The sequence below is a fragment of the Actinoplanes sp. NPDC021490 genome (assembly GCF_055562135.1).
On the sequence record NZ_JBVHFW010000016.1, the window covers coordinates 113,606 to 171,276 of the forward strand.

At 70.7% G+C, this 57,671-nt stretch carries 47 protein-coding genes (1 of these 47 cut by a window edge); 30 read left to right on the forward strand and 17 right to left on the reverse strand.

The window, feature by feature from the left end; genetic code table 11:
• Positions 1-174: 174 nt before the first annotated feature.
• The 4 genes from ACZ3I4_RS34345 to ACZ3I4_RS34360 all read right to left on the reverse strand — a co-directional run bounded on the left by ACZ3I4_RS34345 (position 175) and on the right by ACZ3I4_RS34360 (position 4,381).
• A complete protein-coding gene (locus tag ACZ3I4_RS34345) occupies positions 175-2,142 on the reverse strand; it encodes a peptidase M6 immune inhibitor A (RefSeq protein ID WP_465386241.1) in 1,968 nt (655 codons plus the stop codon).
• A 255-nt stretch (positions 2,143-2,397) separates the two neighbouring features.
• Positions 2,398-2,664 carry a hypothetical protein gene (locus tag ACZ3I4_RS34350; RefSeq protein WP_465386242.1) on the reverse strand — a complete coding sequence of 89 codons (267 nt, stop codon included), beginning with the start codon at positions 2,662-2,664 and terminating at the stop codon, positions 2,398-2,400.
• 38 nt (positions 2,665-2,702) lie between these two features.
• A complete protein-coding gene (locus ACZ3I4_RS34355) occupies positions 2,703-3,485 on the reverse strand; it encodes an ABC transporter permease (protein ID WP_465386243.1) in 783 nt (260 codons plus the stop codon).
• Positions 3,482-4,381 (reverse strand): ABC transporter ATP-binding protein, encoded by a 900-nt coding sequence (locus tag ACZ3I4_RS34360; RefSeq protein ID WP_465386244.1) that lies wholly within the window; start codon positions 4,379-4,381, stop codon positions 3,482-3,484. The genes ACZ3I4_RS34355 and ACZ3I4_RS34360 overlap by 4 nt, the downstream gene beginning before the upstream one ends.
• Positions 4,382-4,512: 131 nt before the next feature.
• On the opposite strand from ACZ3I4_RS34360, the gene ACZ3I4_RS34365 reads away from it, so the two are divergent.
• Both ACZ3I4_RS34365 and ACZ3I4_RS34370 read left to right on the forward strand, forming a co-directional pair.
• Complete coding sequence (locus ACZ3I4_RS34365) at positions 4,513-5,745, forward strand: sensor histidine kinase (RefSeq protein ID WP_465386245.1); 1,233 nt, start codon at positions 4,513-4,515, stop codon at positions 5,743-5,745.
• Positions 5,724-6,413, forward strand: coding sequence for a response regulator (locus ACZ3I4_RS34370; RefSeq protein WP_465386246.1), 690 nt, complete (start codon positions 5,724-5,726; stop codon positions 6,411-6,413). Before ACZ3I4_RS34365 ends, ACZ3I4_RS34370 begins: the two co-directional genes overlap by 22 nt.
• Before the next feature lie 15 nt (positions 6,414-6,428).
• On the opposite strand, the gene ACZ3I4_RS34375 is transcribed toward ACZ3I4_RS34370, so the two are convergent.
• Positions 6,429-7,607 (reverse strand): dipeptidase, encoded by a 1,179-nt coding sequence (locus ACZ3I4_RS34375; RefSeq protein ID WP_465386247.1) that lies wholly within the window; start codon positions 7,605-7,607, stop codon positions 6,429-6,431.
• A gap of 161 nt (positions 7,608-7,768) precedes the next feature.
• On the opposite strand from ACZ3I4_RS34375, the gene ACZ3I4_RS34380 reads away from it, so the two are divergent.
• From ACZ3I4_RS34380 to ACZ3I4_RS34400, 5 genes are all read left to right on the forward strand, one after another.
• Positions 7,769-9,292, forward strand: coding sequence for a CBM96 family carbohydrate-binding protein (locus tag ACZ3I4_RS34380; RefSeq protein WP_465386248.1), 1,524 nt, complete (start codon positions 7,769-7,771; stop codon positions 9,290-9,292).
• Between the two features lie 122 nt (positions 9,293-9,414).
• Positions 9,415-12,015 (forward strand): putative bifunctional diguanylate cyclase/phosphodiesterase, encoded by a 2,601-nt coding sequence (locus ACZ3I4_RS34385; RefSeq protein ID WP_465386249.1) that lies wholly within the window; start codon positions 9,415-9,417, stop codon positions 12,013-12,015.
• Positions 12,016-12,586: 571 nt separating this feature from the next.
• Complete coding sequence (gene pgi / locus ACZ3I4_RS34390) at positions 12,587-14,224, forward strand: glucose-6-phosphate isomerase (RefSeq protein WP_465386250.1); 1,638 nt, start codon at positions 12,587-12,589, stop codon at positions 14,222-14,224.
• 34 nt (positions 14,225-14,258) lie between these two features.
• A complete protein-coding gene (locus ACZ3I4_RS34395) occupies positions 14,259-15,329 on the forward strand; it encodes a winged helix DNA-binding domain-containing protein (protein WP_465386251.1) in 1,071 nt (356 codons plus the stop codon).
• Positions 15,330-15,393: 64 nt separating this feature from the next.
• On the forward strand, positions 15,394-16,719 hold the full coding sequence (locus tag ACZ3I4_RS34400; protein ID WP_465386252.1) for a carbohydrate-binding protein: 1,326 nt from the start codon (positions 15,394-15,396) through the stop codon (positions 16,717-16,719).
• A gap of 70 nt (positions 16,720-16,789) precedes the next feature.
• Here ACZ3I4_RS34400 and ACZ3I4_RS34405 read toward each other — a convergent pair whose 3' ends face one another.
• Both ACZ3I4_RS34405 and ACZ3I4_RS34410 read right to left on the reverse strand, forming a co-directional pair.
• Positions 16,790-17,860, reverse strand: coding sequence for an NADAR family protein (locus ACZ3I4_RS34405; RefSeq protein WP_465386253.1), 1,071 nt, complete (start codon positions 17,858-17,860; stop codon positions 16,790-16,792).
• 104 nt (positions 17,861-17,964) lie between these two features.
• Positions 17,965-18,930, reverse strand: coding sequence for an FAD-dependent oxidoreductase (locus ACZ3I4_RS34410; protein ID WP_465386254.1), 966 nt, complete (start codon positions 18,928-18,930; stop codon positions 17,965-17,967).
• 288 nt (positions 18,931-19,218) lie between these two features.
• Here ACZ3I4_RS34410 and ACZ3I4_RS34415 point away from each other — a divergent pair, with 288 nt between their 5' ends.
• Together ACZ3I4_RS34415 and ACZ3I4_RS34420 are read left to right on the forward strand one after the other, a co-directional pair.
• Complete coding sequence (locus ACZ3I4_RS34415) at positions 19,219-20,157, forward strand: SCO2521 family protein (RefSeq protein WP_465386255.1); 939 nt, start codon at positions 19,219-19,221, stop codon at positions 20,155-20,157.
• On the forward strand, positions 20,154-21,140 hold the full coding sequence (locus tag ACZ3I4_RS34420; protein ID WP_465386256.1) for a DUF6879 family protein: 987 nt from the start codon (positions 20,154-20,156) through the stop codon (positions 21,138-21,140). The genes ACZ3I4_RS34415 and ACZ3I4_RS34420 overlap by 4 nt, the downstream gene beginning before the upstream one ends.
• 100 nt (positions 21,141-21,240) lie before the next feature.
• On the opposite strand, the gene ACZ3I4_RS34425 is transcribed toward ACZ3I4_RS34420, so the two are convergent.
• From ACZ3I4_RS34425 to ACZ3I4_RS34445, 5 genes are all read right to left on the reverse strand, one after another.
• Complete coding sequence (locus ACZ3I4_RS34425; RefSeq protein WP_465386257.1) at positions 21,241-22,200, reverse strand: SCO2522 family protein; 960 nt, start codon at positions 22,198-22,200, stop codon at positions 21,241-21,243.
• Positions 22,197-23,117: an SCO2523 family variant P-loop protein gene (locus tag ACZ3I4_RS34430; RefSeq protein ID WP_465386258.1), complete on the reverse strand. Its 921-nt coding sequence runs from the start codon at positions 23,115-23,117 to the stop codon at positions 22,197-22,199. The genes ACZ3I4_RS34425 and ACZ3I4_RS34430 overlap by 4 nt, the downstream gene beginning before the upstream one ends.
• Positions 23,117-24,961: an SCO2524 family protein gene (locus ACZ3I4_RS34435; protein WP_465386259.1), complete on the reverse strand. Its 1,845-nt coding sequence runs from the start codon at positions 24,959-24,961 to the stop codon at positions 23,117-23,119. Before ACZ3I4_RS34435 ends, ACZ3I4_RS34430 begins: the two co-directional genes overlap by 1 nt.
• Positions 24,962-24,995: 34 nt before the next feature.
• Positions 24,996-25,751 carry an SCO2525 family SAM-dependent methyltransferase gene (locus tag ACZ3I4_RS34440; RefSeq protein WP_465386260.1) on the reverse strand — a complete coding sequence of 252 codons (756 nt, stop codon included), beginning with the start codon at positions 25,749-25,751 and terminating at the stop codon, positions 24,996-24,998.
• Positions 25,752-25,957: 206 nt separating this feature from the next.
• Entirely contained in the window at positions 25,958-26,848 is an 891-nt protein-coding gene (locus ACZ3I4_RS34445) for a hypothetical protein (RefSeq protein ID WP_465386261.1), read from the reverse strand.
• 340 nt (positions 26,849-27,188) lie between these two features.
• Here ACZ3I4_RS34445 and ACZ3I4_RS34450 point away from each other — a divergent pair, with 340 nt between their 5' ends.
• Together ACZ3I4_RS34450 and ACZ3I4_RS34455 are read left to right on the forward strand one after the other, a co-directional pair.
• Entirely contained in the window at positions 27,189-28,280 is a 1,092-nt protein-coding gene (locus ACZ3I4_RS34450) for an LLM class flavin-dependent oxidoreductase (RefSeq protein ID WP_465386262.1), read from the forward strand.
• The gene (locus tag ACZ3I4_RS34455) at positions 28,277-28,876 is read left to right on the forward strand and encodes an FMN reductase (RefSeq protein WP_465386263.1); all 600 of its coding nucleotides are present in this window, start codon (positions 28,277-28,279) and stop codon (positions 28,874-28,876) included. The genes ACZ3I4_RS34450 and ACZ3I4_RS34455 overlap by 4 nt, the downstream gene beginning before the upstream one ends.
• Here ACZ3I4_RS34455 and ACZ3I4_RS34460 read toward each other — a convergent pair.
• Positions 28,873-29,055 (reverse strand): hypothetical protein, encoded by a 183-nt coding sequence (locus ACZ3I4_RS34460; RefSeq protein ID WP_465386264.1) that lies wholly within the window; start codon positions 29,053-29,055, stop codon positions 28,873-28,875. The genes ACZ3I4_RS34455 and ACZ3I4_RS34460 overlap by 4 nt on opposite strands.
• Before the next feature lie 158 nt (positions 29,056-29,213).
• Here ACZ3I4_RS34460 and ACZ3I4_RS34465 point away from each other — a divergent pair, with 158 nt between their 5' ends.
• From ACZ3I4_RS34465 to ACZ3I4_RS34480, 4 genes are all read left to right on the forward strand, one after another.
• Complete coding sequence (locus ACZ3I4_RS34465) at positions 29,214-29,435, forward strand: hypothetical protein (RefSeq protein ID WP_465386265.1); 222 nt, start codon at positions 29,214-29,216, stop codon at positions 29,433-29,435.
• A gap of 61 nt (positions 29,436-29,496) precedes the next feature.
• Positions 29,497-30,069, forward strand: coding sequence for a histidine phosphatase family protein (locus ACZ3I4_RS34470; protein WP_465386266.1), 573 nt, complete (start codon positions 29,497-29,499; stop codon positions 30,067-30,069).
• Between the two features lie 80 nt (positions 30,070-30,149).
• Positions 30,150-31,946: a laminin G domain-containing metallophosphoesterase family protein gene (locus tag ACZ3I4_RS34475; protein ID WP_465386267.1), complete on the forward strand. Its 1,797-nt coding sequence runs from the start codon at positions 30,150-30,152 to the stop codon at positions 31,944-31,946.
• 27 nt (positions 31,947-31,973) lie between these two features.
• Positions 31,974-33,344 carry an MFS transporter gene (locus ACZ3I4_RS34480; protein WP_465386268.1) on the forward strand — a complete coding sequence of 457 codons (1,371 nt, stop codon included), beginning with the start codon at positions 31,974-31,976 and terminating at the stop codon, positions 33,342-33,344.
• Between the two features lie 3,011 nt (positions 33,345-36,355).
• Here ACZ3I4_RS34480 and ACZ3I4_RS34485 read toward each other — a convergent pair.
• Entirely contained in the window at positions 36,356-37,015 is a 660-nt protein-coding gene (locus ACZ3I4_RS34485; RefSeq protein ID WP_465386269.1) for an FhaA domain-containing protein, read from the reverse strand.
• 65 nt (positions 37,016-37,080) lie between these two features.
• On the reverse strand, positions 37,081-39,609 hold the full coding sequence (locus ACZ3I4_RS34490; RefSeq protein ID WP_465386270.1) for a beta-glucosidase: 2,529 nt from the start codon (positions 39,607-39,609) through the stop codon (positions 37,081-37,083).
• Positions 39,610-39,665: 56 nt separating this feature from the next.
• On the opposite strand from ACZ3I4_RS34490, the gene ACZ3I4_RS34495 reads away from it, so the two are divergent.
• Together ACZ3I4_RS34495 and ACZ3I4_RS34500 are read left to right on the forward strand one after the other, a co-directional pair.
• Complete coding sequence (locus ACZ3I4_RS34495; protein WP_465386271.1) at positions 39,666-40,658, forward strand: LacI family DNA-binding transcriptional regulator; 993 nt, start codon at positions 39,666-39,668, stop codon at positions 40,656-40,658.
• Positions 40,659-40,771: 113 nt separating this feature from the next.
• A complete protein-coding gene (locus ACZ3I4_RS34500) occupies positions 40,772-41,239 on the forward strand; it encodes a hypothetical protein (RefSeq protein ID WP_465386272.1) in 468 nt (155 codons plus the stop codon).
• A 96-nt stretch (positions 41,240-41,335) separates the two neighbouring features.
• On the opposite strand, the gene ACZ3I4_RS34505 is transcribed toward ACZ3I4_RS34500, so the two are convergent.
• Complete coding sequence (locus ACZ3I4_RS34505) at positions 41,336-41,893, reverse strand: hypothetical protein (protein WP_465386273.1); 558 nt, start codon at positions 41,891-41,893, stop codon at positions 41,336-41,338.
• A 445-nt stretch (positions 41,894-42,338) separates the two neighbouring features.
• On the opposite strand from ACZ3I4_RS34505, the gene ACZ3I4_RS34510 reads away from it, so the two are divergent.
• The 10 genes from ACZ3I4_RS34510 (at position 42,339) to ACZ3I4_RS34555 (ending at position 53,450) form a co-directional block, all read left to right on the forward strand.
• Positions 42,339-43,649 (forward strand): efflux RND transporter periplasmic adaptor subunit, encoded by a 1,311-nt coding sequence (locus tag ACZ3I4_RS34510; RefSeq protein ID WP_465386274.1) that lies wholly within the window; start codon positions 42,339-42,341, stop codon positions 43,647-43,649.
• Positions 43,650-43,730: 81 nt separating this feature from the next.
• Positions 43,731-44,483, forward strand: coding sequence for a response regulator transcription factor (locus tag ACZ3I4_RS34515; protein ID WP_465386275.1), 753 nt, complete (start codon positions 43,731-43,733; stop codon positions 44,481-44,483).
• A 31-nt stretch (positions 44,484-44,514) separates the two neighbouring features.
• On the forward strand, positions 44,515-46,017 hold the full coding sequence (locus ACZ3I4_RS34520) for a sensor histidine kinase (protein ID WP_465386276.1): 1,503 nt from the start codon (positions 44,515-44,517) through the stop codon (positions 46,015-46,017).
• A 67-nt stretch (positions 46,018-46,084) separates the two neighbouring features.
• Positions 46,085-47,320 (forward strand): efflux RND transporter periplasmic adaptor subunit, encoded by a 1,236-nt coding sequence (locus tag ACZ3I4_RS34525; RefSeq protein WP_465386277.1) that lies wholly within the window; start codon positions 46,085-46,087, stop codon positions 47,318-47,320.
• A complete protein-coding gene (locus ACZ3I4_RS34530; RefSeq protein ID WP_465386278.1) occupies positions 47,317-48,036 on the forward strand; it encodes an ABC transporter ATP-binding protein in 720 nt (239 codons plus the stop codon). The genes ACZ3I4_RS34525 and ACZ3I4_RS34530 overlap by 4 nt, the downstream gene beginning before the upstream one ends.
• Positions 48,033-49,235, forward strand: a complete 1,203-nt coding sequence (locus tag ACZ3I4_RS34535) for an ABC transporter permease (RefSeq protein ID WP_465386279.1) — start codon at positions 48,033-48,035, stop codon at positions 49,233-49,235. The genes ACZ3I4_RS34530 and ACZ3I4_RS34535 overlap by 4 nt, the downstream gene beginning before the upstream one ends.
• Before the next feature lie 11 nt (positions 49,236-49,246).
• A complete protein-coding gene (locus tag ACZ3I4_RS34540) occupies positions 49,247-49,786 on the forward strand; it encodes a hypothetical protein (RefSeq protein WP_465386280.1) in 540 nt (179 codons plus the stop codon).
• 187 nt (positions 49,787-49,973) lie between these two features.
• The gene (locus ACZ3I4_RS34545; RefSeq protein WP_465386281.1) at positions 49,974-50,147 is read left to right on the forward strand and encodes a hypothetical protein; all 174 of its coding nucleotides are present in this window, start codon (positions 49,974-49,976) and stop codon (positions 50,145-50,147) included.
• A gap of 124 nt (positions 50,148-50,271) precedes the next feature.
• A complete protein-coding gene (locus ACZ3I4_RS34550; RefSeq protein WP_465386282.1) occupies positions 50,272-53,022 on the forward strand; it encodes a helix-turn-helix transcriptional regulator in 2,751 nt (916 codons plus the stop codon).
• A 170-nt stretch (positions 53,023-53,192) separates the two neighbouring features.
• Entirely contained in the window at positions 53,193-53,450 is a 258-nt protein-coding gene (locus ACZ3I4_RS34555) for a hypothetical protein (RefSeq protein ID WP_465386283.1), read from the forward strand.
• Positions 53,451-53,549: 99 nt separating this feature from the next.
• Here ACZ3I4_RS34555 and ACZ3I4_RS34560 read toward each other — a convergent pair whose 3' ends face one another.
• Entirely contained in the window at positions 53,550-54,545 is a 996-nt protein-coding gene (locus ACZ3I4_RS34560) for a TerC/Alx family metal homeostasis membrane protein (RefSeq protein ID WP_465386284.1), read from the reverse strand.
• Positions 54,546-55,137: 592 nt separating this feature from the next.
• Here ACZ3I4_RS34560 and ACZ3I4_RS34565 point away from each other — a divergent pair.
• The 3 genes in view from ACZ3I4_RS34565 to ACZ3I4_RS34575 are tightly spaced (at most 49 nt apart) and all read left to right on the forward strand, a layout consistent with a single transcriptional unit that may run on beyond the window.
• The gene (locus tag ACZ3I4_RS34565; RefSeq protein WP_465386285.1) at positions 55,138-55,788 is read left to right on the forward strand and encodes a GOLPH3/VPS74 family protein; all 651 of its coding nucleotides are present in this window, start codon (positions 55,138-55,140) and stop codon (positions 55,786-55,788) included.
• A gap of 49 nt (positions 55,789-55,837) precedes the next feature.
• Positions 55,838-57,352 (forward strand): APC family permease, encoded by a 1,515-nt coding sequence (locus ACZ3I4_RS34570; RefSeq protein ID WP_465386286.1) that lies wholly within the window; start codon positions 55,838-55,840, stop codon positions 57,350-57,352.
• Positions 57,349-57,671: the 5' portion of a GNAT family N-acetyltransferase gene (locus ACZ3I4_RS34575; protein WP_465386287.1), read on the forward strand. Its footprint extends 277 nt past the window's final position; 323 of the gene's 600 nt are visible here — the first part of the coding sequence; the start codon lies at positions 57,349-57,351; its stop codon lies beyond the right edge, outside the window. Before ACZ3I4_RS34570 ends, ACZ3I4_RS34575 begins: the two co-directional genes overlap by 4 nt.

The window sequence follows — 57,671 nt, forward strand, 5'->3', positions numbered from 1 at the left end:
GGGAGGAGCCGAAGGAAAGGAGCGCCGTGTGCGGCTGGACAGTCGGTGCCGAGCGGAGGCGGTAACGATTAGTGCGGCGCCGCTGCCTGACTGGGCGCTGACGAAGCGGGCCGCTGGGCAGTGGGTTGCCTGGCGCAGGTGGGGGCGATGGAGGGGTTGCTGGGCGGGGCTTATTTAGGGCTTGGCTCGTTCGGGTGAGCCGCCGGGTTGGAGGGTGCCGTTGGCGAGCAGGCGGTAGGGGGCGAAGCGCTTCTCGGATTCGGTGGGCTCGTCGTGGGAGATCACGGCCACGACGCGGGGGTAGGTGGCCAGGCGTTTGAACTGGGACACGGGGACCACCGCGGCGCGGTTGGGGGCCAGGCCGACCAGGCGGACGTGCCAGTTGTGGACGGGGGTGCGCTGGAGGGCGGTCGGGGAGGTCCAGCCGGTCAGCGTGGCGCCGTTGGTGAGCGTCCGGCCGGCCAGCGTGATGGTTCCGATGCGCCAGCCGCCCTTCGACGTTGCCGCATCTGTCACGTAGCGCAGGCCGAGCAGGACCTTCTTGCCCGCGTACGCCTTCAGCGGGTAACGCGCCGTGACGACCTCGCCGCTGATGCCGGTGAGGGCGGGGCCGAGCGGGCCGGGAACGGTCCGGTCACCGGTCACGGCGTGGAAGGTGCGGCCGCCGTTGATCGAGATCATCACGTACGCGTAGTCGTAGCGCTCCTCGGCCGCGTACGAGGTCTCGAGGGACAGCACCGGCTCGCCCGCCGGGATGGTCACCGGCTTGACGGCGTACGAGTCGAGGTCGTTGCGGTTGCCCGAGAACAGGGTGCCGTCGGCGATCGTCCACCCCGTGGGCAGCGGCTCCAAGGTGGAAGCGCCGGAGAACGAGACCGATCTGAGAGGGGTCGGCAGCGGTACGTAGTCGGCTCCGTTCGGCGCCGCGCCGGGCATGTCGTACGCGGAAGGGTTGTCGAGGTTGATCGAAGAACGCAGCGAGGTGGCCGTCACTCGCGCGGCGGCTATGCCCTCGATCGGGCCGTTCACGCCGTCGACCAGCGTCATCAGCTGGTAGTCGTGCAGCACGCCGTAGAGTGCCTGCCCGACCGGCAGGGCCGCCTGCACCGCCGCCAGTCCCTGCCGCAGCCCGTCGCGGTGCAGGGCCGACAGCACCTCGATCCCGAACCGGTCGCGCAGATAGAGCATGAACTGATAGACGTGGCCGTAGTCGGCGAGCACCTCGCTCGGGGCGCCCTCGTCCCACAGGTTCAGCGAGTTCTGCGGGCCGCCGCAGTCGCGCGGGTTGGCGTTGTATCTCGTGCGCACCGGCCCCCACCCCTGGTAGCACATGAGATGCGTGTCGTTGCCGGGGTCGTGCACGCCGGCGCGTCCGTCGACGTAGCCGGTCAGCGTCGAAGCGAAGTCGGCCAGGCCCTCGTTGACCCAGGTCGTCTCGTTGGGGTCGGCGTAGTACTCGAGCAGATGCTGCCATTCGTGCGCGAAGGTCGCCTCGTACATGCGGGGCCGCGCGGGCCGGCTCGTGCACAGGTCGTCGGTGGGATCGTCGGCCGGTTGCGCGCCCAGGCGGTGTTTCCAGTCGTACGCGTCGATGGTCATGACGTTGCGGTCGACGAGCTCGTTGATCTGCTGCGAGAAGAACCCGGCGACGTAGGTGACCGCCTTAGGGAACGTGAAGTAGTTGGCGTCGCGGATGTTGTCGACCAGCGTGACCGTCTTGTCCCCGTCGCCGGTGAAGTCGCCGTCCGTCGTCGCCGCCGTGCCGTTGCGTTCGGGCGGGGTGCTGAAGACGGCCGTCTCCTTCGGATAGATCGTGCCGTCGAACTCGCGCACCAGGTCGGCGATGTTCTTGTCGGTGACCTCGATCGAGTTCTTGCGGCAGTCGGTGGCGGGGAACGCGAGATCCTGCGCGACCCACACCTCGATGTGCCGGCCGACCGCCCTCAGCGTGTAGTTCTTGCGATAGAGCTTGCCGGTCGTGTCGTCCAGACCCAGCCATTCCCGTACGGTCCCGGCGGCCGGAGTCGGCTTGGCGGCCGCTCGCGATTGCGGCCGCAGCTTCGGGCGATATTTCGGACTTGTCGGAAGCGCGCGACCGTCGAGCGAGAACTGGGTCCGGCCAAGCTCCCGAACGTCGGACATGGAAGTCCCGGACTGGGCGCGGGCGTTCGGCGCAGGCGTTGACGGCCGAGCGTGGACGCCGGATGCCGGAGCCGACGGGTCGGCGGCGGGTGTGCCGGCTGCAGATCGGGCGTGAGCGGGGGCCGGGGCGCCGGCTGCAGGTCGGGCGTGAGCGGGGGCTGGGGCGCCGACGAGGAGGACGACACTGGCAAAAGCTGCAAACCGGGCGCGCCTCATGAAAGGGGACGCTACCCGCGGTGGGTGGCGTCCCGGTGTCTATTCGAAGAGCGAGTGGTCGCGCCCGCTTTCGGTGCGGCGGCGGGCGCGGCGGCGGAGCTGGACGACGATCATGTCGATCACGGCGGCCACGGCCCAGGCCAGCAGGAGCCAGCCGGGGACCGTCCAGCCGGCGCGCAGCAGCAGGATTCCGAGGATCGTGCAGACCACGAAGCCGAACGCGGCCAGGATCAGCCGCAGGTTGAGCGGGCTGTACGGTTCCTCGACCGTTCCGCGCCGGCCGGGCGGCTGGGCACCGATGGGCATGAGCCCGCGCGTACCCCGGCCCGGCCGGTCGCAAACCCCTACGACACCTCGCGCCGCAGCACTCGCATGATGCCCAGCAGCAGCGGCAGCAGCACCCACACCGCGGCCGAGACGCCGACCCGGGCCCACTCGTCGCCGGTCATGCCGGCCTCGCCCATCGCCGTGGTCGTCGTGTTGATGTCGAGCCAACGGGCCGCGTCGCCGAGGGCGCTGATCGTGCTGCCCAGGATGCTCCACACCATCGGCAGGGCCAGGTACAGCACGATGGCCAGCGGCGAGTTGAGCAGCAGGGCGCCGAACGCCAGGCCCATCAGGATGTAGATGATCTGCATGGCGACGCCCTGCCCGATCAGCGAGCCGGGGATGTCCCAGCCGCCGCCGGCGCCGAGCGCCCCGGCCAGCAGGGTGGCGGCCGCGGCGATCGCCATCATGGCCACGGTGGAGACGATGGCGATCAGCACGCCGGCCGCCAGCTTGGCCACGATCACCCGTTGCCGGGCCGGGACCAGGGTGAACGTGGTGAGCGCGGTGCGCTGCGACCATTCGGCGGTCATCGACAGGATGCCGAGCACGGGCAGCAGGACCGACGAGGGCAGCAGCGCCAGCCCGAAGAAGTCCTGGAAGTTCTGCTCCTCGTCGGGCGCCCAGCCGAGCAGGATCGCCGAGGTGCCCACGGTGGCCAGCGCGATGATGATCAGCAGCCAGAGCCCGGCCCGCGTGTCGGCCAGCTTGCGCAACTCGATCACGGTGAGCCGGCCCAGCCCGGGCGTGCGGGTCTCCCGGCGTACGGGGGGAGCCTGGTTTTCGAGAACGGCGGTCATCGGACGGCCTCCTTGACGGAATCGCCGGCGGTCAGGGTCAGGAACATCTGCTCGAGGCCACCGGAACCGGCCGGGCGCAGTTCGAGCAGGACGAGGCCGGCGTCGGCGGCGGCCCGGCCGATCACCTCGGACCCGGCCGGAACCACGACGCCCCCGTCGGTCGTCCTCGTTCCGGGCAGGCCGGCGCGGTCGAGCACCATGGCGAGCGCGGCGGGGTCGGCCGCACGCACGAGGGTGCCGGTCTGGGCCAGCAGTTCGGCCTTGTCGCCCTGCGCGACGATCTTGCCGCCGCCGATGACGACCAGCCGGTCGGCCACCGCCTCGACCTCGCGCAGCAGGTGTGAGGAGAGCAGCACGGCGCCGCCGCGGTCGGCGAAGTCACGCAGCAGGCCGCGCATCCAGTAGATGCCCTCGGGGTCGAGCCCGTTGGCCGGCTCGTCCAGGATCAGCACCGCGGGGTCGCCGAGCAGGGCCAGGGCCAGGCCGAGACGCTGCCGCATGCCGAGCGAGTAGGCCCGCACGCGCCGCTTGCCCGCCGTCGCGTTCAACCCCACCCGGTCGAGCGCGCGGGGCACCTCTTTGGTGTCGATGCCCATGGTCAGGGCGGCCAGGGTCAAGACCTCCCGGCCCGTACGCCCGGGGTGCTGCGCCGACGCGTCGAGCAGCACGCCGACCTCGCGGCCCGGGTTGCCGAGGCGGCGGTAGGGCACGCCGCGGACGGTGGCCGAACCGGACGTCGGCGCCGACAGACCGCAGATCATGCGCATCGTGGTCGACTTGCCGGCGCCGTTCGGTCCGAGGAATCCGGTCACCGTGCCGGGTTCGCAGGTGAAGGACACGTCGTTGACGGCGGAGTAGGCGCCGTACCTCTTCGTGAGATGTTCGACCGTGATCATGCAGTCAAGCCTGCGGGCGGCGGGTAGTCGCACGCGTCGGCCGGAGGTCGGCCGCCCGGAACCTTGGTCTAGGCCGAACACCGACTTTGGTCGGTATCCGGGGCCGTGCGCACGCCCGTAGAGTTCCGGACGTGGCCAAGCTCAGCCAGGAATACCGGTGGCTGCTGCCCTCCGCGCTCGAGGCGTCGGATCCGGGCCGCAGGTCGACCCGTGACTGGCTGGTCGACATCCTCGTGTTCGTTCTCGCCTACGGCTTTGCCGTCTATCTGACGGTCGACCTGCTCCGGCCGGCCCCCACGTTCCTGCCCGAGCAGGCGGGCACACCCGCGTGGCTGGTCTGGACCGACTTCGCCTGCGCGACGGTGGCCGCGGCCGGGCTGTGGTGGCGGCGCACCCGGCTGCTGATCCCACTGGCCATCTACTGCGTGGTCATCTCGTTCTTCACCGTCTCGGCCGGCCTCATCCTGCTCGTCGTGTTGTTCACCCTGGCCGTGCACCGGCGCTTCGCGGTCATGGCCCTGTTCTTCGTCGCCACCACCGCCACCAACGCGATCTTCCCGTTCCTGAGGCCCGAGAAGGGCCGCGACTATTGGGAGACGGCGGCCTGGGGCACGCTGTTCCTGATGATCGTGTGCCTGTGGGGCATGGTGATCCGGGCCCGCCGCCAGCTCGTCGCGTCGTATCGCGACCGGGCCGAGCGCGCCGAGTCGGAGCAGCAGCTGCGCGTGGCCCAGGCCCGGTCGACCGAGCGCACCCGCATCGCCCGCGAGATGCACGACGTGCTGGCCCACCGCATCTCGCTGCTGAGCCTGCACGCGGGCGCGCTCGAGATCAAACCCCACGCCACGCCCGACGAGGTCAGCACCGCCGCCGGGGTGATCCGGGCCAGCGCCCATCAGGCCCTGCAGGACCTGCGCGAGGTGATCGGCGTGCTGCGCGACGACCGGCCCGACGGCGCGCCCGAACCGCCGCAGCCGACGCTGGGGGAGTTGCCCGCGCTGGCCGAGGAGTCGCGTTCGGCCGGCGTCAAGGTCAGCCTCGACGTCGGCGTCGAACCCGGGGCGGTTCCGGCCGGCACCGGCCGCACCGCGTACCGGATCGTGCAGGAGGGCCTGACCAACGCCCGCAAACACGCGCCCGGCACCGTCGTGCGGGTCAACGTGGCCGGCTCGGCGGGCGACGGCCTGGTCATCGACATCCGCAACCCGTGGCCGATCGGCGAGGCGGGCTCGTCGATTCCCGGCACGGGCACGGGCCTGATCGGTCTGACCGAGCGGACGGCGCTGGCCGGCGGGCGGTTGAGCCACGGCCGCACGCCGCAGAACGAGTTCGCTCTGACAGCATGGCTGCCATGGCCAACATGATCGACGAGGGCGCCGCCGATCCGATTCGCGTACTGCTCGTGGACGACGACGCGCTGGTCCGGGCCGGGCTCGGCATGATCCTGTCGGCGGCGCCCGACATCGTGATGGTGGGCGAGGCGGCCGACGGCGCCGAGGTGCCCGGGGCGGTCTCGCGCCACCGGCCCGACGTCGTGCTGATGGACATCCGGATGCCGCGGGTCGACGGGCTGACGGCCACCGAGACACTGCGGGCCCGGCCCGGCGCGCCCCAGGTCATCGTGCTGACCACGTTCGACGCCGACGAGTTCGTGCTGCGGGCGCTGCGAGCCGGGGCCAGCGGGTTCCTGCTCAAGGACACGCCTCCGGCGGAGATCCTGCGAGCCGTACGCCGGGTGGCCGCGGGCGAGGCCATGCTGTCGCCCACGATCACCCGGCAGTTGATCGCGCACGTCGCCGCCCCGGCCCCGCCCTCGCGCACCCGGGCCGCCGAACGGCTCGGCGGGCTCAGCGATCGCGAACGCGACGTGGCGCTGGCCCTCGCGCACGGCCGGTCCAACGCCGAGATCGCCGGCGACCTGCACATGTCGATCGCCACCGTGAAGGCGCACGTCTCCCGGCTGCTGATCAAGCTGGAGCTGAACAACCGCGTGCAGGTCGCCATCCTCGTGCACGACTCCGGCCTGGTCTGACCGCGCGGCGCGAGCTCAGCGGGCCGGGGACAGCGGCCAGAGCGGCTCCTCGGCCAGGCGCTCGGATTCGCGGAGGACCCGCAGGATGTTGCGGCCGGCCAGCTTGTCCAGGTCGTCGCCGGACCAGCCGCGGCCGGACAGCTCGGTCATCAGCAGCGGGTAACTCGACACGTCACCCATGCCGTCGGGCAGCTCGGGCGTGCCGTCGTAGTCGCCGCCCAGGCCGATGTGGTCGACGCCGGCCACCTCGCGGGCGTGCTCGACCTGATCGGCCACCTGCGCGACGGTCACCGGCGGGCGCGGGTTGGCGGCCAGCCACGACGCGAACTCCGGTTCCACCAGCCGGTCCGGCCCGGGCCACTCCGGCATCGCGGCCGGGTCCTCACCGGGGCGCGGGGCCCGCGGCCAGTCGGCCGGGCGCGACGGCGGGCCGAGCCGCTGCCATTCCGCGTCGGCCGCGGCCATCCAGGCCCGCGACTCGGCCGACACGAACGGGGCCACGAACGTCAGCTGGAGGACGCCGCCGTTGTCGCGCAGCCGGGTCAGCACGTCGTCGGGCACGTTGCGCGGGTGGTCGTGCAGCGCGCGGACACCGGAGTGGCTGAAGATGACCGGGGCGAACGCCGTGTCCAGCGCGGCGTGCATCGTCACCGGGGCCACGTGCGACAGGTCGACCAGCACGCCGATGCGCTGCATCTCGCGTACGACGGCCCGGCCCTCGTCGTTGAGACCGCCGACCCGGGGCTCCTGCGCGGCCGAGTCGGCCCAGGACAGGTTCTCGTTGTGGGTCAGCGTCACGTAGCGCACGCCGAGACGCGCGAACGCCCGCAGCACGCCGAGCGAGGTGGCCAGGCTGTGCCCGCCCTCGATGCCGATCAGCGAGGCGATCCGGCCGCCCGCGATCGCCCGCTCGACATCGTCGGCGCTGTACGCGATCGCGAAGTCGTCGGGATACGCCGCGGCCATCCGGTAGACGGCGTCGACCTGCTCCATCGTCGCCACCACGGCCTCGGGCTCGCTCAGTTCGCCGGGCACGTACACCGACCAGAACTGCCCGCCGACCCCGCCCGCCCGCAGCCGCGGAATGTCCGTCTGCAGCTCGGGCCGGTGCTGGTCCAGCCCGTCGACCCGGTATCCGAAGCGTCCGCGCAGCTGCATGGGTAGGTCGTTGTGCCCGTCGATGATCAGTTCCATGATCTCTGGCTACCCTCCGCAGGCACCGAAAAGCAAGACTTGAGGAAAACGGGCCCCGCAACCCGACCGCACCGCGACGGGCACTGGGCGCGCACCGAGCGTCCCGGAATCTTCTTCTCATGCCCGGCTGACAACGGCCGGACAGAGCGGGGGAGAAGAGAGTGCGTCGTTCGAAGCTGAAGAAGTATTCGGTGCTGACCGCGGTGATCGCCGGTGCCGCCGGCGTTGCGGCCACGGGTCCGGCTCAGGCCGCCGGGACCACCCTGAAGCTCGCAGCGGGCCACGACGCGTACGTCTCGAGCGCCCGCACCGGTGTCGTCTTCGGCGGCGAGACCAAGCTGGTCGCCGGCGTGTCCGGCAAGGAGACCAAGACCTCGTTCCTCAAGTTCGCCGTCCCGGCCGGCACCAAGGTCGCCGGCGCCCGCCTCAAGCTCACCACCCAGGCCCAGACGACCAGCACGGTCGCGCTGCGCCCGGTGGCGAACACCGCGTGGACCGAGGGCAAGCTGACCGCGGCCAACGCCCCCGCGCTGGGTTCCGTGCTGGCCAGTGCCGTCCCCGGCACGACCGTCAGCTTCGACCTCGGCAAGGTCGTCAAGGGTCCCGGCACGTACGCCTTCGCCCTGTCCTCGACCGGTGCGGCGGTGCGCTTCAACTCGGGCGAGGCCACCACCGGCGCCCCGGTTCTCGAAGTCACCACGCAGGGCGACGTGTCGCCGCCCGTGGTCTCGACGCCGAAGCCCACCGCTGACTGTGTCACCAACGCGAAGCTGGTTCCCTCGTGTGGCGTGCTCTGGGGCGCCGCGGCCGGCGGTTTCACGACCGCGCCGCGCGACCAGGCCCTCAAGGACTGGGAGAAGCTCAGCGGCCGCACCTCCACGATCTTCCACACCTATCACAAGGGTGACGAGATCTTCCCGACCAAGGCCGAGACCGCGATGACCGGCGACGCCGCGAACCCCCGCGTGCTGCTGACCAACTGGAAGATCGCGTACGGCTCGTCGTGGGCGAAGGTGGCCCAGGGCCAGCAGGACAAGCGCATCGACGCCTTCGCCGCGCGCGCCAAGGCGTACGGCAAGAAGTTCTTCCTCGTTCTCAACCACGAGCCGGAGAACGACGTCGTGGCCCGGGCCGGCTCCGGCTTCGAGGCCAAGGACTTCGCGGCCATGTACCGCCACACGATCCTGCGCCTGCGGGCCCAGGGCGTCACCAACGTCGTCAACGTGCTGGCGTACATGGGCAACGAGAAGTGGATGGCCCAGTCGTGGTGGAAGGACCTGTACCCCGGTGACGACGTCGTCGACTGGATCGGCCTCGACTCGTACGTGAGCGTCGAGCCCGGCTACTACCACTACGGCAAGTTCAACGACCTGCTCGACCGCGCGCCGACCGGTGGTGGCCTCGGCTTCTACGAGTGGTCGACCACCAAGCACGCCGCCAAGCCCATCATGGTCGCCGAGTGGGGCGCCTACCACCGCGTCGGCAAGATCAACGACAAGTCGGCCGTCTTCAACAGCGTTCTCCCCGAGCTGGCCAAGCGCCCGGGCATCAAGGCGATCGTGTACTTCGACACCAAGCGGGACGACGAGGGCGACCGGGACATCAGCATCGACAGCACGCCGGCCGCGCTGGCCGCGTTCAAGAAGCTGGCAGCCGACCCCATCTTCAAGGTCAAGCTGGGCTGACATCTGCGGCGGCTTTCCCGTACGGGGGAGCCGCCGCACGCATTTCCGCCGGACCTCTCAGATGGCCGCCGCGGAACCCGATGTGCTGATCGACGGTATGCCACGAGACGGGGGAGGACGCCATGAAATCGGGCGCCGCCGTACCCGTCGTCGTGCTGCTCCTCGCGGTCGCGCTGGCCACCGTGGCCGACCCCAGAACGATCTCCGTGCTGACCGCGCTCCTCGCCCTCGGCGTGGCCGCGACGGCCGTGCACGTCATGCGCCGGCGCGAGTCCCGCATCCGGACCGCGTGGACCGGCCTGGGAGCGGGCGCGCTGGCCGAGGCCGTGGGCATCCTCGTCGGCGGTGCGACCGGACGGGCCGCGGGCCACGTCGCGATGGTCGCCATTGTCACCGTCGTGCTTCTCGTCCTGCCCACGCCCCGGCAGTCCCGCCTGACCCGCCTGCGCGCCCTCGTCGACGCGCTTCTGGTCGCCTGCTCGCTGCTCATGACCAGCTGGAACTTCGTTCTCCGGCCGGCCGAGGACGCGGGCGTGCCGATCCTGGTCGCCCTGCCCGTGGCCGACGTCGTGCTCGGCACCGTCGCCATCGCCGCCCTGGCCCGCTTGCGCCGCGGCTACCGGGGGTCGGCGACGCTCGTGCTGATCACCGGCGGGCTGTTGCTGATCGGGGTGTCCGACAGCATCGGCGTACGGCTGGTGGCCGAGAACGCCGTCGACTGGCTGCCGGCGCCCGCGGCCGGGATGTTCGCCGGCTACGCGTTCCTGCTGCTCGCCGCGTTCCGGGCCGCCGCCATGGGCCACATCGCCGAGCAGGAGGCGGACGACGAGGCGGTGCAGCGGCGCCTGTCGGCCAGCCTGCTCCTGCCGTACGTGGCCGTGCTCGCCGCCCTCGTGTCCGGCACGTTCTGGCTCGCCACCGGTCACGTCAGCTCGCCGGTCTTCACCTGGTGCCGCTTCGCCTCGATCGGGCTGATCATGCTGCGCGAGCTGATCCTCGTCCTCGACAACCGCCAGCTGGCCCGGCGGCTCGAGGAACGGGTCAGCGAGCGTACGGCCGAGGTGGCCAACCGCGAACAGCGCTTCCGCGCCCTGGTCGAGCAGAGCTCCGACTCGCTGGCGATCCTCGAGGCCGACTCGACCGTGCGCTACCAGAGCTCGTCCGTGGAACGCATCTTCGGCTATCCCGCGTCCGTGCTCGTCGGCCGGCGCCTGGTCGACGTCGTCGGGAAACGGGCCGCGCCCCGCATCCACGCCGCGATCGAGGACGTGCTCGGGCGGCCCGGCGGCATCAACACGTTCAAGGTGACCGTGCCGCACCGGGACGGCACCTGGCGCCTGGCCGAGATGACCATCACCAATCTGCTCGACGACCCGTACGTGGAAGGTCTGGTCTTCAACACCCGCGACGTCAGCGACGCCCAGCAGCTGCAGGACCAGCTCCGGCACGAGGCCTACCACGACGCGCTGACCGGGCTGGTCAACCGCGCGCTGTTCCGGGAACGGCTGGCCGCGCACTTCGCCGACGGGGTGTCGGTCCTGTTCCTCGACCTCGACGGGTTCAAGGAGGTCAACGACAGCCTCGGGCACGCCGCCGGCGACCAGCTGCTTGTGCAGGTGGCGGCCCGGCTGCTCGAAACGGTCCCGGCGACTGACACGGTGGCCCGGCTCGGCGGCGACGAGTTCGCGGTCATCGCCTTCTCCGAGGCCGACGCCCTCGCGACCGCCATTCTCGAACGCCTCGACGAGCCGTTCCTGGTCGGCGGCCGTGAACTGCACGTGGGTGCGGGCGTCGGCGTGGCCTCGGCCGCCGACGCCACCGACATCGAGCAGCTGCAACGCAACGCGGACCTGGCCATGTACAAGGCCAAGGAGGCCGGCGGCGGGGTGTACGCGACCTACGACCCGGCCATGCACGACGCGCTGATGCAGCGGCTGTCGCTCGCCGACGACCTGCGGCTGGCGCTGGAGCGCGACGAGCTGGTGCTGCACTATCAGCCCACGGTCGACCTGGCCACGGGCGAGATCAACGGATTCGAGGCCCTCGTACGCTGGCAGCACCCGACCCGCGGCATGGTGCCGCCGCTCGACTTCATCGGCATCGCCGAGTCGACCGGCCTGATCGTGCCGCTGGGCCGCTGGGTGCTGGCCGAGGCGTGCCGCCAGTCGGTCGAGTGGGGCTCCCCGGTCAAGATGGCCGTGAACGTGTCGGTCCGCCAGTTCGAGGCGGGCGACCTGACCGCCACCGTGGCCGAGGTGCTGGCCGAGACCGGCATGCCGCCCGGTCAGCTGTGCCTCGAAATGACCGAGAGCGTGCTGCTCACCGACACCGGCGAAAACCTGTCCCGAATAGTCAGCCTGAAGGCGCTCGGCGTCCTGCTGGCCATGGACGACTTCGGCACGGGCTACTCGTCGCTGGCCTACCTGCGGCGTTTCCCCATGGACGTCCTCAAGATCGACCGCTCCTTCGTCGACCGCCTGGCCACGGGCGACGCCGAGGACGAGACGCTGGTCGACACGATCATCCGGCTGGGCCGCCGGTTCGGCATGCGGACGATCGCCGAGGGCATCGAGAACGAGGCCCAATTGCTGGCCCTGCGCGGGATGGGTTGTGATTTCGCACAGGGGTACTTCTTGTCACGGCCTGTGCCTGCCCGGGAAGCGGGGGATTTGCTTTCTCGTGGGCTGCCTCTTTATGCCGGGGTGGCGTTGACGGTTCAGTAGGGCTGGGCGTGTCGCTCTGGGCGCGTAACTCTGCTGCGCACGGTAAGCCGACTCGGGAGCCCCTTTGCGTGTTGCGTAGTTTGGGTCGGTCATCGCTCTGGAGCCTCTTGGCGGGGCGCGGATCGCGGCCGCGGGTTGTCAAGTTGTGCCTGGGTCGCCGCTCTGACGGGCTCTTCGCGCAAGTGCGATCGCCCGGCACCGGCCGGCGCCCCAGCCGTCGCGGTTGAAGTCTTCAGGTCGCGTACCTCTGCTGCCGCCGAAGGCGCCCCCCATGCCGCATGGCCGGCGGAGGCTACACGCGGCGGCGAGTGCGGGCCGTTCCATCAGGGTCGTCATGGCCGCAAGACTCGGCCGGACCCCTACGGCCGCTCTGTGCCGTCGCTATGCGCACCCTATGAAGTGATCCGGTTTCCCGGTGGCTTCGCGGTTAGCGGGGGAGGATCCGGAGAAGGTGATGCCTGTTATGGAACGCGCCGCCCGGCTGGTGATCTCCACGGCGTCGCCGTCGCACTGGCACGATTCGTGCCAGGATGGGGACGAGAGTCCGGGTTCGAGGAAGAGACTAGGACAAATGAGCGAACACGTTTCCGACAGCGCCGAGTGGCTTGCGCTGCAGGGCCACGCCGAGAAGTTCAACGGGGTGCACCTGCGCGACCTCTTCGGCAGCGATCCGAAGCGCGGCGAGCGCCTGACCGCGCAGGTGGCTGACCTCACCGTCGACTACAGCAAAAACCTGGTCAGCGACGAAGTGCTGAGCGCTCTGCTGGCGCTGGCCGAGCGGGCCGGGCTGCGCGAGCGCACCGCCGCGATGTTCGCCGGCGAGCACATCAACGTCACCGAGGACCGGGCCGTGCTGCACACCGCGCTGCGCCTGCCCCGCGACGCCACGCTCGTCGTCGACGGGCAGGACGTGGTGGCCGAGGTGCACGAGGTGCTCGACCGCATGGGCCAGTTCAGCGACCGGGTGCGTTCCGGCGAGTGGACCGGGCACACCGGGCAGCGCATCCGCACCGTCGTCAACATCGGCATCGGCGGTTCCGACCTCGGCCCCGTGATGGCGTACGAGGCGCTCAAGGCCTTCAAGGCGCCCGAGATCGAGTGCCGCTTCATCTCCAACATCGACCCCACCGACCTGTACGAGAAGACGCACGACCTCGACCCGGCGACCACGCTCTTCATCATCGTGTCGAAGACGTTCGGCACGCAGGAGACGCTGACCAACGCGACCGAGGCGCGCAACTGGCTGCTGGCCGGGCTGGGTGAGGGCGCCGGGGCCGAGGCGGTGGCCAAGCACTTCGTGGCGGTCAGCACCAACGCCAAGCGGGTGTCCGACTTCGGCATCGACACCGCGAACATGTTCGGCTTCTGGGACTGGGTGGGCGGCCGCTACTCGCTGCCCTCGGCGGTCGGCCTGTCGGTCATGGTGGCCGTCGGCAAGGAAAACTTCGCCGACATGCTCGCCGGTTACCACACCGTCGACCAGCACTTCCTCAACCAGCCGCTCGAGTCCAACGTGCCGGCGCTGCTCGGCCTGCTCAACGTCTGGTACGACACGTTCCTGGGCGCCCAGTCGCACGCCGTCCTGCCGTACTCGCAGTATCTGCACCGCTTCGCCGCCTATCTCCAGCAGCTCACCATGGAGAGCAACGGCAAGTCCGTACGCCTCGACGGCTCGCCCGCGTCGTTCCAGACCGGCGAGGTCTTCTGGGGCGAGCCCGGCACCAACGGTCAGCACGCGTTCTACCAGCTGATCCACCAGGGCACCAAGATGATCCCGGCCGACTTCATCGGGTTCAGCAAGCCCAACCACGACATCGGCGAGATGCACGACCTGTTCATGTCGAACTTCTTCGCCCAGACCGGTGCGCTGGCGTTCGGCCGCACCCTCGACCAGGTGCTCGCCGAGGGCACCTCGCCCGAGATCGCGCCGCACCGGGTGATGCAGGGCAACCACCCGACGACCACGATCCTCGCCGAGGAGCTGACCCCGGCCGTGCTGGGCCAGCTGATCGCGCTCTACGAGCACATCACGTTCACCCAGGGCACGATCTGGCAGATCAACTCGTTCGACCAGTGGGGTGTCGAGCTGGGCAAGGTCATGGCCAACCAGCTGGCGCCCAAGCTGACCTCGTCGTCGGAGCCGGCCACGGACGACGACTCGTCGACCAACGCGCTGATCAAGCTGTACCGGTCGCAGCGCGGCCGCTGAAAAACTGTCGTACCCCGGGCCTAGGGTCGTCCTCGTGAACGCGAAGACGGCCCTGGGCCTGCGGATGACCAGCCTGCTGCTGCGGGGCAACGCGCCCGCGTCCGTGGCGGGCATCGTCGAGTGGTTCGGCGCGATGCAGGCCCAAGACGTCAACAGCGGGCTCTGGTCGCTCGGCTGCCGCCTGCCCGGCTGGTCTCTCGAGCAGGTCAACGACGCTTTGGAAGACAAGACCGTTTTACGTACGTGGCCCATGCGCGGCACGGTCCATCTGGTGCCCGCGGCCGACGTCCACTGGATGCTCGAGCTCATGGGTGTGCGCGCCCTGGCCGGGGCCGGCAAACGCCGCGAGACGCTCGGCCTCGACGAGCCGACGGTCGACCGCGCCGTCGAGATCCTGGGCACGGCGCTCAAGGGCGGCGGCCGGCTCACCCGCTCCGAGTGTCTGACCGCGATGACCGACGGCGGGGTCGAGGTCACCGGCCAGCGGGGTTACCACCTGCTCTGGTATGCGGCCCAGCGCGGCGTGACGGCGATCGCGCCCCACGTCGGCAAGGAACAGACGTTCGTCCTGCTCGACGAGTGGGTGCCCGAGCCGCGCCGGCCATCCCGCGAGGAAGCGCTCGGCCTCATCGCGCTGCGCTATTTCCGCAGCCACGGCCCGGCCCCGCGCAAGGATTTCGCCGGCTGGACGGGCCTGACGATGACCGACTGCCGTACGGGCATCGCCATCGCCGGTGACCAGCTGACCACCGTGGACGTCGACGGGGTCGAGATGATCATGGCGGCCGACGCGCCCGACCTCGGAGCGGGGGAGTGGCTCGCGCTGCCCGGGTTCGACGAATACATGCTGGGCTACAAGGACCGCTCGCTGATGGCCGACGACCTCGACGCGATCGTCCCCGGTGGCAACGGCGTGTTCCGTTCGACGCTGGTCCAGGCCGGCCGGGTGCGCGCGACCTGGACCCGCACGCTCACCCGCAAGGGCGTCACGGTGACCGTCGAGCCATTGATGACCTTCACGGCGGCCGACCGCAAGGCCGCAGCCGGCGCCCTGGAACCGTACGCGGCGTATCTGGGTTTATCGCTCACTGTTAAGAACCCTTGATATTTACATATGTGAACTCCATGATGTGCGTAACGCAGGTCACGTACGCATCGAGGGAGTCGCCATGGGTGTCCGTCGGAGAGTGTTGGCGCTGGCCGTAGCGCTCGGGGTGGCGGCCGGCGGGTTTGCCGTCGCCATAACCGGCGGGGGAGTCGCGTCCGCCGCCGTGGCCTGCTCGGGGACGGTCTGGCGGGAGGGCCCGACCTACACCGCGGGCCAGCAGGTCACCTACAACACCCACCTCTACCAGGCGCTCGTCACCCACACCGCCTGGGCGGGCACGGGCTGGAACCCGGCCGCCACTCCGACCCTGTGGCGCGATCTCGGCGCCTGCACGGGCGGCCCGACCACGCCGCCGCCGACGACTCCTCCGGCAACCACCCCGCCCCCGACGACCCCGCCGCCCACCACGCCGCCTCCCACCACGCCGCCGCCTTCTGGTTGCGCGGTCCGCGGCAAGCCCGCCGGCAAGGTGCTGCAGGGCTACTGGGAGAACTGGGACGGCGCGTCCAACGGCGTGCACCCCGGCATGGGCTGGATCCCGATGAACGACAGCCGGATCACCCAGCACGGCTTCAACGTCCTGATGGCCGCCTTCCCGGTGATCCGCTCCGACGGCACGGTGCTGTGGGAGAACGGCATGGACGCCGGTGTCCGGGTTCCGACCACCGCCGAGATCTGCGCGGCCAAGGCCCAGGGCGCGACGATCCTGATGTCGATCGGCGGCGCGACCGCGGGCATCGACCTCAGCTCCAGCGCCGTGGCCGACCGTTTCGTCACCACGATCGTGCCGATCCTCAAGCAGTACAGCTTCGACGGCATCGACATCGACATCGAGACCGGCCTGACCGGCAGCGGCAACATCAACCAGCTGTCGACGTCACAGGCCAACCTGATCCGCATCATCGACGGCGTGCTCGCCGCGATGCCGTCCAACTTCGGCCTGACCATGGCGCCCGAGACGGCGTACGTCACCGGCGGCAGCGTCACGTACGGCTCGATCTGGGGCTCGTACCTGCCGATCATCAAGAAGTACCTGGACAACGGCCGCCTGTGGTGGCTCAACATGCAGTACTACAACGGCTCCATGTACGGCTGCGGCGGCGACTCGTACGGCGCCGGCACGGTCCAGGGCTTCACCGTCCAGACGCAGTGCCTGGCCAACGGCCTGACCATCCAGGGCACAACGATCCGCATCCCGTACGACAAGCAGGTCCCCGGCCTGCCCGCCCAGCCCGGCGCGGGCGGCGGCTACATGACCCCGGCCCTGGTGACGCAGGCCTACAACAGCGTCCCCGGCATCAAGGGCCTGATGACCTGGTCAATCAACTGGGACGGCTCCAAGGCCTGGACCTTCGGCGACAACGTGAAGCGCCTCCAGGGCCGCTGACCAGCGACCTGACCTCCCATCACCGGCCCGGGCCGTCCCCGGGCCGGTGATCCCTGCGGGCGAGCCCCGGTCATCGGTGGGTCAGTTCCGAGCGGACGAGTTCCAGCAGCCGTCCCAACCAGTTGGCGCCGCTCGAACTCCAGTAGCTGGAAGCCCAGTCGTTGTAGAGAAGCCGGGCGTCACCCGTGCCCAGCAGCGTCGCCGCCATCGCCGGGTGGCGCTCGAACTTGTCCCGCAGCAGCGAGGTCATAACGCTCAGCCGGACCGCCGGCCAGCCCGTCCGCCGGGGTGCCTCCGCGCCGATGGCCCGGGCGTCGATACCACGGACGGCCGCGGCGACTCGATCGTGCCAATCGGCGTGGTCGGTGGACAGCGCCCAATAGGCGTGCATGACGCTCGAGTACTCACGGCCGCTGTGAATCACCGTCGCCGGGTAGTCGATCTGCAGGACCTCCGCGCCCACGGGATCTGGCCACCCGTTCGGATAGACGCTTCCACCGATGACCAGCGGTACGGTCGTTTCCGGTCCGTCCGCTACCTGCCGTGCCCGGGCTTCGGCGACACCGGCCTCGCTTCTGCGGAAATAGTCGAGCGCCTGCTCCCGGATCTCCGGGGTGACCGTGATTGTGTGGTCCGGGTGCCTGGCCGGGATGGTCTCGCCCACGTCGGCGAGCAGGATCCGGACCGGGACGTCGTTCTGATCCATGTCGCCGAGCATGTAGATCCGGCGGTGCGCGGGCACCGCGTGATACGACTCCCGGACGATTTCCAGGTTGGCCGCGGTCGGATTCGCGGCGTACACCAGCAGCGCGTTCCAGCAGCGCCGGGACGAATCCGGCCGGTCGTTGAGATGGTCCACCTCGTCGGCGAGTTCGCCGATCACCAGGTCCGCAGTCAGCCACGAGTCCAACGCCGGCACGGATCCCCGTGCCGTTCCGGTGATGACCAGCGAAGCGCCCTCCGGCGGGGTCAGGGTCAGCGTTCCGTCGTCGAACGCAGCGCGAAGGCCGTCGAGATCGGTCGATCCGAATCGCCCGAGGACGACGCCGTCCGCGAAAACGCCGAGCGTGGTGAGTGCGTAGTGATCACCTCGGTTGGCGAAGATCAGGCGCTGCCGCCCCTCGATGACGTCGCCGCCCACCACACGTGACGTCGAAGTGCTGTCCGGCATGCCGGCGAGCCTAGTGGGACGTAGCGGCCGCTGAAGTCGGGGCCGGGCCGGCGCGGCAACGCCGGCCCGGCCGATCAGCGCGCGAACAGGGCTGCGCCGAGCGCGGCCACCTCGTCGGCGCAGCCCCATGAGAGGCTGACGCCGGCTCCGCTGTGCCCGTAGTTGTGGATGATGTGGCGGTCGCCCAGGTCCTCGTGGTCGAGCCGCACCTCGGGCCGGGACGGGCGGATCCCGGTGCGGTGCCCGACGATCTCGGCGTCGCGGAGGGCGGGGAAGATCAGGCTGCACCGCTCCACGATGGCCTCGGCGATCTCGCCGTCCGGCACCGGCTCGGCCTCGCCCTTCTCGGCGCTTCCGCCCAGCAGCAGCACGTCGCCCTGGGGGAGCAGGTAGGTCATGTCGCCCAGCTCGTCGGTGTGCTCGGCGAAGAACTCGGTCAGACCCGGGTTCCGTACGGCGACCAGCTGGCCCCGGATCGGCTGCACCTCGGGGTCGGGCACCAGTTCCCGCGCGCCCACCCCGCTGCAGTTCACCACCACCGGCGCGTCGGCGAACGCGTCACCGAGGCTCTGCAGCCGCTCGCCGAAGATCAGCTCACCGCCGGCCTCGGACAGCCGCCGTTGCAGCTCGTCGAGGTAGGCGGGCATGTCGATGATCGGCGCCGTGTAGTGCCAGCCGCAGACGAAGCCGGGCGGCAGCTCGCGAGGCACGCAGTCGCGATAGCCGGGCAGGTCGAGCGCCCATTCCGGGGTCTCCATCGGGACCCGTGAGGCTTCGACGCCGTCGAGAACGCGTACGCCCGGGAACTTCCGGCCGGCCAGCTCGGTGAAGACGTCGTAGGAGCGCGCCGCCCACATCTGGACCTTCGGATGAGTGGCATAGATGGGGTCCCAGATCGCGCCGGCGGCCGCCGAGCTGCTCTCCGCGGGCTTCCGTTCGGCACGGATCCGCACGCGGAGGCCGCTCTCGGCCAGGCGTACGCCCGTGGTCAGCCCGGAGACACCGGCGCCGACGACGAGCACATCGGGGTCGGAGGTCATTTTTCGAACGCTAACGGCCTTCGATGCGACTGTGCATCGTGGACGGCAAATGTGCGAAGCGTGCGGACTACGGCGCGCCGTGCTTGCCCGGCATCGGGGGTGGTGTTAATAGCACGCACAGCTTTCGTTCGATCACGCACTGTTGCATTCCCCGCGCCTTTGCGTTCCAATCGACAGGCTGGCGTAACGCGGGCGGGACGCGCCGCGGGGGCGCAGGGTCATCGGCGACCACCACATGCCATGCCTTCGCTCCGCAGTCCCGTGCCGTCGAGGATTGGGGGCGCCCACGTGCTCATCGTGGGAGAGGTGGACACCGGCCTGTTGCGCGGGCGAGATCCGTCGTCCGGCGATGACGGCCGGCGGCTCCTCGACCTCGTGGCGGGAGAGCCGGTCCTGGTCTCCACCCGTCCACGGTCGAGTCTGCGCTCGCCCGAGCGCCTGGTCGGGGTCGACTGCCCGATCGGCGCGCCCGGCGGCCGCCAGGTCCGGGGCATCGGCACGGCCCGGCAACGGGCGCTGATCACCGACTACGAGGTGGTGCAGGGATCGGCGTACGCGGAAGTCGTCCCGGCCGGCCACACGGCCCGGCAGCCGTGGTCGCACTATCTGGCCCGTCCCGGAGTGATCGAGACGGTCGGCCGCGCCGCCTGGGACGACCTCAGCGCCGCGCTGGCCTCGCCGCAGCGGGTGCCGGCCACCCTCGATCTCGGCACCATCGCCGAACAGGTCACGGACGAGGTGCAGTCGGCCACCCGCGGGGGGACAGGAGAGCCGTTCCGGGCCGTCCGGGCGCGGCTGCGATGGGTCGCCCGGGTCACGACCGGCGACGATCCGCTGTCCGGCGTCCGCTTCGAGGCCGTCGACCACCGGCTCCGGGTGCTTCGCTTCGCCACTACCCCGGGCACCTCGCCCGAGCGGGTCGCGTCCGTCTGCGAGGACGTCGCCCTGCACGATTGGCTGCTCACGACGCTGATCGCCAACGTGCGCAAGGCGGCGATCGGCCTCGAGACCCGGGCCGAAACCCTCAAGCGCCTCCTGCCGGCGATCGACCACCTGATGCATGTGTGGATGCCGGCGGCCCGGGCCGATGACCTGACGGAGCGAATGTGGATCGCACTGGAACGGCACGCGGGGTTCACCCGGCAGTGGAACACGCTGGTCAACCGGATCCGCGACCAATTGTCGGTCGGCGTCGCCGAGGCGCTCTCCGCGGCCACGCGGACGTGACCGGAGACGTGCGGCCCCGCATGCTCTCCGAGGGGCAGAGCGTCATCCGGACCGCCGGGCTGACCCTCGCCACCGGCGCGACCACCTATCTGGTGACCAACGGGCTGAACCAGCCGCCGGCGATCAGCCTCATGCTGTCCATCCTGATCGGCGGCATCACGCTGATGGTGCGCTTCCTCGTCGACTTCGAGAGACGGCTGGCCGCCGTCGAGAAGCTGGAGCGCGACGGCATGGCCGACATGAAGAAACTGGTCGGCGACGCCTTCTCGAAGATCAACGAGGCCACCGAGCTGTTCGGCTCGGTCGAGGCGTCGGCGTTGCAGACCGACGTCGTCACCCAGCTGGTCCGCAACTCGACGCAGATCTCGCCGAGCTCACCGCCGATCGTCTACAAGTTCGTGCAGTCCCGGATCAAGGAGATGTCCGACTTCCTCAAGCAGCTCTCCGAGGGCGGCACGGTGACCTATTACGGCGAGGACCGGGACTGGCTGCTCGGGCTGACCCGGACGGCGACGGTCAGCGTGGACGCCATCAGCCTGGCCGCGGTCGATCACGACCTGTGGGACAGCGAGATCGGCCAGCGCTACCTGGACGCCCAGCGCCGGGCGGCCCGCGACGGCCGCCGGGTCCGGCGCATCTTCGTGCTCGAGTCGCCGGCCATGGAGCACGACCCCGACCTGCGACGCACCTGCCGGGACCAGCGGGAGATGCGGATCGAGGTGCGCTTGCTGGATCGCACGGCGGTGCCCAGCCCGTTGCAGATCCAGGTACGCGACCTCATCGTCTTCGACGACATCCTGGCCTACGAGACCCTTCCCACCACCTCCGACCGGAACGTGGCCCAGGTGGCCGAGACCCGTCTGGTTCTGGCCGAAGGCCGCGTCAAGGAGTGCACGCAGCTGTTCCGCGAGCTCTGGGACGTCGCTCGCGAGCCCGAGCCCGAGCCGGCGATTCCCTCCCAGAGGCCGGGAAGCGATCACTGATCCGGTTTCGTCCCGCGGCCGGGGATGGCGTTGCCGATGAGCACGGCGGCGATGGGGAACGAATTGCTGTCGAGGCCTCCGACGGCGGCACCACAGCGCTTTAGATGAAGGCGTACGCGATCCGCTCGACCGGCTCGACCGGCAGCACCAGTCCCTCCCGCCGGGCGCGTTCGGCGATCGGGAAGGCCACCGCCGGGTCGACGGCCACCTGGCCCAGGATCGTGCGCACCGCCAGCTCAACCGGCAGGAAACGAGGGTCCAGCGCGGTGAACGTGCGGTAGGCGCGGAACGGGCCCGCGGACGGGTTGAGCTGCACGACCGCCGGCATGCCCTCCCATTCGGCGGGCAGCTCGGACGGGGTGGCCGGCACCGGATCGGCGATCGGTTCGCCCAGGTGCCGCAGCAGGCCCAGGCGCTGCAGTTGCCAGACGGCGGCCAGGAAAGGACAGGACCACAAACGCCCGCCGGGGCCGTCACTCCACAGCTCGACGTCGACAAAGATGGAATGGTTGCGCCGGGCGCTCTGCCGGGGCGGCCGCCAGCCGGGCTGCGGCGCCGACATCGCCGAACCGCCACCCGTCGTGGACCGTGCGCCGTTGGTCAGCCAGCCGGTCTTCGACGTGGGCGGACGCCCGCCGTTGGCCCCCTCCACCGGCTCGTCGACGAGGTGCTGCTGCACGATCGTCGCCACGTCGATCTCGCGGGCCCGGGCACAGGCCGACTCCCGGGCCACGTAGTCGATGACGAGGCCGCTCTCCGCGGCCGCCGCCACCAGCGCCGTCACCACCTCGGGGGGCGAACTGAACGTCGTGAAGTAATCGTCGATCAGGAAGCACGTGCTGACCCGCGGCTTCTGCCGGGACGACAGCCCGCGAGCCGCGCTGGCGGTGGCCGGTCCCACCCAGGGGGCGACCCGCCGGAAGTGCTCCCGCAGACGCTCCTCGCCCGCCTCGAAGTCCTCGAAGTAGAGGTGACCCAGCTCGATCGACAGATGCGCGAGAGGGACCGCCCGCACCGCCGGAACCGCGCTCGCCTCGGTGAACGCGTCGGCTGCGGTCACAGCCCCTCCCACGCCGTCTCGTCGACGATCTTCTTGGCCAGCTCCTCGAGCGCGTTGACCGTGCGCTCATTGGCCGTCCGGTACATCCACACGTCGTCGTTGGAGAGCAGCTGTTCCTGCCACTGCAGCACCGGGTCGAGCGGCACCTCGCCGAGCAGCGTGGCCTGACCGACCCCGTTGCGGCTGGCCAAGCCCTGCAGCCGGCGGTTGCAGACGTCTAGCCAGGCCAGCTGCTCGGGCCGCAGCCCGGCCTGCTCGGGGGCGGCCGGGTCGAGCACCGCCGTGCGGACGAAGCGGATCCGTTCGGCCAGATCGGCGCGGTCGTGCCCCTTCTGCTGGGCGGTGTCCAGGATGCCCTGCGGACCCTGGACGAGGCTGCTGGCCGCGATGATGTGCTGCCTGGTCCAGCGGTGGAAGACGATCCAGCGGGACACGATGTGGTCCGGCAGGCGGCCGGGCGCGGTCGCGGCCAGGACGATCTCGGTGGCGTACGACCGGCCCGCGCTCAGGTCGATGAGCACCAGGTCGTACTCCTCGTCGGCGCGGCGCAGCAGCGCGGCACACCGGTCCACGATCTCGGGCGTGGATCCGAACTCGCCGTGGCCGCGGTCGCCCGGGAAGAGGGTGAGCTCGCCGGCCCCGCCGGGACGGCCCCGAAGCACCTCCCGCTGCGAATGCGCCCACACGTTGATCTGGCGTGGCGGCGCGCCACCGCTGATCAGATGACTGTGCAGCCCGCCGCCGTCCACGCCGGCCAGGGCGTCGGGGAGGTCGAAGATCGCGCCGGCGGTGGGCGAACCGAAGTCGAAGTCCAGATAGCAGGCGTCCCGGCCCTGCAGGGCGTGCCGGTAGGCCACGTTGCAGCTGGTCACCGAGCGCCCGGTGCCGCCCTTGTCGGACGTGGCGAAGATCAGCATCAGGTCACCCCGCTGTCGGCCCGCCGCGCCGCGGAGAGCCGGTCGAGCCGGCGGAGCACGTCCTGAGCGAGCGAAACGGCCACGCCGGGTCGTTCCGTGTGGACGGTGCGGGCCCGGCGCAGCTCGGTCCCGATGCGTTCCAGTTCGGCGCGCAGGGCCTCGCCGCGCGTGGTGGTGCCGTTGAGCAGTTCCCGGTCGAACAGATGCTCGGCCTCGTTGAGCAGGTCCTCGCCGATCTGACCGAGCAGACCGCTGGGCGGCGGGGCCTCGCTGATCATCTGGGCCGCGGTGACCAGGCAGTCGACCACCCGCTTGGTGAAATACCAGGACACCCGCTCGCCGGTGTCGGGCAGATAGCGGAACACGCCCGAGGGCCGGTCCCACAATCCGCGGTCGTCCCCGTCGGTGATGCTCCGGGCACTCAAGTGGGCCCAGATCGCGTTCGAGAGGTCGAGCAGCCGGTTGCGGGTGGAGCCTTCGCCGAGCGAGGCGGCCAGGTTGATGGTGCGCCGGAAGAGCGTCGGGGCGATGTCGGCCACCGTCCACGCCAGCAGCGGGCCGCCGACCTCGTCGGTGCCCTCCAGCACGAACTGCAGGCCGGGCGCGTGCACGTTGATCGCGCTCTCGGGCTGGCTGGAGCGACGGGTGATCCGGCTCCGGTTGGCGATCTCCTCCAGCACCGCGGCGACCCGCCGGCGGTCGGTGTCCGACGTGCGGGTCGCCTGCATGTTCTGCAGGACCATGCCGCTGACCAGCAGGCTGAAGTAGTCGAACTCGACGCCGTCGGTGGTCCGCCAGGGCAGGTCCTCCAGCGGCCACCGGCCGTTGCCGAACGTGGCGACGGCCGACCAGTACGACCGGGTCAGCTCGAACCGCAGCTGCAACGACTGCGCCAGCCTGGCCTGTTCGGGATCGAGCAGGCCGAGGAGCCGCGTGCGTTCGGACGAGAGCGCCTGAATGGCGTCCATGGCCACGGTCGTGAAATACATGTAGGGCGCGTTCTGCGCCACCCCGGCCCGCTGCACGCCCAGGTCGATGGTGGTCTCGATCTCGGGCGCGTTCTCGACGATGCCCCAGGACCATCCACATTCGAACAGCCGGTTGGGATTGTCGAGCTCACCCTCGGTGGCGCCGGATCCGATCGTGACATCGTCGCGCAGCCGGGCGTTGATCTCGCGCAGCGCCTCCCGCAGCTCCTCCACGACCTGATGGGTGGGCCGGAACTCCTGGTTGACCGTGCGGACGAGCTCCCGCCCGACGTCGCTGTCGGCCGCGAACACGTTGATCGCGAAACTCCGGAGCAGGCCGGCCATGGCCGCCGACAGGCGGCGGTTCGCCATCCGCTCCAGCGTCTCGACCTGCTCGACCAGGGCCGGCCGGGTGATCACCTGCCGGAAGATCTTGGTGAAGCCGATGATGGCCAGCATCAGCGTGACCGAGATGGAGAAGGAGTCCACCACGTCGAGGTCGCGCTGGGCCTGCTTGATCTCCTCGCCCTCGACGGCCGAGCGGAAATAGCCGTCGCCGGAGAACGTGGGCGTGCCGTCGGGCGCCGTGTAGCGCTCGATGTAACTGGTCAGGGCACGAATGAGATTCTGCGGGATCTGGCGGTTGTCACCCAGGTCGCGTAGCGACTCCAGCACGTCGGCGGCGATGGCGTCGGGGCGGTCGAGCCGGAAGAGCGGGATCTCGGTGGCCGGGGCCATGATGCACAGCAACTGTTCCGCGTCGCTGATCGAGTTGACGCCGTGGCGGCCCTCGGGGGTCCAGACACTGTCGCGAAGGGACACCCGTGCGGTGGACTGCCAGATGTCGAGCAGCTGTTGACGTGGCTGGATCTGCATAGGTGTGCCGTCACCTGCCCGTCCGTGGGTCTTGCTAGAGCTTCCTCCACCCCGTCGCCACGATCATGCCGCTGTAACCCTCGCGGAGGTCGTGACTGTCTACCTTGTCAATGTGGCGGATGCGCGCCACCGAGGCAAGGCATGACTCCACGTCCGAGGGCCCGATCGAGTAGGCCGGGAAGTGCTGTCCGCCAACCGTGTAACCGTCCGAGCGGCACATGAACGCCGCGGCGAACGGGGCGCCGGGCACCAGCGAGTTCACGAACTTCTGGGTGGCCAGCCGGAATTCGCGCTCGCGGCTGGTGATCGACTCGGCCACGAAGAACATCGTGCCGAGGTCGTACTGCGCGCGTTCCAGGTCGTACACGTTGCCCTTGACCACCTTGGCGGTGCGGGCGAGCACATCGAGGGGCTTACGGAATTTCTCGTACGTCTTCCGGCCGTGCGCGATGGTGTGCCAGAACAGGTGCCACGAGGCCTGCGGCTTCTTCAGCGTGGCTATCAGCCAGTCGCGGTTGCTGAAGGCCCGCTCGAACAGAGTCAGCTCGACCGCGTACGGCAGCATGATCATCGCGGGGTACAGGTTGGTGCCCGTGCCGACGTCGATGGCCCGGCCCAGCGTCTTCCATTTCTGGGACGCGAAGAAGCCGGCGACGATCTTGATGATGGCGGCGTCGTCGTGACGCAGGTGGCCGTAGTTGTGCTGGAAGTAGTCGTCCGAGTCGAAGTCGTCCCAGTCGATGTCGGCGTTGAGCAGGACGTCGTCGACGGAACCGCTACTGCCAATCACCGACACTCCTCCAGCCGTCACCTGTGCTTCAACGAGCGGACTCAGGTCGAGTGCTGGGGAGCGCCAGAATTCGGCCAATCGTCAGACTAAAGATCACCCTAGTCACGGCGCAATCCCCCGAATGGCCGCAGACACGCGCCGTTGCACTTTAGGACATCGTGCCTCGTTTTCGATTCGTCCACACGCGGGATTGCCTAATTGTTCACCTAGGCGGTATTGGGGTCGGCGGGCTCGGCGTCCTTCCACATCTCCTCGAAGCGCTGCCGCCGGCGCTCGACCCGTTCGAGGTTCACCACCAGCGCCACGCTGTCGATCAGCGGCCGGTCACGCTCGTCCAGTGTCGAGGCCGAGTGCAACTCGTAGCTGATCCTCTGATCGAACAGGACGAAGTCGGTGAGGTCGGAGCGGAACAGGAAGTAGAGCCGGCTGGACCGCAGGATCCGGGTCTCCGCCTTGATCTTGTGGTGCGGCTCCAGCAACGCGGCGATCTTCTCCTCGTCGGCCGCGTTCTCGTGCAGCAGAAACAGCCGCCGGATGCGGACCCCGCGCTCGATCGCGCGACGCTGGCCGTCGAGGTAGCGCTGGCCCAGGTCGCTCACCCAGAACTGCCCCTCGTCGACGTAGCCGCGGGCGCCGTCGAACGAGGTCATGCTGGTGGCGTCGATGCTCATGGTGGACGTCTCGGTCAGGCCCAGCAGCCAGTCCCGGTCCTCGCCTTCGTATTCGGCCCGCCCGGACTGCAGGCCCTCGAGCAGCGCGGTCAGGCGGGTCACCTCGAGCTCGGCGAACCGCAGTTGGAGGTCCTCCCGGCGGTTGAGGCCGGCCGCGGCGGTGACCAGCGCGGTCAGGCTGCCCGAGCCGAGGGTCTCGCGGGCCTCGACCAGCAGGCTGGTCGCCTCGTTCATCCGGGTCACCATGGCCAGTGATCGGCGGGTCTCCTCGGCCGCGGTCACCAGCACCTGCACGACCAGCACGATGCCGGCCACGAAGACCGACATGGTGAGCTGCCAGATCTCGGGCTGATCGGTCGCGTTGGTCAGCAGGTAGGTGAGCCCGCCGGCGATGGCGGTAGTGATGATCTTTTGCCAGATCTGCACGATGTTCCCCTAGAGGGACGACGGCGCCCACGTCACATTCGGGTGACCGGCCGCGGCGCCGTCGCTCCCAATGTCCGCCCGCCGGGCCGGTGGCGGCAAGACCCTTATGGCCCCTGTCGTCCATCCCGGTCGTGCGCTACGGCCCGGTGTTCCGCCCGGGCCGCAGGCACCCCCGGTTCGGCCCCGGTGCTGTTGATCGAGCTGACGAGGCGTACGTCTTCTTGGAATGTGACCCCCGCCGCAGCGGAAGTTATTTGAATTTGAAATAGTTGTCGGAGCAAAGAGGTTGTGGGTGGCAGTACGCGGGACGCATCGGTCCCGGTGGCAGAGGGAGCGCGTCATGCAGTTCGGAATCTTCAGCGTCAGTGACATCACGACCGACCCGACGACCGGGCAGACGCCGACCGAGCACGAGCGCATCAAGAACATCGTGACGATCGCCAAGCACGCGGAGGAGGTCGGCCTCGACGTGTTCGCCCTGGGTGAGCACCACAACGAGCCGTTCTTCTCGTCCTCGCCGACCACCACGCTCGGCTACATCGCCGCGCAGACGTCGACGTTGCAGCTGTCCACCGCGACCACGCTGATCACCACCAACGACCCGGTGAAGATCGCCGAGGACTTTGCGATGCTGCAGCACCTGTCGGGCGGCCGCGTCGACCTGATGATGGGGCGCGGCAACACCGGGCCGGTCTACCCGTGGTTCGGCAAGGACATCCGGGCCGGCATCCCGCTGGCCATCGAGAACTACGCGCTGCTGCACAAGCTGTGGCGGGAGCACGTCGTCGACTGGCAGGGCAAGTTCCGTACGCCGCTGCAGTCGTTCACCTCGACCCCGCGCCCGCTCGACGGCATCCCGCCGTTCGTGTGGCACGGCTCGATCCGCAGCCCCGAGATCGCCGAGCAGGCCGCCTTCTACGGTGACGGCTTCTTCGCCAACCACATCTTCTGGCCGCCGTCGCACACCCAGCGGATGATCGCGCTCTACCGCGAGCGGTTCGCCCACTACGGCCACGGCGACCCCGACCAGGCCATCGTCGGTCTCGGCGGTCAGGTGTTCATGCGCAAGAACAGCCAGGACGCGGTCAAGGAGTTCCGGCCCTACTTCGACAACGCGCCCGTCTACGGCCACGGCCCGTCGCTGGAGGACTTCACCCGCGAGACCCCGCTGACCGTGGGCAGCCCGCAGCAGGTCATCGACCGCACGCTGGGCTTCCGCGACTACGTGGGCGACTACCAGCGCCAGCTGTTCCTGCTCGACCACGCCGGCCTGCCGCTGAAGACGGTGCTCGAGCAGCTCGACCTGCTCGGTTCCGAGGTCGTGCCGGTGCTGCGCAAGGAGTTCGACGCGCTCAAGCCGGCGCACGTGCCGGACGCCCCGACCCACGCCTCGATGCTGGCCGCTCGCGAATCCCAGGAGGTCACGGCATGAAGCAGCGCACCCTGGTGGTCGTCTCGGCCGGGCTGAGCCAGCCGTCGTCGACCCGGCTGCTGGCCGACCAGCTGGCCAAGGCCGTCGTCTCCGGCAGCGACGAGCTCGATTTCGCGGTCACCGTGATCGAGCTCCGCGACCTGGCCCACGACATCGCCAACCACCTGCTGACCGGCTTCCCGCCCGCGGCCCTGAAGGAGGCCCTGGACGAGGTGGCCGGCGCGGACGGCCTGGTCGCCGTGACGCCGATCTTCACGGCCAGCTACAGCGGCCTGTTCAAGTCGTTCTTCGACGTGCTCGACAAGGACGCGCTGGCCGGCAAGCCGGTGCTGATCGCGGCCACGGCCGGCACGGCCCGGCACTCGCTGGCGCTGGAGCACGCCCTGCGCCCGCTGTTCGCCTACCTGCGCGCGGTCGTGGTCCCCACGGCGGTCTTCGCGGCCACCGACGACTGGGGCGCCGACTCGTCCGACGGCTACCTGCAGTCCCGCATCACCCGGGCCGCCGCCGAGCTGACCACCGAGGTCGCCCGTCGCGAGCCGGCCACGGTGGTGGACCCGTTCGCCTTGACGGTCGACTTCAAAGACCTGCTCTAGCCCGTACGCGGGGCGCCGCCGACCGCCATCGGCGGCGCCCCGTACGACACCACGAGCACTCGCCCGGAGTCGTCCCCTCCGGTGGCGGCGCGGTGGGCGAGCTCGGCGCCGAGCGAGACCGACGGCACGTAGCCGACCTCGAACCGGTCCAGGAGCGTGCCGGTGTACTCGTTGAGCATGGTGGCCCGAGATTGGCCCGCCCGGCCTCCACTGCATGAGACCCTCCAGCTCGGTCGTCACCGAGGCCGCGTCGGCGAACGGGTCGACGCCCCACACGTGGTTCCTGGTTTCGCCGAGCAGGCTGATGTTTTTGAACCGCCGGGGCAGGTCGAGGTGGGTGGCGAGCAGTTCGTATTTCGTGGAGGCGCAGACCGGGCACGTCACCGTTCGGAACAAGCCGGTCTGCGCCCCGCATCCCGAGCATTCCGTGTCCAGGTGCAGCGCCCGGACGACCAGCGAGATCGTGCCGTCGTCGTCGTCCGGACAGGGTGCTCCCTCGTACGCGGAAGGGGTGTGGAAGTTGAAGGTGTGGTTCGGCGCTCCGCGAATCTGGGGGTAGCGGGGTCGAGGTGGGCGGTTGTCGGGGTAGAAAGAAGCCAGCCGACTAAGGAGTCACCGTCATGGGCGAGATCGTGCTGGTTCGGCACGGGCAGACCGAGTGGAGCGCGAACGGCAAGCACACGTCGTACACGGACCTCGATCTGACCGCGGACGGGGAACTCCAGGCCCGGGCCGTCGCGCCGCGGGTCGAGGGGCGGAAGTTCGTGGCCGTGATCTCCAGTCCGCGGCGGCGGGCGCTGCGCACGGCCGACCTGGCCGGGCTCACCGTCACCGAGACCACCGAGGATCTGGCCGAGTGGAACTACGGCGAGTACGAGGGCATCACCTCGGCCACCATCCACGTGACGGACCACGACTGGTGGCTGTTCCGCGACGGCGCGCCCGGTGGGGAGTCGCCGGCCCAGATTTCCGAGCGGATTGACCGCGTACTGGAAAAGGCCCGGCCGTTGCTCGACGAAGGCGATGTGGCGCTGATCGGGCACGGGCACGCGTTGCGGGTGGTCGGGGCGCGGTGGCTGGGGCTGCCGGCCGAGTACGGTGGCCGGCTCAAACTGGGCACGGCGACGCTGTGCATCCTGGGTTTCGACCACGGGCGCACGGCCATCGACACGTGGAACTCGCCCTGCGGGTGAGCCGGAACGCACCCGGAAGATCACGAAAGCTTCGGATCGACGCCTCCTGATGTTGCGGTGCGGCCGACATATTGGCGGCTGTGGAAAGAAGGAATCTGCTGAGGGCGGCCGTCGCCGCGCCCGCCGCAACACTCGTCACGACCGCCGCCGGGGCCGCGCCCGCTCAGGCCACGTCCGGCCGGTTCGACCAGGACAGCCCGCGGTTCGCCATCGCCGTGCTGCCCGACACCCAGTATCTGTTCGACGCGGACAGCGCCGACCCGGCGCCGCTGCGCGAGACGTTCAGCTATCTGCTGGAGCAGCGGGCCGAGGACAACATCGCCTTCCTGACCCATCTCGGCGACGTCACCGAGCACGGCACCGAGCAGGAGATCGTGCTGGCCGGGCAGACGTTCACGAAGATCGACGGGAAGTTGCCGTACAGCGTCCTGGCCGGCAACCACGACATCAACGGCTCGACCGACGACCAGCGTGGCGTCAGCGCCTACCTGTCGACGTTCGGCCCGCGCCGTCAGCGCCAGTCGCGCACCTTCCTCGGCGCCTCCCCGGACGGCTACAACACCGCCCACCTGATCGAGGCGGCCGGGCGGAAGTGGCTGATCCTGGCGCTCGATTGGCGCATCTCGGACAAGGGCCTGGCTTGGGTCAAGTCGATCATGGGCAGCTATCCCACGATCGTCACGACCCACGACCTCGCCTACGCGGACGACACCGGCCAGGCCTCCCTGTCGGGCAACGGGCAGCGGCTCTGGGACAACCTGATCAAGGACAACGACCAGATCTTCCTGACCCTCAACGGGCACTACTGGCCGCCGGGGCGCACGACCCTTGGCAACACCAAGGGCAACGACGTCCACGTGCACATCACCAACTACCAGGACCGGTACTACGGCGGCGCCGGGATGATCCGGCTCTACCGGTTCGACCTGGCCCGCAACCGGATCGACGTCGAGACGTTCGCGCCCTGGTTCCTGGCCCGCGACCCCGAGAAGCGCACCCCGCTCGAGGCCGAGACGATCGAGCTGACCGGCGACATCGACCGGTTCAGCGTGGAGTTCGACTTCGGCGCGCGTTTCCCCGAGCCGAAGCCCGCGCCGCGTCCGGCGGCCCAGGTCGTCGATCGGCACACCGCGGCCTACTGGCGGTTCGACCAGGCCGGTCAGAGCGTCAGCGACGGCGCCACCGTGCCGGATCTCAGCGGCCGGGGCAACCATTTGACCGTACGCCGCCTCGCCAACAGCACGGCCGAAACGCTGACCCTCTCCGGGGAGCACCACGTCGGTGCGCCCGCCCACGCCAGCCTGCGCTTCGACGGCGGCAAGGGCCCCGACCGCGGCGCCATCCTGCACACCGCGGGCAACGCGCCGCTCAACAGCGCCAAGTTCCTCGACGGCTACACGATCGAGGCCTTCGTCAAGCTGCCCGAGCCGTTCACGGGCGACCACGCGTGGATGGGCATCCTCAGCTGGGAGGGCCGCGCGGGCGACGCCGGCAAGCACAGCGGCTGGTCCGACCTCGAACCCACCTGCAGCCTGAACATCTCGGGCGAGCGGTTCCTGCAGTACGTGCTCTACTCCGAGGTCGGCGATCACAACCCGACGTCGTGGAGCCACGCCCTGCCGACCGGCGCGTGGCAGCACCTCGCGGTCGTCAACGACGGCAAACGCTCGATCGTCTACGTCAACGGTTCGAAGATCGCGCGCAACCCGGCGCAGCCCGCCCGGGGCATCGCCACCGTCGGCCGCCCGTTCGTGATCGGCGCGACGTCGTTCGACCTGAAGTACGGGCAGGGCTTCTACGGCTGGATCGGCGACGTCCGCATCACCGGGCGGGCGCTGCGCCCGGCCCAGTTCCTGCCCGGGGGTCACTACCGCTGACCTCGGCCCGGGGCCGATGATCGTCCCATGGACGGTCGGACCCGGGGTCTTGCGCTGCTGGTCGCGGGCGCCTTCTTCATGGAGATCCTCGACGCGACGGTGATCGCGCCGGCGGCGCCGCACATCGCGGCCGATCTCGGGGTGCAGCCGGTCAGCGTGAACGTGGCGATCACCGCCTACCTGCTCACGCTGGCCGTGCTCATCCCGATCAGCGGCTGGATGACCGACCGGTACGGCGCCCGCCGGGTCTTCGCGGTCGCGCTGATCGTGTTCACGCTGGCCTCGGTGGGATGCGCCGCCGCGGTCGACCTGCCGACACTGGTCGGCGCCCGGGTGCTGCAGGGCGCCGGCGGCGCGATGATGGTGCCGGTCGGGCGCCTGGTGGTGATCCGCACAACGGCGAAAACCGACCTGGTGCGCGCGGTCGCCTACCTGACCTGGCCCGCGCTGGCGGCCCCGCTGATCGCCCCGGCGCTCGGGGGCATCCTGAGCACGTACGCGTCCTGGCGCCTGATCTTCCTGATCAACGTGCCCCTCGGAATCGCCGCCCTGCTGCTGGCCCGCCGCCTGGTGCCGGACGTCCGCGCCGACCAGCCCCGCCCGCTCGACTGGCGCGGCTTCCTGCTGGTGGCGCTGAGCATGGCCGCGCTGGTGGCCGGGCTCGAGTCGACCGCCGGCCCGCACCCGCCCTGGCCGTTCGCGATCGGTCTCCTCGTGCTCGCCGGGGCGGCGCTGGGCGCCACCACCGCCTACCTGCTGCGATCCGCTCACCCTTTGGTCGACTTGCGCATTTTCCGCGTACGCACCTACCGCGCGACAGCCCTGGGCGGCTCGATGTTCCGGGCCACCATCACGGCGATCCCGTTCCTGCTGCCGCTGCTCTTCCAGCTGGTCTTCGGCTGGACCGCGGCCCAGGCCGGCCTGGTGGTGATCGCCTTGTTCGCCGGCAACATCGGCATCAAACCGGCCACCACCCCCCTGATGCGCCGCTTCGGCATCCGTACGGTGATGCTCGGCTCGGTCCTGGCCTCCGCCGCCTGCCTGGCCGGCATCGCCTTCCTGAACCCCGGCACCCCATTGGCCGTCACGCTGCTGGTCCTGCTGCTGAGCGGCATTTTCCGGTCGACCGGCTTCACCACGTACAACACGGTCGCGTTCGCCGACGTCCCACCCGAACGCATGGCCGGCGCGAACGCGCTGATGTCAACAGTGCAGGAACTGGGGGCCGGGCTGGGAGTGGCTACAGGGGCCTTGCTCGTACGCTTGGGCGGCTCCTTCACGTCCTTGCCGTTCCGCTTCGCCTTCCTGGTCCTGGCCGTCCTGCTCGTGTTCCCGGCGATCGAGGCCTTCCGCCTGCCACGCAACGCGGGGAACGTGCTGACGGGGCGGGCTGGATAGGCCCTGGAGTTCTGCCCGTACGGCTGCCGGGTGCGCGACCATGCCGGGCTGTCAGTGGAGGCGCGGCCTCCAGCTTTGTGTGGCGGCGTTCCCGCCTGCCCGCCGCCGATCCGGCCCCAGCCCCCTTGTCCCGTGTTCCTGGCGATCAGCCGCCGGTCTGCTTACTTGCTCGGCTTTGCTTGCCGGCGGTTCACACCGACCCGGCCCACAGCCCCCGGTCACTGCACGCCGTCGGCCCGGCCCGCAGCCTCCCGTGTGGGGCGTTCCTGGCGATCACCGCACCTGTCGGCCTCCCACCCGCTACTCCACCGCCCGTCCGCCTACTTGCTCAGCACTTGCCTGCCCAGCGCCTACGCGCCACCCGCCCGTCCGCTTGCCGGCTTTGCCTGGGCCAGCCCCCTCTCCCCGGCGATGCGCCCGGGCGACCCGGCCAGCAGCCCGTGGGAGCGTCCCCGCCTGCCCGCCAGCGCCTGCTTACCCACCTGCCCGCCGCCGACCCGACCCGCAGCGTCGAGCCTTTCCGGCCGGCCCGGGTGAGCTGTCCAGGGAGTTCCTGGTGATCACCCGCCTGTCCGCCGCCCACTCACTTGTCCGCCGCCCGTCCGCCTCTCTGCTCGGCACCTCTCTGCCCGGCACTCACCCGGTCAGCATTTGCCCTGTACGGCACCTGCCCCCAGACGCCCAGCTACTTGCCCGGCACCCACCTCCCCAGCACCGGTCTGCCTAACGCCGTGTGCCCGGCGATGTGCCCGGCCGACTCGCACTACAAGCTCGCTTTGTCCGCAACCTTGGGTGCGCCAGTCGCCGTTGCGCTGGGCGGCTGGCGGCTGGCGGCTGGCGGCTGGCGGCTGGCGGCTGGCGGCTGACCAAGGATCAGCTTCACAATCAACACCTTTTGCATTCCGGGGGCGTTCGTTGAACAATTTTTACGCGGCATTTTGGCATGATCGAATACTGATGTGGCGCAGATCGGGCGCGAGATAATGGTGCATGGCGCAGATGTCGTTGTTCGGTCGGGCCGAGATCTCGAGAATGCGTGACCGCACGGCGGCACGTAATTATTCGGCGAGCCGAGACGAATTCCGTCGCGAACATGAACGACACCGTGAATGGGGACTGAGGAAGCGCCACGCAGAGAAATTGCAACGCGTGCGGGGCTGCGGTGCGCCGCCGCCTGTCGTGCCCACTGCCCGCGACGGCTCGGGCCGGCCCCCGACTTCGGCGCCACCTGCTTCTGCTGTCGCGAACCGGCGCTCTGTGGCCTCGCGGCCCCCGGCTCCGGCGTCGACCTTGCGTTCTACGTCAGCAGTTGTGGCGTCGCGTTCCAAGTCACCGGGAGTGGCGTTGCCGTTCGCTGCCTCGCGTCCTGCGTCTACGGCCGTTGCATCAGGTCCCGCGGCTGTGGCTGTGGCGTCGCGTCCTGCGTCTGCAGCTGTGTCATCGGGTCCTGCGGCTGCGGCAGGACGTCCCACGTCTACGGCCGCGACCTTGCGTTCTACGTCAGCAGTTGTGGCGTCGCGTTCCAAGTCACCGGGGGCGGCGTTGCCGTTCGCTGCCTCGCGTCCCGCGTCTACGGCCGTTGCGTCAGGTCCCACGTCTGCGGCCGTGGCATTGCGTCCTACTGCGGCAGGACGTCCCGCGTCCGCGGCCGCGACCTCGCGTCCTGCGTCTGTGGCCGTGGTATCGCGCTCTGCTGCGGCTGCGGCAGGACGTCCCGCGTCTACGGCCGCGACCTCGCGTCCCACGTCTACGGCCGCGACCTCGTTTCCTGCGCCTGCGGCCGTGGCACCGCGTCCCACCTTTACGGCCGCGTCCTGCGCCTGCGGCCGTGGCGCCGCGTCCTGCGCCTGCGGCCGTGGCACCGCGTCCCGCGTCTGCAGCTATGGCATCGCGCGCTCTACGTCTGCGGTTGTGGCATCGCGTCCCGCGTCTGCGGCCGCGACCTCACCTCGTGCGTCTGCGGCCGTGGCACCGCGTCCCATGTCTGCAGTTGTGGCATCGCGCGCTCTACGTCTGCGGTTGTGGCATCGCGTCCCACCTCTACGGCCGCGACCTCACGTCCCGCCTCTACGACTGCGGCACCGCGTCCCACCTCTACGGCCGTGGTATCGCCTCTCACGTCTGCGGCCGTGGCATCGCGTCTTACGTCTGCGGCCGCGACCTCGCCCCGCGTGTCTGCGGCCGTGGCATCGTGTCGTGCGGCTGCGGCATCGCGTCACATGTCTGTGGGTGCGGCGTTGCTGCTAGGGGCGCCGGCCGCTGCCTCCGGTCCCCAGCCCGGACCTTGCGAATCGGCATTCGGTGGCCCTCCGGCAGGCGGGTCGGTGTGGTTCGTCTGGCCGGTCCGGATCCGCCGGTTCGCGCTTGCCGTCCGGCGGGGGCGCCTGGTCCCGGGAAATCTGGAACTTGTGCTCGATCTTCTCTGGTGGCCGATCCCTGGTCTGCGGCATCCGCGGCCCGGCTGGGTGTTCTGCGGTTTCGCCTGGGCTCTCGGCCGGGAGGTCGGCTCGGCGTCCGGGGCCACTTCGTCCCAGCGCCCGTCCGCCGCCCGCGGCCACTTCGTCCCGGCGCCCGTCCGCCGCCCGCGGCCACTTCGTCCCGGCGCCCGTCCGCCGCCCGCGGCCGGATCCGAGCCGACGTGCGGTCCGGGTTCAGACTCTCGCCCTCGCGGTTTTCCGGGGTTGGGTGCGGGCTTGGGTCGGCGATTCGCGGTTGTCAGTGTTCCGCCGCCGGGGGCTAGCCGGGCTTGGGCTCTTGTGGTTACGGCTTCTCGGTTGTGCGCGAATTCGTCAGCGACCAGGTTGGCGGCGCCGGTGCTGGCTTGGGCTCGCGGGCCGCGATGAGTCTTTTGCGGGTGTTGGGCGGGTTGCGCCCTTGTGGGATTTTAAGAGATTACTTGGGCATTCTTTGTGGTGGGTTGCGGTGACACTCGATGCCGTAATTTGCCGCCGGGTTTATGCAACTCGCCATTCTGTGGTGGCGGTGGTAAAAGTAAGTCAGATGGCTTCTGGCTAGGTGGCTGAGTGCAGGGTTAAGTGGGTGCCGCCTACTTCTATTACGTCGCCTGGGCGTAGGTCTACCGTGGCTACGGGGTGGCCGTTGACTCTTGTGCCGTTGTGGGAGCCCAGGTCGGTCAAGGTTATGCGGTCTTCGGCTGTTTCCAGAATCAAGTGGCGGCGGGAGACTCCGGGGTCTCGCAGGCGTACGCCTGACTGGCGGTCTCGGCCCAAGACTGTCAAGCCCTGGGGGAGGGGCCAGATCTGGCCCTCGGCGCTTATCAGGGTGGCCAGGGCCTCGTCGCCGGTGGAGAGGAGGCTGGGTGGGTCGGGTTCCAGCAGGGCGGCTACTCGGAAGGTGCCGGTGTCCAAATCTTCCAGCACGAAGATTTCTACCGAGACGTCGCCGTAGACGATCCAGGCCTGGTCGGCTATCAGGGCCGCCTGGCGTACGGCCAGGTCTTGGGCCAGCTGGGTGGCGTGGGGAGACCAGCGGCGGTGGTCGTAGGCCGAGAGGCCGACCGTGTAGCGGTTCGGGACCAAGGTGCGGCCCTCGCCGAGCAGGGCTTTGTGTCGTTCTGCCTCGCGTCGCATGGCCTCGAGGACGTTTTCCGGGCGCACCGCACTGTGGAGCTCGATGTCCTCGAGCCCCAGGCGTTCGGGAGCAGCGGTCACGGCGTCATCCAGACGGGTCGTACGTCAGGGCAGGTGCCCGAGTATGCCAGGAGTGGCCGCCGCGATCAGGAAACTGTCGCGCGGATGTCGCCCAAGCCCCTCGCGACCAGGAACTGCCCGCCGTCGGCGAGCCGGGCGCCCCACGAATGTGACTCCGCGTCCCAGCGTCGCCACAAGCGGCGGTCGGTGCGTACGGTCACCCGGGCCGACTTGCCCGGCTCGACCTCCACGGCTGTCCAGCCGACCAGGCGTACGGGCTCCTCCGGCTCGACCGGACGCAAGTAGACCTGCACAACCTCGCGGCTCACGTGCCGGCCGACGTTCTTGACGGTCACGGTGATCGACGGCGCGTCACCGGTCACCAGCCGAACGTCACTGTATTGCCACTCGCCGTAGCCGAGACCGTGCCCCAGCCAGAACGCCGGCTCCGGAGCCCGCCCCGCGACATGCCCCCGATAGCCGATGAAAGTTCCTTCCCCGTACGCCACCTCGCCGTCGACCGGCGTCACCGACCACGCGGGGGATGCACCGTCGGCGGCCGGGAACGACGTGACCAGGCGGCCGGCCGGTTCGATGTCGCCGAGCAGGGCCGCGGCCACCGCATGCCCGCCCTCCTGGCCCGGCAGCCCGGCCCACAGCACCGCGTCGACCCGCTCGAGCCACGGCATCAGCACCGGGGTGGCCGCGTTGACGACCACCACCGTACGGGTGGCGGCCCCGGCAACCGCCTCGATCAGGGCGTCCTGGGCGCCGGGCAGCCGCAGCGTGGTCTTGTCGACCGACTCCGTCTCCTGCTCCTCGGTGAGCCCCACGACCACGACCGCCACGTCGGCGCCGGCCGCGGCCCGGACAGCGTCGTCGATCACGTCGACCGTCTCGCGGGAGGCGACGTTGCCGACCAGCCCGTAAAGGCCCATGCCGTCGAGAGCCACGGTCGCCTCGAACCGGTCGGGTGCCGTCGCCGGGATGAACGTGCGGTAGGGCGGGGTCAGAACCTCTTCGCCGATGCCGCCACCCGACGGCCGCAGCACGAACGAGTCGCCGCCGGTGATCCGCCATTCGCCGACGCCCAGAACACCCAGCTCGACCTCGCCGGAGGGCAGGTCGGAGTGGGGGTTGGTGGAAGGGGAGGTGTTGCCGGAGGGGAGGTGGGAGTGGGGGTTGGCGGAAGGGGAGGGGCTGCCGGAGGGCAGGGCGGAGTGGGGGTTGGTGGAAGGGGAGGCGCCGCCGGAGTGGGGGTTGGGGGAGGGGGCGTGCACGTCGGCGAGCAGGCGGGCTGAGGCGACTGTGCCGGGGAAGTCGTCGTCCATGCCGATCATCGTTTTGGCCTGGGGGCAGAAGCGGCGCTCGAGTTCGTTTCCGGCCGCGTCGAGCAGGATCACGTCGATGCCGGGCTGTCCGTTCGAGGGGGCGGTCAGGAAGCCGCCGCGGGCCGGGACCGGGCGGGTTCGCACGGCCACGCCGTCGGTCACGGTTACCTTGTCGCCCAGCTGCTCGGTCAGGCCCTCGGCCACGCTGATCTGGTACGGGGCGTTCACGGCGGCCGAACCGCCGCCCATGTCGATCGTGTCGAGCGCGTGCCGGCCGATCAGTGCCACCGAGTTTGCGCGGCTCAGCGGCAGCAAGTCGTGGTCGTTCTTGAGCACCGTCATGCCGCTCGCGGCCAGCCGGGTCAGTTGCTCCCGGCGTACGGGGGAATGGGGCTCGGGAAGGCCGGTGGGCCAGCGGCGCGGCTCGCCCAGGGCGCCGACCCGCTCGGCCAGGCGCAGCAGCCGGGTCACGTGGTCGTCGATCACCGACTCGTCGACCTCGCCCGACTCCACGGCCGCCACCAGCGCGTCGCCCCACGGGCCGTCCGGGCCGGGCATGACCAGGTCGAGACCGCCGTTCGCGGCCGGGCCGGCGGTCTTCGTGGCGAACCAGTCCGACATGATCAGGCCGGGGTAACCCCACGCGCCCTTGACGACCTCGTTGTTGACGTAGTGCTGCTCGGTCGCGGCCACGCCGTTCACGTCGTTGTAGGCGGCCATCATCGACCACGCGCCGGCGTCCTCGACCGCGATCTCGAACGGCAGCAGGTACAGCTCGTGCAGGGTCCGCTCGTCGACCACCGAGTTCATCGAGTTGCGCTCGGTCTCGCTCTCGTTGGCGACCAGATGCTTGAGGCACGCCGCGACGCCGCTGTCCTGCATGCCGCGCACATAGGCCGCGGCCAGCCGGCCGGTGAGCAGCGGATCCTCCGAGAACGCCTCGAACAGCCGGCCGCCCAGCGGGGAGCGGTGCAGGTTGATCGTCGGACCGAGCACGACGTGGATCTCCTGCACCGCCGCCTCCTCGGCCAGCAACTTCCCGACCTCGTACGCGGTCTGCTCGTCCCACGTCGAGGCCAGCAGCGTCGCGTTGGGGAACAGGGTCACCACCCGGCCGCCGGTGAACTTCAGCCCGCGTACGCCGGTGGGCCCGTCGGAGAAGCGCATCTCGTGCAGCCCGATCGCCGGCTCATCGGCCAGCGTGAATGCCGTGGCGCCGGTGAGAAGGCGAACCTTGGCGCGGAGGCCGAGCGACTTGACGAGGGCGACGAGGTCGGAACTCATCACTCCATGGTTACACGTGTAAGTTGGGATTGTCAGCACGAGGAGGCGGCGATCTCATGAGTGAGTCAACCACCAAACGGGTCACCAGTGCCGACGTCGCCCGCCTGGCCGGTGTGTCGCGCGCGACGGTCAGCTACGTCCTCAACGACACACCCCGTCAGACGATCTCGGCCGGCACCCGCGGCCGGGTGCTCGACGCGGCCGCCCGCCTGGGCTATTCGCCGTCGGCGGCCGCCCGCACATTGCGCACCGGTCGCTCCGACGTGGTGCTCTGCCTGCTGCCCGACTGGCCGATCGGCCCCGAGGTGGGCTCGATGCTCGGCCAGCTCTCCTCCGCGCTCACCCGCCACGGACTCACCCTGGTCGTGCATCCGGGCAACCGCGAGGACCGCCCGATGACCGAGCTGTGGAAGGCGATCACCCCAGCCGCGGTGATCGCGTACACGGAGTTCTCCGACGCCGAGATCGCCGCGATGCGCTCGGCCGGGGTGGCGCTGGTCGAGGCGGTCAGCCGCCGCCGGGGCCGTTCGCTCGCCGTGCCGCAAGAGCTCGTCGGGCGCCGTCAGGCCGAGCACCTGGCCCAGGCCGGGCACACCCGTCTCGGCTTCGCCTACCCCGACGACCAGCGCGTACGGTTCTTCGCCGAGCCGCGGCTGGCCGGTGTCCGCGCGGCCTGCGCGGCCCTGCGACTGCCCACGCCGGTCGGCCTGACCGTCCCGCTCGATCCGGCCGCCGCCGCCGACGCCGTACGCCGGTGGCGCGCGACCGGGGTGACGGCGGTGTGCGCCTACAACGACGAGGTGGCGCTGGCGGTCCTGTCCGGCGTACGGCGGGAAGGGTTGTCGGCTCCGGACGATCTGGCCGTGATCGGGGTCGACGACATCCCGCCGGCCCGTCTCTCCGACCCGCCGCTGACGACCGTGACCACCGACCAGGCCGTCGTCGGGGCGCATCTGGCGGCCACCGTGGTCGCCGCGATCAGCGGGCGGGCTGCCCCCGACCTGCCGGTGGCCGACGTCGTGCGGGTCGTGGACCGCGCCTCGGCATGATCGGCCGGGGTCGATCGATCCCACAACAAACGCACAGGTGCGGCACACGGGTGACTCAGCCGGCGGGCGAATCGTGAGGGGTGTCAGAACGGCCCGCATCGAGGGGGAGCGCCATGCTCGTTCAGCTCAACGGCAACACCGGTCGCGACTTCACCGCCACCGCGATCGACCTGCCGATCAACCCGGCCACCTTTCCCCGCGCTCGCGGCCCGCTGCCGGCCGTGGCCTGGTTCGGTCATCCCGGCCGCGTCACCGGCCTGGCCGGGCATCTGCCGCACGGCTGGTCGCTGCGCCGCGCCGCCGGCCTCGACGACCTGCGCCCCGGCGAGATCGTGCTGTTCGCCGGGGCCACCGAGCGTGAGGTGGCCACGGCCCGCCGGGTGCTGCCGTCCCGGACGATGATCGTCGCCCTGGTCGACGAGGAGGCCCCGGCCGAGCTGGTCGCCGGGGTGCTCACCGCCGGGGCCGACGCCTGCGTGCGCGGCGGGCAGCCCGCGATCCTGGCCAGCCACCTGGTCGCCTGCCGTCGCCGTGACCTGGCCGACCGCTGGTCCCGGCTGGACACCCAGGGCCGCCGATGAGGCCTCCGGCGCGGCCGGGAATGCAGGCGCGGCGGCACAGAACCGCGCCGGCGCCGCCGTCACGGGGGGTATGGCGGCGCCGGCGCGGAGTTCCGGTCAGGCGCTGGGCGCGGCCGACGGTTGCAGCACCCGACAGGTCTCGATCGCCTTCTTGACGTTGGCGTCGCCGGTGTCCAGCGGGGCCGGGTCGGTGACGCCGTTCTCCTTGAGACAGTTCTGATAGGCGGAGTTGCGGCCGTTACCCGGGCGGCCGGAGGGGCGCACTGAGGAGCAGGCTTCCTGGGCCTTCTGCCAGGTGGCGTCGTCGACATCGTCGGGCTTGCCGAACATGCCGCCGCCGGGGAATCCGCCCGGTTGTGCGCTGCTGGACGGCCGGGGCATCCCCGACGGCCGGCCACCCGCACCGGGCCCGCCCGACGGCCGGCTACCCGCGCCGGGCCCGCCTTGTGGTCCGCCCGACGGTCTGGTGATCGTGACGCCGTTCTGCTGAAGGCAGTCCGTGTAGGCCGAGAACGCGCTGTTCGGCCCGTCGCCGTTCGTGCCGCCGCCGTCGGCGTCGCCGTCGTTACCGCCGCCGCAGGCCGCGGTCAGCACCAGCGCGGCCGACGCCACAAGCAGCCCCGCCGCGCGGCGGTGAGCCCTGTCCCTGAACACGATGCCTTCTTTCCGCGCTTCTCGTGTTGCGGGCGCGAATGCCGGAGGAGCCGGACACGGGTGCCCGTTCTGGATGACGCCCCACCCAAGCCGTCCCACCTCGCCCCCACGTGGACGCCGCCTCGGAGTTCGCTCGGAGCTCCTGTGCGGACGCTGTGCCCGCTCGCTGTCCAGCGGTGGTTACGGCCGCCGGGCACGACCGCTCGGAGGCGCCCGCACCGGGCAGGACCGCAAAGTACGACCGCGCGGAGGCGCCCGCGCCGCGCACGGCCGCAAAGCACGACCGCGCGGAGTCGGCCGCACCGCGCACGGCCGCAAAGTACGACCGCGCGGAGGCGGCGCAGCGCGGCCACGGTCCCGGCGACGGCGGCCGGGTTCAGGCTCCGAGGCAACTCCGAGGTGGATTGGAGGCCACGGCGAGAACGGGCGTCGACACTTCCGGGCCATGGGTGAAGCACGGGCCGGGCGTCGGCGCTGGATCTGGAGTGCCACGGGGGCCGTCGTGCTTGCGCTGATCGTCACCGGGGTGGTGCGCGCCTGGACCGCGGACGCCGGGTCGGAACCGGCCGCGGCCGTCACCGTCGCGGTCGATCGCGGCACGGTGACCAGTGCGGTCGCGACCACCGGGACGGTGCAGCCGGCGCAGACTCGCAGCCTGTCGTTCGCGGTGGCAGGCACGGTCGAAAGCATCGCCGTACGGGCGGGGGCCACGGTCACGCCCGGGCAGGAGCTCGCGCGGGTCGACGACACCGCCGCCGCCGAGGCCGTGGACAAGGCGGAGGACGCGCTCGGCGACGCGGAGGACGCGCTGGCCACCGCCCGGGAGAACGCCACGAAAGCGACGACTCCCAGCACGTGCGGAGCGAACGTCCCGGCCGCCTACTCGCCGTCCCCCGCCGCGAGCGCGAGCCCGGCAGCGTCCCCGACGAGCACTACGACCTCCGCTCCCAAGACCACAGCGCCCACCCGTACAGGCGGAGGTGGCTCGCCCTCGGGAGCGGCCCCGGCCGGAGCGGCCCCGGCCGGAGCGGCCCCGGCCGGAGCGGCCCCGGCCGGAGCGGCCCCGACGGGAGGAGTGGCAACCGGCGGCACCTGCGCGAACGGCGGCAACACGAACGGCGGCGGCACGGGTAGCGGCGGCGGCCGGCAAGGGGGTGACGCGATTTTGAGCGCGCAACAGCGGGTCATCCAGGCGACGACCACCCTGGAAGACGCCGAGCAGGCGCTGGCCGGCGCGACGATCAAGGCGCCCATCGCCGGACGGGTGATCAGCGTCGGCGGCCGGGTGGGCAGCCAGGTGAGCGAAGGTAACGCATTCATAACGCTGGCCGGCGTCTACGACATGCAGATCAGCGCCAGCTTCCCCGAGGCCGACGCCGACCGGCTCGCCGTACGGCAGAAGGCCGTCGTCACCCTGGCCGACCGGGACGGCGGCGAATTGACGGCCACCGTCGTCCAGGTCGACCCGGCCGGCCTCAGCGACGGCGCGATGGTCCGGTACGGCGTATTGCTGTCCTTCGATTCCTCGCCGAAGGATCTGCTGGTCGGGCAGAGTGCGTCGGTGCGCATCACGACGGGCGAGAAGCGGGACGCGCTGCGCGTGCCGACCGGCGCCGTGCACGACGTGTCCGGCGATCGCGGCACGGTCCTCAAGGATCAGGCCAGTACCGGGGTCGTCGTCGGCCTGCGCGGCGACCAGTACACCGAGATCACCGGGGGCCTTTCGGAGGGTGACGAGATCGTACGGTCGTGGTGATTGTCAGCAGGTTGCCAGGAACCCAGCTGACTCAGCACAAGTTCATAGGAAATTCCTAGGTGGCATTGATACTCCTTCGGGGTGCTGACTGATTCCCGCTCCTCGATCGCCTCCGGCGAGGCCCCGGCCCGCGCTCCGAGGGTGCTCGTCGTCGACGACGAGCCGAACATCTCCGAGCTGCTGAGCGCGACCCTGCGGCTCGTCGAGTTCGACGTGCGGGTGGCCGAGACCGGTCATCGGGCGCTGGTCGCCGTCGAGGAGTTCGCCCCCGACCTCGTCCTTCTCGACGTGATGCTGCCCGACCTGGACGGCTTCGAGATCGCCAGGCGGCTGCGGGCCACCGGCTCCCGCGTGCCCGTGCTGTTCCTGACCGCGCGCGACGCCCTGGAGGATCGCCTCTCCGGGCTCTCGGCCGGCGCCGACGACTACGTCACCAAGCCGTTCAGCCTGGAGGAGGTGGTGCTGCGGATCCGCGCGATCCTGCGCCGCACCCAGCCGGGGCTGGAGGCGACCGAGGGGCGGGGTGTGCTGCGCTACGCCGACCTCGAGATGGACGAGGACGCCCACGAGGTGCGCCGGGCGGGCCGGGCCGTCGACCTGTCGCCGACCGAGTTCAATTTGCTCAAATACCTGCTGGTCAACGCGGGCCGGGTGGTCAGCAAGGCGCAGATCCTGGACCGGGTGTGGAAGTACGACTTCGGCGGCGACGGCCGCATCGTCGAGTCGTACGTGTACTACCTGCGTCGCAAGATCGACAAGGTCGAGCCGCCGCTGATCCACACCGTCCGCGGTGTCGGCTACGCGCTGCGCCTGCCGCGCGGCAGTGACGACTGAGATGATCATCCAACGGGGGAGATGGACGGAGATGCGGCGCTGGCAGCACTGGACCCTGCGCTCGCGACTCGTCCTGGTGGTGGCCGCTCTGGCCGCGCTCGCGCTGCTGACCGCGAACGCCGCCGGGGTGCTGCTGATCCACAGCTATCTGCAGGAGCGCATCGACAGCCAGTTGCGCGGCATGGGCGTTCCGCTGTCGAAGGAACAACTCGAGGGCGAGGAAACGGATCACTATGGGCCGGGCGGGGCCGGCGCGAAAGACCCGGCCAAGATCGGCATGAGGGTTCTGGGCCCCGACCAGATGAAGTACTTGTTCGCCGGGACCGGCTTCGTGCAAGTGTCCCGCAGCGTGTCCACGCTCGACGAGTTGCCGGCGGTGCCCACCTTGGAGCAGGCGGTCGACTTCCCGAGGTTCGGCGAGCCGTACACCGTGGTCGCCGCGGACGGCAGCAAATGGCGGATGATCGCCGTGCGGAACTATGCGATCGGCGGATTCGCGGTCGGCGGCGTCTCGCTCGCCGAGATCCAGCACACCACCGACCGCCTGATGCTCATCGACGCCGCGGTGAGCCTGCTCGTGCTGATGCTCCTGGGTCTGGGGGCGGCCTTCGTCGTACGGCTGGGACTGCGCCCTCTGGACGACATGGAACGCCTGGCCACCGACATCTCCGGGGGCAACCTCAGCGGCCGCGTGGCCGACGCCGACCCGCACACCGAGCCCGGCCGGCTGGGACTGGCCCTCAACTCGATGCTGGGCCGGATCGAGGGCGAGATCAGCGCCCGGACGCAGTCCGAGAGCCGGATGCGCCAGTTCCTGGCCGACGCCTCGCACGAGCTGCGCACCCCGCTCACCTCGATCAAGGGGTTCGCCGAGCTGCACCGGCGCGGCGGGGTCGAGCCCGGCCCGGCCCTCGACCGCATCGAATCCGAGGCCGGCCGGATGAGCCTGCTGGTCGAGGACATGCTGATGCTGGCCCGGCTCGACCAGCAGCGCCCGCTCGACCGCAGACCCGTCGACCTGCTCGAGGTCGCCATCGACACGGTGCGCGACGCGCAGGCTCGCGCGCCGGAGCGGGTGGTGCACCTGGCCGCGCTCGACGAGGCCGACGGATCGTCGTTCGAACCGCCCACGGTGCTGGGCGACGAGCACGCGCTGCGGCAGATCGCCACCAACCTGGTCGCCAACGCCCTCCAGCACACACCGTCCGAGGCCGAGGTCACCGTACGGGTGGGGCTGTCTCCGCCCCGGCCGCCCGCGCCCGGCAGCGTCGTCTCGGGCACGCCGTCACCCACCGCCGACCGGTTCGCGGTGCTCGAGGTCAGCGACAACGGCCCCGGCATCCCCGACGAGCACGCCCCGCGCGTCTTCGAACGGCTGTACCGGGCCGACTCCAGCCGTTACCGCGGCAAGGGCGGCGGCTCCGGGCTGGGCCTCTCGATCGTGGCCGCGTTCGTGCACGGCCACGGCGGCTGGGTCGAGCTGGAACCAACCCCGGGCGGCGGCGCGACCTTCCGGGTGCTGCTGCCGACCTGATCGACTCTGAGGTGGCTCCCAGGTTGCGCGGAAGCTGCTCCGAGGACGGGCCGCCACAGTGTCCGGCATGCCAGCGCGCCTCAATCTGCTACGTCCCGTCGTGGCGGTCAACACCGCCCTCGGCGTCGCCCTCGCCGCCGGGGGCTTCTGGGCGTACCAGTCCCTCGCCGGAACGGACGCCACCCCGGCCGCGAACGCCTCGGCCCGCACGGTCGCCGTCCAGCGGGGCACCGTCACCAAGACCGTCACCGCGGACGGGTCGGTGGAGAGCGCGAGCACGGCGTCGGCCAGTTTCGGCACCGGCGGCACGGTCACCGCGATCACCGTGCGGGTCGGTCAGAAGGTCGCCAAGGGCCAAGTGCTGGCCAAGGTGGACCCGGCCGCCGCGCAGCGCACGCTGGACGCGGCCGGCGCCGGTCTGGACGCCGCGCGGGACTCGCTCGACCGGGCCGAGGAGGGCGGGTCCGACACGTCGGCCGCCGAGAGTGCCGTCGAGCAGGCGGAACTGGAAGTGGACGAGGCCGAGGCCGGGGCCGCCGGCACGATCCTGAAGGCGCCGATGGCGGGCACGGTCACCGCGGTCAACGGCACGCTCGGCAGCAACAGCAGCGGAAGCAGCGGAAGCAGCGGAAGCAGCGGAAGCAGCGGAAGCAGCGGAAGCAGCGGCGGCCAGACCGGGGGCGGTCAGACCGGTGCGAGCCAGACGAGCAGCAGCGGCAGCACCGACACCGGCTTCATCGAGATCCAGGACCTGACGAAGATGCAGATCAGCGCGGCCTTCGCCGAGGCCGACGCGACGAAGCTGAAGGAGAAGCAGACCGCCACCGTCACCTGGAACGCGCTCAGCGGCGCCACGGCCACGGCCAAGGTCAGCGCCGTCGACCCCTCGGCCACGACGACCGGCAACGTGGTGACGTACGGGGTCACGCTCTCGCTCGGCAAGGTGCCCGCCGGGGCCAAGCCGGGCCAGACAGTGAGCGTCGCGGTGACCACGGGCACCGTTCAGAACGCCGTGATGGTCAGCTCGGCGGCGATCACCACGGCCGGCCGCCGCCACTCGGTCACGGTCGTCGCGGGCGGCGCCCAGCAGGTGCGCGCGGTCGAGATCGGCCTCGAGGGCGACAACGCCACCCAGATCACCTCGGGGGTCGACGCCGGCGAGCAGGTCGCGCTCACCACCACGGCGGCCACGACCGGCGGCACCCAGGGCGGCTTCCCCGGGGGCGGCGGTTTCGGCGGCAACCTGGGCGGCGGCGGGGGTCCGGGCGGCGGCGGCAACTTCGGCGGCGGGGGCGCGCGATGAGCCACCCGGTTCTCGACGTCCGCGACCTCACCAAGGTCTACGGCGAGGGCGAGGCGACGGTCCACGCGCTGCGCGGGGTGTCGCTGACCGTCGAGCGCGGCGACTTCGTGGCGATCATGGGTTCGTCCGGCTCCGGCAAGTCGACCCTGATGAACATCCTGGGCGCGCTGGACGTGCCGACCGAGGGCGCCTATCTGCTCGACGGCGTCGACGTCAGCCGGCTGGCCGATCGGCAGCTCGCCCTGGCCCGCAACCGGCTCATCGGGTTCATCTTCCAGGCCTTCAACCTCATTCCCCGTACGTCGGCCGTGGCCAACGTGGAGCTCCCGCTCGCCTACGCCGGGGTCAAACCCAAGGAGCGCCGCCGCCGGGCGATGGCCGCGCTCGACGTCGTCGGCCTGGCCGACCGGGCGCGCCACGAGCCCAACCAGCTCTCCGGCGGTCAGCAGCAGCGGGTGGCGGTGGCCCGCGCGCTGGTCACCGAGCCGGCCCTGCTGCTGGCCGACGAGCCCACCGGCAACCTCGACAGCCGCTCCACGGAGGACGTGCTGACCGTGTTCGACCAGCTCAACGCGTCCGGCCGCACGATCGTGCTGATCACCCACGAGCCCGAGGTGGGCGACCGGGCGAAGCGGCTGATCCGCCTGGTCGACGGCCGGATCGTGCACGACGTCCGGCAGGCCCCGGCGGCCGCCCTGGCCGGGGGCTCGCGATGAGCTTCCCCGAGGTGGTGCGGTTCGCGCTGCGTGGTCTGTCGGCCAACAAGCTGCGTTCGGCGCTGACCATGCTCGGCATCCTGATCGGTGTGGCCGCGGTGATCCTGCTGGTCGCGGTGGGCAACGGCTCGGCCAAGGCGATCAGCGACCGGATCGAGGCGCTCGGCACCAACACGATCACCGTGATGAGCGCGGGCCGCGGCGGCTCGACCGCCACCGCCCTGACCAAGGGCATGGCCGACGCGCTGGCCGACCCGGTGCTGGCCCCGGACGTCAAGTCGGTGTCGCCGGTGGTCAGCGCGTCGGCCACGGTCACCTACGAGGGCGCCGACCACGACGTCAACTCGTTCGTGGGCACCACACCGGCCTGGTTCGCCGCGTCCAACACCCCGGTCGCCCGGGGCGCGGCGTTCACCGCCGACGACGAGGCCCAGGGCCGCCGGGTGGTGGTGCTCGGCCCGACCGTGGCCGAGGAGTTGTTCCCCGGCGTCGACCCGATCGACAAGCAGGTCACCGTGGGCGGGGCGCTGTTCACCGTGGTCGGAGTGCTCGGCGAGAAGAGCTCGACCGGATTCCAGGACGCCAACGACACCGCGGTCGCCCCGCTGACCGCCGTGCGGCAGGTGCTGACCGGCTACGGGTCGCTCACCTCGATCCTGGTCGAGGCCACGGCGCCCGGCCGGGTCGACGCCGTGCAGTCCGAGGTGTCGGCCATCCTCGACCAGAAGATGGACGTCACCGGCACCGGCGCGACCACCACGCCGTACCGGATCCAGAACGCGTCCCAGCTGCTCGAGACCCAGACCGAGACCGCCGGCACGTTTACCACGCTGCTCGGCGCGGTCGCCGCGATCAGCCTGCTGGTCGGCGGCATCGGCATCACCAACATCATGCTGGTCACCGTCACCGAGCGGACCCGCGAGATCGGCATCCGCAAGGCGCTGGGCGCGCCCCGGCGGACCATCCTGACCCAGTTCCTGATCGAGGCCACCCTGCTCAGCGTGATCGGCGGCGCCCTCGGGGTCGCGGCCGCCCTGTTCGGCAGCAGCTTCGAGATCGTCGGCGTGAAACCGGTGATCGTGCCCAGCTCGGTCGGGCTCGCCCTCGGCGTGTCCATCGCGATCGGATTGTTCTTCGGCGGCCTGCCCGCCGCCCGCGCCGCCCGCCTGCGCCCCATCGACGCCCTGCGCTACGAGTGAGGACCCCCGCCGTGACCGCACCGAACGACGACACCGCCGTGCTCGACCCCGGGCCCGCCGGACCGCCCGATGACGGCCTCGCGGCCGAGCTGGCCCGGGCCGCCCCGCGGCAGTGGTGGAACCGGGCCACCGTCGTGCTCGCCGGGATCGTGCTGCTGGTCGGCGGCTTCCTCGGCGGCCTGCAGGCACAGAAGCAGTGGGGCGCCACCGAGACTCCGGCCGGAGGGCGGGCCTTCGGGAACCGGGCCGGTTACGGAGGCGCCGGCGGGTTGGCTCCCGGTGGTCAGGCACAGGGCGGTCAGGCCCCGGCCGGGGCCGCCGCCACGACGGCGGCGACCACGGGCCGGGTCAAGCTGGTCAACGGCACGACGATCTATGTCGAGACGTCCGGCGGTCAGGTCGTGACGGTCAAGACGAACGGCACGACCAGCGTCTCGACGGCGACCAGGGCCAAGGTGTCCGACGTGAAGGCCGGTCAGTCGGTGACGATCCAGGGAAGCACCGGCTCGGACGGCACGGTGACGGCGACCTCGGTGACGGCCGTGAAGTAGAGCTATTCTTCCGCGCCCTTCCGCCGCCGGGGCGCGAGCTCGTCGAACTCGGCGCGCAACCGGAGCAGGCAGGGCACGACGATCCATTCCGACATGGGTCACCTCGCATGTGTCTGTTTTCGGGTCTGCGCTGAAGAGAGGTGAACGGTCTCCCGGGATACGTCCGGTCGCTGACAGAATGCGGGCCATGGACGAAGTGACTCGTGAGCGGGACGACGAGCCCGGGATCAACCGGCGTGCCTTCTTCGGCCGGGCGCTGCTGCTGGCGGGCGGCGCGGCCACCGTGCTGACCCTGTCCGGCTGCCCGGGCGGTGGCGACGGCGATGACGATGACGACGACGGCGATGACGACGACGACTAGAGCGGCGGCCGCGCCGGCGCGGTGATAGGTGACGACTGATATGACGTCGTCATATGTGAATCCATTGATGAAACACCCTCACGCTTCATAGTCTGAGTCGGGCTTCAAGCTGGGGAGGGCAAGCGTGCAGTCCGACGTGAGTGCCCTGCGTGGCCGAGGCGAGCTTCTCGCGACGATCGAGAGCCGTCTCGGCTCGGGCGGTGGGGTCGCCCTGCACGGCCCGGCCGGCATCGGGCGGACGGCGCTTCTCGATGCCGTTGCCTCGGCCGCGTGTGCCCGGGGTGAGCTGGTGGTCCGGCTGCGCCCGGTGCGGTCCGAGCGGCTGATCCCGTACGCGGGCATCGCCGACCTGATCATGCAGTTGCCGCAGCCGGCCCGCGACGCCCTGCCACCCGCCCAGCGGGCCGCTCTCGCCGCCCTGCGGCAGGGTCTGGCCCCGCGCGCCGGTGCCCCCGCGCCCGCCCGGCGTCTCGTGCTGCCGCTGCTGCTCGCCCACAGCGCCCGGAGGCGTCCGGTGCTGCTGGTGCTGGACGACTGCCAGTGGCTCGACGCCGAGTCGGCCGAGCTGATCGCGTTCGCGATGCGCCGCCGTCCCGGTCCCCGCGTCCGGGTGATCGCCGCCGAGCGCCGCCCGGACGTCTCGGGCCGCCGCCGGGCGAGCCGTCTGTGCCCGGCCCCCGCCGTCGAGCTGGCCGTGCCCCCGCTCGAGGCCGACGACCTGACCGAGCTGCTCGAGGCGAAAGGCCTTCCCTGCCGTACGGCGAGCCGCCTGCACGAGGCCAGCGCGGGCAACCCGTTCCTGGCCCTCGTGCTCGGGGCCGCCCAGCCCTCCGGGGCGGCGTGGCGACCGGCTCCGCTGCCCGAGGCCGCCCGGGAGCTGCTCCGTGACCGGTTCGCCGCCCTGCCCGCCGACGTCGCGCACACCCTGCTGGTCGCCGCGCTCGCCACCGACCCCACGGTCACGCTGCTGCGCCGGGCGGGCCGCGAGGACGCCGTACGGGATCTGCGGGTGGCCGCCGCGGCCGGTGTCGTCTCGGTCGCCGGTGAGCAGATCCGGTTCACCCCGCCCCTGCTGGCCACCGTGATCGCCGACGACGCGCCCGCGGCCGCCCGCACCGCGGCGCACACCGCGCTGGCGGCCGGGGCCGTCGACCCGGTGCAGGCCCTGCGCCACCGCGCGCTGTGCAGCTCGGTGCCGGACGCGGCGGTCGCCCTCTCGTTGGCCGAGGCGGCCGGTCGCGCCTCCGGGCGGCTGTCCGCCGAGCTCTATCTGCTCGCCGCCGACCGCTGCCCGCACACGCACGCCGCCCGCCGGCTCGACTGGCTGGTCGCCGCGGCCCGCGGCGGGCTCGCCGGGGGAGCGGCCGCCCTGGCCGGACGGGCCGCCGAGGCCGTTCTGGCGGCGGACGGCGCGCCCGCCGGTCACCGGGTGCGGGCCCGCCTGGTGCTGATCGACCTGGCCGGGCAGGGCCTGGCCGACATGGGGGAGATGTTCGTGGCCGCGCTGGCCGAGGCGGGCGACGACCCGTCTCTGACCGCGCCGGTGCGGCTGCGGCGCACGTGGGCCGCCCTGCTCGCGGGCGATCCGGACCGCGCGGCCGACGAGGCGGCCCGCACGGCCCTGGCCGCCCGGCGCGCCGGCGACCCGGCCACCGAGGCGATGGCGCTCAGCGTGCTGGCCCAGATCGAGCGGCTGCGCGGCGAACCCGGATGGTCCGACACCCTGACCCAGGCGCTCGTGCTGCCGGCCGCCCCGGCCCCGGACTGGCTGCACTACGGCCCGCGCTACGTCGCGGCCCGGTTCGCCATGATGGACGACCGGCTCGAGGAGGCCCGGGCGGGGCTGCTCGGCCTGCTCGTGGTGGCCGAGCAGGACCGCATCGGCGAGGCGCGGGTCGAGGTGCTGCGCAGCCTGTCCGAGGTGGCCACCCGGGCCGGACGCTGCCGTGAGGCGCTCAGCTATGCGCACCGGGCCGTCCGCGCCGCCCAGCGGGCCGGGCTGAGTCCCGGCCCGACCTGGTACACGGCGGCGATCGCCGAGCTGGCCGGGGGCAGCCTCACCGCGGCCGCCGGGTTTGCCCGCCGGGGCGTGCGGGCCTCCGAACAGGAGGGCGACACCCTCTATCTGCGGCGCAACCTGCACGCGCTGGGCCAGGCCGAGCTGCGGGCGGGGGAGACGCGGGCCGGGGTCGCGGCCCTGCGCCGGTTGCGCGACCTCGAGGCCGGGTTCGGCGGGGCCGATCCGATGATCGTGCGCTGGCACGGCGACCTGGCCGGCGGGCTGGCCGCCCTGGGCGAGCACGCCGAGGCGGTCGCGACCCTGGTGGCGGCGCGGGCCGCGGCCGAGCGCCTGGGGGCCAATCCGGCCCTGGACAGCTATCTGGACCGGGCCGCCGCGGTGGTGCTCTCGGAGAGCGGGCAGGCCGATTCGGCCGTGCTGCTGTCGGCGTCGGCGGCCCAGCACTTCGAGCAGTTGCAGCAGCCGATCGAGCAGGCCCACGCGCTGCTCGTGCAGGGCAGCGCCGAGCGTCGCCGGCGCCGGTACGCGGCCGCCCGCCTCGCCATCGGCGCCGCGCTCGCGATCTTCCTGGCCGCCGACGCCAAGCCGTGGGCCGAGCAGACCGAGCGCGCGCTGGCCGGCACCTCGGCCGCCGGCGCCCCGATCGACCTGGGTCTGACCTCGACCGAGCTGCGCATCGCCCAGCTGGTGCGGGACGGCGCGAGCAACCGGGAGATCGCCGGCCGGCTCTACCTGAGCGTCAAGACGGTCGAGGCGACCCTGACCCGCATCTATCGCAAGCTGGGGGTGCGCTCGCGGACGCAACTGTCGTCCCGGCTGCCCCCGGTGGTGTCCGAAGTCACCACCGGTGTCTGACCAGCTACTTCGCAACGCACGGTGACCCCGGATACAGGATTCCAGTGGTCGCAGTCACTTCTGTCTCGCAAGTTTTACCTGCTCGATTTGGGTATGAAGCGCGGCCCGCGCATCGTTGTACAGGAAGGCGACGAGGCCTATCGCCATCACTATCCGTTAAGGAGTCGGCCATGCAGTTCACGACCACGCTTCGCGACGTGCGCACGGCGCTGGCGAACCGCCGCACCATGCGTGTCGCCCACCGCAAGCTCAGCGAGGAGCTGGCGTCGTTCCGTTCCACCGCCGAGCGCGCCGAGATCGACGAGCTCCTCAGCCGTCACAGTGCCGAGGAGACCGAGCAGATCCGCGCGATCCTCTACCGCCAGGACGTCGAGCGTCAGCAGACCAGCGGACGCCAGACCGCCGGCCTGGGCGGATATCTGGGCTGATCCGAGCCCACCGGCCGGGGTTGCCTCCCCGGCCGGGACCTTGGCCCACAGACGCGAACGGCCCCGGGGATCTCCCCGGGGCCGTTTCGGTCTGCCGTGTCAGTGGCGGTCCTTGTCGTGCGCCCGCAGGCTGCCCGCGTGGGCCTTGGTCTCCGGATCCCGGCGCGACTTCATCAGGCTGGCCACCGTCGTGACGGCCAGGACGCCGATGATGACGACGAGCGAGAGCGACGTGGGGATCTCGGGGGCCGACTTGGTGATGTCCTCGTGGAGCCAGTGCAGGATCAGCTTGACGCCGATGAAGGCCAGGATGACCGACAGGCCGGCCGACAGATAGACCAGGCGGTCGAGCAGGCCCTTGACGAGGAAGAACAGCGCCCGCAGGCCGAGCAGGGCGAACGCGTTGGCCACGAACACGATGAACGCCTCGTCGGTCACGCCGAACACGGCGGGGATCGAGTCGAGGGCGAACAGCAGGTCCGAGCTGCCGATGGCGATCAGCACGATGAACATCGGGGTGACGACCCGGCGGCCGTCCACCTTGGTGATCATCTTGCCGCCGATGTAGTCGTCGGTGACCGGCAGCAGGCGCTTGCTCACCTTGACCAGCACGTTGTCCTCGACGTCGGGATCCTCGTCGCGATGCCGGAACAGCTGCACCGCCGTGAAGATCAGCAGCAGGCCGAACAGCAGGAACATGAACGAGAAGGTGTTGAGCAGCGTCGCGCCGAGGGCGATGAAGATGACTCGCAGGATCAGCGCGATGATGATGCCGAAGGTCAGCACCTCCTGCTGGTACTTCTCCGGCACGGCGAACGTCGTCATGATGATCACGAAGACGAACAGGTTGTCGACCGACAGGCTCTTCTCGACGATGTAGCCGGCGAAGTACTGGGCTCCGAAATCCCACCCGGCTATCTGTCCGAAGACGATGCCGAACGCGACGGCGACCGCGATGTAGAAGACGGACCACGCGGCCGCCTCGCGGAAGCCGACGGCATGCGGCCGGAGCACGCCGAGTGTCAGATCGAGGGCGAGCAGGGCGACGATGACCCCGATGGTCAGCGTCCAGCCGAGCGCGGTGACCTCAAGCATGGGGAAGGAACCTCCGGGCGGTAAGCGGGGTGGCAACCTGTCGATCGTCTCCGGTTGACCTGGGAGCTTGCTGAGCGACGCCCTGTCTACCTGGGATTTTAGACCCGGACAGAGATCAGGTCATCAGGAACGACCGTTTCGCGAGCCGATCCGGCCTCGGCTCGCGGGTGATCCGGAGTGGGCCGCAGCGAACCGGAGTGGCAACTACGCAGAGTGCTGATGCATTCTTATCAACACATTCCGTCATGGCTACTCGGGTCGATGTCGCTACCGCTCCCGGGGTACGCCAAATGCATCGACAGACGTGCATCGAAGCGTTAAATCCGTTTTACCGAGAACTCGTTTGGGACCGAAAGATACCTGGTCAGAGCTTTGATGCAGAATGCATTCTCGATCACACCACATCGGACCGAAATTGGGTCCCAAGAGGACGTTGCGCGATGATGACCTCGCTGGCATGCTACGCGATGTCGTTCTGGGGGACGCTCACCGTAACGTAGGCAGACAGCCGCAAGCATCACTTTCGGTAATAACGGGGCGAGGTTAGCGCGCGTCACCCCGTGTGAGTACCGAAGTGGAGAGGAGACGTGCCGTGACGGCATCGGCACAGCTACCCCTCGCCGACGATCTTTTCCTCACCGCGCACGACACGGTCAAGGGCAAGTGCCTGCTCTCCCCGGCGACGCTCGGCCTCGGCATGGCCGCCGCCCTCATCGGAGAACTCGTGCTCTGGCGCCGCCTCGACGTGGTCGACGGAAAGATCCAGATCATCGACGACCGTCCCACCGGCGATCCCGCCGCCAACGCCGTGCTCGACCAACTGCTGCGCGAGGGCCACCACCGGGCCGTCCGGGACTGGATCTCGTTCCTCGCCACCGGCGTCGCGACCGACCTGGTCGAACGCCGTCTCGCCCGCGCCGCCCTCGTGCAGCGCCAGGAGAAGCGTGGCCTGTTCGGCAGCAAGGTGGCCTTCGTGCCCTCCGACTCGATGATCGCCGGCTGGCCCGCCACCCGGATCCGCACGTTCGTCGGCCGCGGAGAACTGCTCGACATCCCCGACCTGGTCCTCACCGGGCTGATCCTGGCCACCGGCCTCGACCAGCACGTCTTCCTCACCCTCGACGCCCGCGACCGCGGACAGCTGTTCGACCAGCTCAAGCGTCGGCTGCCGGCCATGCTCCTCGAGCTGGTGGGCCAGGCCGAGGCCGCGGTCGGCGACGCCGTGATGGCCCGTCGCGCCTGACCTCCGATCCCCTTCCCAACCCCCTTCTCAACCCCCTCCTGGAGACCGTGTGTCCGCCACCACCACCAAACCCGAACAGAGCCAGCTCTCGACGGCCTTGGCTCGTGACCGCCTCGGCGTCGCCGCGGTGGTCTTCTTCGTCATGTCGGCCGCCGCGCCGCTCACCGTGGTCGCCGGCGTCGTGCCGACCGGCCTCGCCGTCACCGGGCTGACGAGCATCTCGATCGCGTTCGTCGCGGTCGCCGTCGTCCTCGCGATCTTCGCGGTCGGCTACGTCGCCATGGCCCGGCACATCGCCAACGCGGGCGCCTTCTACGCCTACATCTCGCAGGGCCTCGGCCGCCCGCTCGGGGTCGGCGCCTCGTGGGTGGCGCTGCTCGCCTACAACATGTTTCAGATCGCGGCCTACGGCGGCTTCGGCGCCATCGCCTCCCCGCTGTTCGACAAGTGGTTCGGCCTCGACATCCAGTGGTGGGTGCTGGCCCTGGTGGTGTGGGCGCTGACCGCCGTCCTCGGGGTACGCGACGTGGCCGTCAACGGCAAGGTCCTGGCCACGCTGCTGGTGGCCGAGATCGTCGTCGTCTTCGCGTTCAGCATCGCCGACCTGTTCTCGCCCAACTTCGAGGCCTCGTCCGCACCGGTCGACGTGAGCAGCCTGGCCGGCGCCGGCTCGGGCGCGCTGCTGGCCATGGCCATCACCGGCTTCGTCGGCTTCGAGCAGTCCGTGGTCTTCAGCGAGGAGTCGCGCGACCCCCGCCGCACCGTCCCCCGCGCCACGTACATCGCCATCGCCCTGATCGCCGTGCTCTACGGCTTCGCCGCCTGGGCGATGATCTCGGCCGCCGGTCCCGACGTCGTCGGCCGGGCCGGCGCGGAAGGTCCCGACCTGTTCTTCAACGTCGCCTCCGACCAGCTGGGCGGCCGCGCCGTCGACCTCGGTTACGCGCTGTTCCTGACCTCGCTGATCGCCGCGATGATCTCGTTCCACAACATCATCGCCCGCTACATGTTCTCGCTCGGCCGCGAAGGTGTGCTGCCGCGCGCCTTCGGCCGTACGGTGCCCGGCACCGGCGCCCCCAAGAACGGCTCGCTCATCCAGAGCGCCGTCGGCCTGACCGTCATCGTCGTCTACGCCATCGCCGGCTGGGACCCGCTGGTCAACCTGTTCTTCTGGGGCGGCAGCGGCGGCGGCATCGGCGTGCTCCTGCTGATCACGCTGACCTCGCTCGCGGTCGTCGGCTACTTCGTCAAGCACCCCGAGGGCGAGGACTTCTGGCACCGGCTCGGCGCGCCCGTCCTGGGCACGATCGCGCTGCTGATCATGTCGTACCTGGCGCTCAGCAACATCGCCACGCTGTTCGGCGTCGAGCCCGGCAGCAAGCCGACCTGGGTCGTCCCGCTCGCCTTCGCCGTGCTGCTGGTCGCCGGCATCGCGTGGGCGCTGATCCTGCGCAGCAGCCGCCCGCACGTCTACGCGGGCATCGGCCTGGGCGCCCGGAGCGCCTCCTCGGCGGGCGGCTTCTCGGCCGCCCTCGCTTCCACCGACACAAAGGACCACCAGTGACGTACCCCGAGATCCGCGCGGCCCGCGACGAGGAGATCCCTTCCGTCGGTCACCTGATCAGCCACTCCTTCTTCGACCTCGACGCGAACGCCTACCTGGTGCCGTCGCTCGAGGACCGGCTGAAGGTCATGGCCGACTTCTTCACGCTGCTGACCGAGCACGCCCAGAAGTACGGCCGGGTCGACGTCATCGACATGCCCGACGGCAGCGGCCTGGCCGCGACCGCGGTCTGGTTCGACTACACCCAGGAAGCGCCCGACCCGGAGGCGTACGAGGAGCGGCTGGGCGCCCTGGCCGGCGAGTACATCGACCGGTTCGT

What these genes read in the sequence shown, in the direction of transcription:
- ACZ3I4_RS34525 (WP_465386277.1), top strand. Translation starts at nt 46,085, where the DNA reads ATGCCAGCGCGCCTCAATCTGCTACGTCCCGTCGTGGCGGTCAACACC.
- ACZ3I4_RS34345 (WP_465386241.1), bottom strand. Translation starts at nt 2,142, where the DNA reads ATGTCCGACGTTCGGGAGCTTGGCCGGACCCAGTTCTCGCTCGACGGT.
- ACZ3I4_RS34555 (WP_465386283.1), top strand. Translation starts at nt 53,193, where the DNA reads ATGCAGTTCACGACCACGCTTCGCGACGTGCGCACGGCGCTGGCGAAC.
- ACZ3I4_RS34520 (WP_465386276.1), top strand. Translation starts at nt 44,515, where the DNA reads ATGCGGCGCTGGCAGCACTGGACCCTGCGCTCGCGACTCGTCCTGGTG.
- ACZ3I4_RS34455 (WP_465386263.1), top strand. Translation starts at nt 28,277, where the DNA reads ATGAAGCAGCGCACCCTGGTGGTCGTCTCGGCCGGGCTGAGCCAGCCG.
- ACZ3I4_RS34375 (WP_465386247.1), bottom strand. Translation starts at nt 7,607, where the DNA reads ATGGAACTGATCATCGACGGGCACAACGACCTACCCATGCAGCTGCGC.
- ACZ3I4_RS34385 (WP_465386249.1), top strand. Translation starts at nt 9,415, where the DNA reads ATGAAATCGGGCGCCGCCGTACCCGTCGTCGTGCTGCTCCTCGCGGTC.
- ACZ3I4_RS34470 (WP_465386266.1), top strand. Translation starts at nt 29,497, where the DNA reads ATGGGCGAGATCGTGCTGGTTCGGCACGGGCAGACCGAGTGGAGCGCG.
- ACZ3I4_RS34370 (WP_465386246.1), top strand. Translation starts at nt 5,724, where the DNA reads ATGGCTGCCATGGCCAACATGATCGACGAGGGCGCCGCCGATCCGATT.
- ACZ3I4_RS34495 (WP_465386271.1), top strand. Translation starts at nt 39,666, where the DNA reads ATGAGTGAGTCAACCACCAAACGGGTCACCAGTGCCGACGTCGCCCGC.
- ACZ3I4_RS34410 (WP_465386254.1), bottom strand. Translation starts at nt 18,930, where the DNA reads ATGACCTCCGACCCCGATGTGCTCGTCGTCGGCGCCGGTGTCTCCGGG.
- ACZ3I4_RS34530 (WP_465386278.1), top strand. Translation starts at nt 47,317, where the DNA reads ATGAGCCACCCGGTTCTCGACGTCCGCGACCTCACCAAGGTCTACGGC.
- ACZ3I4_RS34360 (WP_465386244.1), bottom strand. Translation starts at nt 4,381, where the DNA reads ATGATCACGGTCGAACATCTCACGAAGAGGTACGGCGCCTACTCCGCC.
- pgi (WP_465386250.1), top strand. Translation starts at nt 12,587, where the DNA reads ATGAGCGAACACGTTTCCGACAGCGCCGAGTGGCTTGCGCTGCAGGGC.
- ACZ3I4_RS34545 (WP_465386281.1), top strand. Translation starts at nt 49,974, where the DNA reads ATGGACGAAGTGACTCGTGAGCGGGACGACGAGCCCGGGATCAACCGG.
- ACZ3I4_RS34355 (WP_465386243.1), bottom strand. Translation starts at nt 3,485, where the DNA reads ATGACCGCCGTTCTCGAAAACCAGGCTCCCCCCGTACGCCGGGAGACC.
- ACZ3I4_RS34500 (WP_465386272.1), top strand. Translation starts at nt 40,772, where the DNA reads ATGCTCGTTCAGCTCAACGGCAACACCGGTCGCGACTTCACCGCCACC.
- ACZ3I4_RS34535 (WP_465386279.1), top strand. Translation starts at nt 48,033, where the DNA reads ATGAGCTTCCCCGAGGTGGTGCGGTTCGCGCTGCGTGGTCTGTCGGCC.
- ACZ3I4_RS34450 (WP_465386262.1), top strand. Translation starts at nt 27,189, where the DNA reads ATGCAGTTCGGAATCTTCAGCGTCAGTGACATCACGACCGACCCGACG.
- ACZ3I4_RS34510 (WP_465386274.1), top strand. Translation starts at nt 42,339, where the DNA reads ATGGGTGAAGCACGGGCCGGGCGTCGGCGCTGGATCTGGAGTGCCACG.
- ACZ3I4_RS34560 (WP_465386284.1), bottom strand. Translation starts at nt 54,545, where the DNA reads ATGCTTGAGGTCACCGCGCTCGGCTGGACGCTGACCATCGGGGTCATC.
- ACZ3I4_RS34350 (WP_465386242.1), bottom strand. Translation starts at nt 2,664, where the DNA reads ATGCCCATCGGTGCCCAGCCGCCCGGCCGGCGCGGAACGGTCGAGGAA.
- ACZ3I4_RS34480 (WP_465386268.1), top strand. Translation starts at nt 31,974, where the DNA reads ATGGACGGTCGGACCCGGGGTCTTGCGCTGCTGGTCGCGGGCGCCTTC.
- ACZ3I4_RS34400 (WP_465386252.1), top strand. Translation starts at nt 15,394, where the DNA reads ATGGGTGTCCGTCGGAGAGTGTTGGCGCTGGCCGTAGCGCTCGGGGTG.
- ACZ3I4_RS34435 (WP_465386259.1), bottom strand. Translation starts at nt 24,961, where the DNA reads ATGCAGATCCAGCCACGTCAACAGCTGCTCGACATCTGGCAGTCCACC.
- ACZ3I4_RS34490 (WP_465386270.1), bottom strand. Translation starts at nt 39,609, where the DNA reads ATGAGTTCCGACCTCGTCGCCCTCGTCAAGTCGCTCGGCCTCCGCGCC.
- ACZ3I4_RS34430 (WP_465386258.1), bottom strand. Translation starts at nt 23,117, where the DNA reads ATGCTGATCTTCGCCACGTCCGACAAGGGCGGCACCGGGCGCTCGGTG.
- ACZ3I4_RS34460 (WP_465386264.1), bottom strand. Translation starts at nt 29,055, where the DNA reads ATGCTCAACGAGTACACCGGCACGCTCCTGGACCGGTTCGAGGTCGGC.